This window comes from Tabrizicola sp., assembly GCF_041919135.1.
In the GTDB taxonomy this organism is placed as follows: domain Bacteria; phylum Pseudomonadota; class Alphaproteobacteria; order Rhodobacterales; family Rhodobacteraceae; genus Tabrizicola.
Genome location: NZ_JAYRUJ010000010.1, coordinates 1 through 55,033 on the forward strand (window position 1 = coordinate 1; position 55,033 = coordinate 55,033).

Here is a 55,033-nt window from a genome sequence, read left to right on the forward strand (position 1 = left end):
CACGCAGGGCGCATTGTTCCTCGCCGTGGGAGCGACGGTGACGCGCGGCGACAAGGTGGCCATCGTGCAGCCCGACTATTTCGCCAACCGCAAGCTGGTGGAATTCCTCGAGGCCGAGATGCTGCCGGTGCGGATGCACCATGCCTCGGCCGCGCCGGGCGAGGCGGGGCTGGACCTTGCCGGGCTTGAGTCCGCCTTCCGGGCCGGGGCCAGGACCTTTCTGTTCTCGAACCCGAACAACCCCGCCGGGACGGTCTATTCCCCGGCCGAGATCGCCCGCATCGCCGCCCTGGCGGCGGAATACGGGGCGACGGTGATCGTGGACCAGCTTTATTCGCGGCTTCTCTACAGCGGCTGCGCCTATACCCATCTGCGCGCGGTGATGCCGGAGGCCGACAACCTGATCACCATCCTGGGGCCGTCCAAGACCGAATCGCTCAGCGGCTACCGGCTGGGCGTGGCCTTCGGGGCGCCGCAGATCGTGGCGCGGATGGAGAAGCTGCAGGCCATCGTCTCGCTCCGCGCGCCGGGCTATTCGCAGGCGGTGCTGCGCGGCTGGTTCGCCGAGCCCGAGGGCTGGATGGCCGAGCGGATCGCCCGGCATCAGGCGATCCGCGACGACCTCGTCGCCCGGTTCGCCGCGATCCCCGGCTGCAGCGTCCGCGCGCCCGAGGCCGGAAGCTATCTTTTCCCGCGCCTGCCCGCGCTGACCCTCACGCCGGCGCAGTTCGTCCCTGCGCTGCGGCTGCAGGCCGGGGTGACCGTGACGCCGGGGACGGAGTTCAGCCCGCATTGCGCCGACAGCATCCGGCTGAACTTCTCGCAGGACCATGCGGCCGCCGTCGCGGCGGTGGACCGCCTGGCCGCGCTGGTGGAACGGTATCGCCGATGACCGATGCGCCGCCCGTCCCGCAAGGCGACTACCTCCCCGCCACCCGCCATGGCGACCTGATCACCACCGCCGGGATGACCCCCCGACAGGCGGGCCGGCTGATGGTCACCGGGCCAGTCCGCGCCGACGCGCCGATCGGCGACTACCGCGATCCGGTGGTCCTGGCCTGCCGCAACGCGCTGACCGCAGCGCGCGCCCTGCTGGCGCCGGGGGAAGCGATTGCCCAGGTCCTGAGCATGACGGTCTACATCGCCACCGGGCCGAAGTTCACCGCCCATTCCCGGCTTGCCGACTTCGCCTCGGCCTTCCTGCGCGAGGAGCTGGGCGCGCCAGGCCGTTGCGCCCGCGCGGCCCTCGGGGTTGCCAGCCTGCCGGGCAATGCCCCGGTCGAGATCCAACTGGTCGTCGCCGCAGGTCGCCGAACCTCCTGACCGCGCCCACGACGGCAAGTCCTGTCGCGGGCCTCGATCCTGCTGGTTGGGATGGCGGTCGCCCAGCCCTGCCTGTCGTCTTGGCGCAACAGCGCGCCGTCGGAAGCGGGATCGTCCACGAACCGGACGCAGTCCAATTTCCTGACAAGATTCTTCCGCAAATTTCCTCAGACTGGCCATGCTTTGCACAACTCCCGGGGGCTATCTGGCATCGAGGTGCCATCCTGGGGAGAGAAATGGACCGTCTGGAAACATTGATGTCCTGGCTGTACCGCGTGGGACGCGGTGAAGATCCCGCGCTTCGCCGCCTCGAGACGCTCGGGATGAGACGGAGCGATGCGCCGGGCGCAGCCGTTCCGCTGTTCTTCGCCAGAAGAAAAATCCCCGGCCGCGCCATCTGAGGCACCACCGCATCGTGGTCAGCCTTGGCGCGCGCCCCGAAATCCGGAAGACGCGGAACGAAGTCGGCCGCCGGTCGCCAGGCCGCATGCGGATGCTATCGAGACAAGTGGGGTTGCCTGCGCTGCGCCGTCAGGACGATCGGGGTAGCACCGCGTTCCTGCGCCATTCGGAAGGCGTCTGCCCGAACCTGGCCCTGAACAGCCGCGAGAACTGGGCCTGATCGCAGAAGCCGAAGCGGTACGAGATTTCCGCCATGGAAAGGGTATGGGACGAGGCGATCAGGTCCCTCGACGCAACCAGCCGCTCGTCCCTGATGAACTGCGACACGGTCTGGTTCGTGTCTCCGAACAGTTCATGCAGGTATCGCTTGGAAATCCCGCAAGCCTCGGCCACGAATTCGGGCGACAGGGCCGGATTTGACAGATTTTTCCGGATCACATGTTCGGCGCGCCGCAGATGGCCCGCCCGTACCGAAGTGCGGACGTGGTCGTCGCTTCCTGCGTTCTCATCCAGGGCAAGGGCCAGCACTTCGACCATCTGCCGCCCCAGGACCTCGGCCGCGCGTCCTGCAGAGATCGGCAGCGCATGAAGCTGGTGCATCATCGAGGTGAAAAGCGCGGGCAACCCGCCCCTGCAATCGATCGTGCGGGCGCAAAAGCTGTCGGGGTCGCGCACCTTTTCCGCCAGGGAACGCTTGCTGATCTTCAGGACGCTCAGCTCGTTCGCCGTGTCATAGGAGAAACGGTAGGGCTCATCCCCGCGTTCCAGGATGAACCCGCCCGGATCGCAGCGGACTTCGCGGCCCATTTGCTTGAACTCGACCGGGCTGAGGCGGGGAACGGTGATGAGATATTCTTCCTCGCGGGTATGCGAGATATGGGTGGGCCTGCGTTCGTATTGCAGCGGCTCGGTCGCAAGCCGCGAAAGCGACACGCTTCCCATCTGCCTGCGTTCCAGCGTTCCGGAAAAGGTCGACGCCTCGCGAAAGGTCAGCTGCAACGGAAAGTAGGTTTCGGAGATCACAAGATTCCAGTGCGCCGCGCGCTGGTTCGGCCGGATGTCGCTGGTGCTGTGTGCGGCTATGTCCATGCGCCCTCTCCCCAAAGCGCTATTCGAGAATCGGTAGGCCCCATGCCGCTTGTTTTCAAGCATATTCGGGCCGCGCCGAAAGTCTGTGCGCCCAGAAACAAGGCTTCGTGCGCCCAGGATCAAACCGGCCCGTCGCTCTGCGCGCGCGCACAAATCATCATGCCCTCTGCTTCAAGAACGACGGGCCGAATTCGGTCAGTCTGGCGTGACGACGAGAGGCTGGAAAACGGCCCGGACGCACAGGGAGAAAGAGCCAAGCTCCTTCCGAAGGCATGCCGACCCGTTTTCCCATCCGGGAGGATCAATGAATGGCTAAACGCAATGTGGACCCGATCACGCTATCGGTCGTCCGGGGCGTGCTTGAAACCACCCAGCGCGAGATGACGCTGACGCTGGAGCAGACGGCACGGTCTTCCGTATTCAATCTGGCGCACGACTATTCCACGGCGCTTTTCAACCATACGCCGGAGATGATCCTCCAGGGACAGGATATCCCGATCCACCTGGGCAGCCTGATCCCCGCCATGAAATCGGTCGCCGGTTTCTTCGAAGGCGACATTCATGAGGGCGACCTGATCCTTCACAACGACCCGGCCTATGGCGGCAGCCACATCATCGATACCTGCATGTACATGCCCGTCTTCTATGAGGGCGAACTGGTCTTCTGGACGGTCTGCAAAGGCCATCTGACCGATATCGGCGGCCCCGTGCCCGCGGGCTACAACCCGAACGCGACCGAGATCTTCGCCGAGGGCCTGCGCATTCCCCCCGTCAAGCTGTGGGATCGCGGCAAGCCGCGCAAGGACGTGATGAACCTGCTCTTGACCAACATGCGGGCCCGCCGCGACCAGGAAGGCGATTTCAACGCGCTTATCGGGGCCTGCCAGGTGGGGGCGCGCAACCTGGTCAACCTGATGAAGAAATATGGCAAGGATGTCGTGCAGGACTGCATCGCGGAACTGCTCGACATGGCCGAGGCGCATATGCGCAAGCTGATTTCCGAGGTTCCGGACGGCACCTATACCGGCACCGCCATCCTTGAGGACGCGGGCCACGGCTACGGCGACTTCGAGATCACGGCCACGGTCACGGTCAAGGGCGATGGCTGCCACATCGTCATCTCCTCGCCGCCGCAGATCCCGTATTTCATCAACAGCTACGAAGGCAACAGCCACTCGGGCGTCTATCTTGGCCTGATGATGTTCGCGCAACTGCCCCCGCCCTACAATGAAGGGCTCTACAGATGCGTCACCACCGACATGGGGCCCAAGGGCACGCTGTGCAACGCGAAGTCGCCCGCGCCGCACATGAACTGCACCACCACCCCGATGGAGACGCTGACCGATGCCGTGCGTCTGGCCTTCGAACAGGCCGCGCCGCACAAGGTCTCGGCCAGCTGGGGCCATGCCAATGGCTGCAACATCGCCGGCTGGGACAATCGCCACGACGAGGAATATGTGACGATGGTGCTGGCCTCGATCATCTCGGGCGCCGGGGCCACGGCCCAGGCCGACGGCTGGCACGCGGTCGGACCCGAGTGCTGCTTCGGCGCGCTGACCTCGGGTGACATCGAGATGCTGGAGCACAGCTATCCGATCATCATCCACCGCTACTCGCTGATGGAAGATTCCGGCGGCGCCGGCCGGAACCGTGGCGGCTCGGGCACCTGCTGGGAGGTGGAGCCGCTTGATACGCCGATGACCCTGATCACCTTCGGCGAGGGGCGCCGCATCCCGGCGATGGGCGCGGCGGGGGCGAAGTCCACTCTCGTCTCGTCCAAGGTGGGCCGCCTGGAAGTCACCCGCAACGGCGAAAAGAAGATCATCACCGACAATGTGATCGAGACGATCCAGCCCGGCGAGCGCGCGGCCAACAAGAACCCCGGCGGCGGCGGCTATGGCAACCCGTTCGAACGCGATGTCCAGAAAGTGGTCGAGGATGTCCGCAACGGTCTCGTCAGTCTCGAGGGGGCGCGGCTCGACTACGGCGTGGTCATCACCGACCGCGACAGCCTGACTGTCGACCACGACGCGACGGCGCGCCTGCGCGCGGCCTGATCCCATCCATCGCTCCACCGGCTTGCCGTCGCGGGGACCCTGTCCCCGCCCGGTCCCGGCCACCCTGAAAGGACCCTTCCATGCAGAACCAGTATCGTCTCGGCATCGACGCGGGCGGCACCTTCACCGATTTCATCCTCGCAGACCGCAAGGGCGGGGTGCGCATCTTCAAGGCGCTGTCGACCCCCAATGACCCGACCGCCGCGATCCGCAACGGCCTGAACCTCATCCACGAGGAAACCGGCCTTACGCCCGGGCAGATCGTGTCGAATTCCGACCTGTGCATCAACGGCACCACGGTCGGCCTCAACGCGCTGATCACCCACAACGGGGCAAAGACCGGCCTGATCGCCACCCGCGGGCACGAGGACAGCATCGAGATCCGCCTGGGCCACAAGGAAGACGGCTACCGCTACGATCCGGAATACCCGCCCGCGACAATGCTGGTTCCGCGCTACCTGCGCCGTGGCGTGGCCGAGCGGATCCTGTCCAACGGCAAGGTCCACACGCCCCTGAACGAAGAGGACGTGCGCGATGCCTGCCGCCATTTCCTTCGCGAAAAGGTGGAATCCGTGGCGATCAGCTTCGTCTGGTCCGTTCTCCACCCCGAACACGAGGGCCGCGCCGCCGAGATCGTCCGCGAGATGATGCCCCATGTCCGCCTGACCGTGGGCAGCCAGCTTTACCCGCAGGTGCGCGAATACACCCGCACCTCGACCGCCATCGTCAACGCCTACCTCGCCCCGATCCTGCAACGCTATGTCGAGGCGGTGGATGCCTATTTCCAGTCGCTCGGCGCGCGGCATCCGGTGCGGTACTTCCAGTCGAACGGCGGCCTGGCGCTGGGGCATGTGGTCAGCGACCAGTCGGTCTATGCCATCAACTCCGGCCCCGCCTCGGCCCCGCAGGCCGCGCTCTGGCTGGGCGAGCCCTGGGGGATGAAGGACATCATCACCGTCGACATGGGCGGCACCTCCTTCGACATCACCCTGACCCGTGACGGGCGGGCGAATGTCTCGAAGAACATCGACTTCCTGCGCTACCGGATCGGCATCCCGATGATCCAGGTCGAAACCCTTGGCGCGGGCGGCGGGTCGATCGGCTGGATCGACAATATGGGGCTGATGCAGATGGGCCCGCAGTCGGCCGGATCGGAACCCGGCCCGGCCTGCTATGACCAGGGCGGCGAGAAGCCGACCACCACCGATGCGAACCTCGTGCTCGGCTACCTGAACCCCGATGGCCTTGTCGGCGGTCGCCTGCCGCTGAACGTGGAAAAGGCCCGCCGCGCGATCAAGACCCATCTCGCCGACCCGCTGGGGATCAGTGTGGAAAAGGCGGCCTATGGCATGTTCACCATCGTCAACAACAACATGGTGAACGCGATCCGCCGCGTCTCGGTGGAACGCGGCTATGACCCGCGCGACTTCGTGCTGAACTGCGCGGGCGGGGCGACGGCGGCGCATATCACCGCGCTGGCGCGCGAGATGGGCATCCGCAAGGTGCTGATCTCCAAGCTCGCCTCGGGCCTTTGCGCCTTTGGCCAGATCCTGTCGGACGTCAAGTACAACTATATGGCCCCGGTCGCGGCGCGGCTGGAAGGCACGGAATCGGCCGCCCGGCTGAACACGCTCTTCACCCAGCTCGAATCCCGGGGACGCTCCGACCTGATGGCCGACGGCTTCACCGACGAACGCATCTCGGTGCGCCGCAGCCTCGACATGCGCTATGTCGGGCAGGTGCATGAATGCACGGTGAACATCGACCCGTTCGAGATCACCGAAGCCGCGCTGGAGCGCCTGAAGGCCGCCTTCCACGCCCGTCACGAGGAGCTTTACACCTATTCCGAACCGCACAGCGCGGTCGAGGTGGTGAACGTCGAGAGCGCGATCACCGGCGCGGTCGACAAGCCCGGCCGCATGTCCGCCGCGCCCGGCAAGGGGGCGCATGCCGCTCTCAAGGGCACGCGCGAGATGTTCTTCGACGCCGACGGCATCCCGCGCGAGACGCCGGTCTATGACGGCGCCCTTCTGGGCGCAGGCGACCGCATTACCGGCCCCGCCGTCATCCAGGAGGTGACGACGACCATCGTGATCGAGCCGGGCTGGCTGGCCGAACTCGATGCCTCGGCGGTCTATGTGGTGACGATGGCCGCCGACAACGCCACCCGGCAGCGTGCCGAGCGCGCGGTCGAGGTGGCCTGAGATGGCGCTGGCGCTGGAACAGGTGGGGGTTGCCTTCGGCGGCTTCCGCGCGCTTGCGGACGTCTCTCTGTCGGTCCCGCCGGCAGAGGTCGTGGGGCTGATCGGCCCGAACGGGGCGGGCAAGACGACCTGCGTGAATGTCCTGACGGGGTTCCAGCGCCCATCGACCGGGCGGGTGCTGCTGGACGGACGTGACGTTTCGGCGCTGCCTGCCCATCGGCTGCGCCGGGCCGGCGTGGCGCGGACCTTTCAGGCGGGGCGCCTCTTCACCGGGCTGGACGTGCTGGACAATCTGGCCTGCGCCGGCATCGGCCTGGGCCTCGGTCGGGCCGAGGCCGAGCATCAGGCGAGCGACCTGCTGCGCTGGATGGGAATCGAGGCGCTGGAAAGCCGCGCCGCCGCCGGCCTGCCCTATACCGATGAACGCCGGGTGGCGATTGCCCGCGCGCTGATGGGCGGACCTTCCTATCTGCTGCTGGACGAACCCGCCGCCGGCATGTCCGAGGCCGAGGCGGCCGATCTGGCTGCCCTGATCCGCCGCATCGCCCACGACCGCGGCATCGGGTGCCTCTTGATCGAACACAATGTCGGCCTTGTCCTGTCCATCTGTTCGGATGTCGTCGTGCTCGATGGCGGGCGGGTCATCGAAAGGGGCGACCGCAAGGTGATCCTCGGGTCAAGCGTCGTCCGCGAAGCCTATCTCGGCGTCCATGCGGAGGCCGCATGATGGCAAAGCTGGGCGTCTATGACCTTGCGGTGCGCTACGGCAAGCTGACCGCCATATCCGACCTGTCCCTTGCGGTGGCCCAGGGGGAGCGCGTCTTCGTCTCGGGGCCGAACGGGGCAGGGAAATCATCGCTCCTGTCGGCCATAGCCGGCGCGGTGCGCGCGGCGCATGGCCGGATCGAGATGGACGGGGAAATCCTGTCCGGCCTTGGCGCCGAGGCCATCGCGCGCCGTGGCCTGTCGATGGTGCCCGAAGGGCGGCGCATCTTTCCGGGCCTGACCGTGCTGGAAAACCTGTCGGTCGGCACCGGCATGCGGCGCGACCGCAGCGCCGTCGCCGATGATCTTGAAACCGTCTTTGCCGCCTTTCCCATACTGCGCGAGCGGGCGCGCTCCGCTGCCGGCGCGCTTTCGGGCGGGCAGCAGCAGATGCTGGCCATCGCCCGCGCGCTGATGACGAACCCCAAGGTCATGATGGTGGACGAGCCTTCGCTCGGGCTTGCTCCAAAGGTGGTGGACGAGGTCTATGAGCGTCTCTGCCAGCTTCAGGCCCTGCGCGGGCTGACGCTGGTGATCGTCGAGCAATCCTCCGCCCGCGCGGCGCGTGTCGGCGGAAGGATGCTTCTGATGCGGGGCGGGCGGATCGTGGCCGATGGCGACGCCACCGAATTCGCCGCCCGCGACCTTCTTACAGAAGCCTATTTCGGAGGTGCGGCATGAGCCTGCAACTGGTGTTCGACGCGCTGGCGCTGGGCGGCATCTATGCCGTTGCCGCGCTGGGCATCGCGCTGATCTTCGGCGTGATGCGACTGGTCAACTTCGCGCATGGCCAATTCATCGCCTGCGCCGTATTCGCCCTGATCGTGCCGTCGACGGATGCCCTGGCCGTTCTGGGGCTGGGTGCGCTGCCCGCGCCCGTGCTGGTCCCACTCATCCTCCTGATCGGCGCGGGACTGGCCGTTCTGGCCGAGGCGCTGGTGTTCCGGCCGATGCGGAACGCCTCGCCCGTGGCGCTGATGGTGGGCAGCTTCGCCCTGGGTGTCGCGCTGCAGAACCTGCTTCTGGTGCTTTATGGCGGCCGGCCCAAGGCCGTCAGCCTGTGGGCCGAGCTGGGCCAGCCGGTCCAGATCGCAAGCGCGTCGGTTCCGCTGCTTCAGCTGATCGTCATCGCGGCGGTGGCCGTGATCCTGGCCGGTCTCGCGCTGATGCTGCGCAAAAGCCGCCTGGGGCTTGAGATGCGTGCCGCCGCCGAGGACTTCACCATGGCGCGGATGCTGGGCGTGCGGTCCAACCGGGTGATTTCCGGCGCCTTCGCGCTTTCGGGCGGTCTGGCGGCCGTGGTCGCGCTGGTGCTGGTCGCGCAGACCGGCGTGGCCGATGTCCGCATGGGCGGACAGATCATGCTGATCGCCTTCATCGCGACCGTCGTGGGCGGCATGGGCAGCCTGTCCGGCGCCGTCGCGGCCGGGCTGGGCATCGGGGCCGCTTCGGCGCTGCTGCAGGCGGGCCTGCCCGCGGACGCGCGACCGTTCCGTGACGCCTTCCTCTACGGCGGCGTCATCCTTGTCCTTCTGTTCCGGCCGCAGGGCCTTTTCGCCCCGGTCGGGGCCAAGCCGAGGGTGTGACCATGACCAGCCAGCACAGGATCCGCCGTCGCATGACGGCCACGACGCCGGTCGTTCTGTCGCTCTTCCTTCTGCTCTTCGTGCTCGCGGCGCTCTCGCTCGGAGACCGGGCCATGGCCCGCATGGCCGCCGAAACCCTGATCCGCGTCACCTTCGTGGTCGGGTTCTGGGTCTTTGTCGGGAATTCCGGGGTGGTAAGCTTCGGTCACGCGGCGTTCGGGTGCATCGGGGCCTATGTCTCGGCATGGCTGACGCTGCGGCCCGACATGAAGGCCACGCTGCTGCCCGGCCTGCCCGAAGTGATCGCGGCGGCCGACTGGCATGTGCTTCCGGCGGCGGTGGCGGGCGGCGGCGTCGCCGCGCTGGTGGCGCTGCTCACCGGGGCCGCGATCCTGCGCCTTTCCGGCATCGCGGCCTCGATCGCGACTTTCGCCTTCCTTGCGATGGTGAACACGATCTGGGCGAACTGGACCTCGGTCACGGGGGGAACCTCCTCGGTCGTGGGGCTGGAGCGGTATGTCACCCCCTGGGTCGCGCTGGGATGGGCGGTCGCGGCCATTCTGGTTGCCGCGCTTCACGCGGCATCGGCTTCGGGGCTGGCGCTGAGGGCCGCCCGCGAGGACGAGGTGGCCGCGGCGGCCTCGGGGATCGATCGCTACCGCCACCGGCTTCTGGCCTACACGCTGTCGGCTTTCTTCTGCGGCTCGGCGGGCGCGCTGATGGGGCATTTCATCGGCGTGATCAACCCCGACGGCTTCTACCTCGGCCTGACCTTCCTGATGCTGGCCATGGTGGTCATCGGCGGTGTGGGCTCGCTGTCCGGTGCCGTGGTCGGCGTGCTTGCCCTGTCCATCGCGGTCGAAGGCCTCGTCCGTCTGGAGAAGGGCGTCTCGGTCGGCGCGGTCACCTTCGCGCTGCCCCCCGGTAGCCAGGAGATCATCCTCGCCGTGGCCATGATCCTGATCCTGATCTTCCGCCCCACAGGCCTGATGGCCGGGCGCGAGGTGATGCTGCCCGCCCGCTGGGTCGCGGGACGGGCAGCGCGCGAAACCTGACAGACCCGATCAACAGGAGAGAAAGAGAATGAAGACACTTGTCCGCCCCATCCTGGCCCTGGCGGCGCTATCCGCGCCCGCCTTTGCCGAGGACGACCTGACCATCGGCTTCGCCATCGCGAAATCCGGCTGGATGGAGGCGTATGACACGCCCGCCGCCACCGCCGCCATGATCCGCATTGAAGAGATCAACGCCGCCGGCGGCCTGCTCGGCCGGCAGATCAAGGTGGTCGAGGCCGACACCCGCACCGACCGTGCCGAAAGCGCCAAGGCGGGGCTGGACGTGCTGGATCAGGGCGCCGAGATGATGGTCGTCTCCTGCGATTACGACTTCGGCGCCCCGGCGGCCCTGGTTGCCGAGGGCGAGGGGATGAACAGCTTCTTCCTCTGCGCCGAGGACGTGAAGGCCGGCATCCAGGGCGTCGGCCCGAACAGCTTCTCCTCCTCGGTGCTTGCGCCGGTCCAGGGCGCGACGATGGCGGAATGGGCGCATGCCAAGCGCGAGGCTCGCACCGCCTATGTGCTGGAAGACACGTTCATCGAATACAACAAGGGCATCTGCACCGGGTTCAACTGGATGTTCCCGCAGCTCGAGGGCGCGCAGATCGTCGGCAGCGACACGTTCAAGAACGACGACGCCTCGATCGCAAGCCAGATCACCCGCATCAAGGAACTGCCCGAGCAGCCGGATGTGATCATGCTCTGCTCCGTCATGCCGGGCGCCGCCGCGGCGGTGCGCCAGCTTCGCGCGGCGGGAATCAATTCGCTGATCCTGAACGGATCGGCCGTGGACGGGTCCTACTGGCTCGAGGCGACCCCGGACCTGTCGGGCTTCGTCGTCCCGGTGCAGGGCTCGATCTACGGCGACGACCCGCGCCCCGAGGTCGAAGCCTTCAACAAGGCCTACGAGGCCAAGACCGGCGGCCGTCCGGCCAGCCAGTATGCCTATCCGGGCTATGTGCTGATCGATCTCTGGGCCAAGGCGGTGGAACGCGCGGGCACGGTTGACGGTGCTGCCGTCACGGCCGAACTGGAGAAGATGCGCGACGAACCGACGGCCTTCGGCCCGCGCAGCTTTACGGCCGAGCTGCACCACCAGAACACCGCGCTGATGCAGATCATCGAGATCACCGGCGGCAAGCCGGCGCGGGCGGACGAATGGCGCGTCTCGCAGCCGGTGCCGCTGGACGTGCTGATGAAGAAGTGACCCTTCCACGGGTTGGACAGGGGGGCGCGGTTCGTTCGGACCGCGCCCCTTCGCATCAGAGATAGGGCGGCGTGCAGGCCGAAACGACGACTGCCTCGCGGTCTCCGATATTGCGGAACCGATGCGGCAGGGTGGAATCGAACAGATAGCTGTCGCCGGCCTTCAGCACCGCGCACTGGTCGCCGACCGTCACCTCGATCTCGCCCGCGATGACGATGCCCCCCTCATGCGAGACATGCTCCAGCATCTGCGCGCCGGTGTCCGCCCCGGGTTCGTAGCGTTCATGCAGGATTTGCAGGTTATGCGCTTTTGCGTCCCCGACTTGCTGGAACATGATCTTCCCGCGCGGGTCGTCGAAGGTCGAGTACAGCCGGGTGGTCAGGTCCCGCAACTCATGGGGTTTGAAAAAGACCGACTGGCTTATGGGCGTGTCGGGTTCGAAGAATTCCGACATCGTTACCGAGAGACCGCCCAGAATCTTGCGCAAGGATGCGACGGAGGGGCTGGAGCGGTTGGTCTCGATCATCGAAATCTGACCATGTGGCACGCCCGAGGCCTCGGCAAGCTGCCGTTGCGACATCCCCGCAGTCTGCCGCATCTGCCGCAGCCGGTCTCCGACACTGAACTCATTCATCAGACGATCCTGGCGTTTTCGCCGATCATAAGCCCTGGTGCCGCAGCGCACAATCTTTTGTCAGGGGGTGCGCAATAAAACAAAACATCTTGCTCAAGAAAATGAGCGGCGTTACGGTCAGCCCAGCCATAGCCCGCCCAGGAGTATCCGATGACCGAAACAGCCCGGCTTTCCGCCCGCAAGACCGCCGCCGTCGCCCGTGGTGTTGCGACCCGCGGCATCTACGCCACCCGCGCAGAGAATGCCGAACTCTGGGATGCCGAGGGGCGGCGCTTCATCGACTTCGCGGCCGGGATCGCCGTGAACAACACCGGCCACCGTCACCCGCGGGTGATGGCCGCCGTCGCCGAACAGGCGCAGGCTTTCACCCACACCTGCTTTCACGTCGCCCCGTACGAGAGCTACATCGCCCTGGCCGAACGGCTGAACGCGGCCACGCCGGGCGATTTCGCCAAGAAGACCATGCTTGTCACCACCGGGGCCGAGGCGGTCGAGAATGCGATCAAGATGGCCCGCGCCTTCACCGGCCGGTCCGGCGTCATTTCCTTCTCCGGGTCGTTCCACGGGCGCACGCTGCTGGGCATGGCCCTGACCGGAAAGGTCGCGCCCTACAAGAAGGGCTTCGGCGCGATGCCCCCCGAAATCGTGCATTCCCCGTTCCCGAACGGCTTCCATGGCGTGACCGAGGCCGAGGCGCTTGGCCAGCTTGAACGGCTTTTCGCCTCTTCCGTCGATCCCGAGCGGGTCGCCGCCATCATCATCGAACCCGTGCAGGGAGAAGGCGGCTTCAACATCGCGCCGGCCAGCTTCCTGCGCGCATTGCGCGAAATCTGCGACCGCCACGGCATCGTGCTGATCGCGGACGAGGTGCAGGCGGGCATGGCGCGGACCGGCCGGATGTTCGGCTTCGACCATTCCGCCGTGGTGCCCGATCTGGTGACGATGGCCAAGGGTCTGGCGGGCGGCTTCCCGCTCTCGGCCGTGACCGGACGGGCCGAGATCGTGGATGCGCCCAATCCGGGCGGCGTGGGTGGAACCTATGCCGGCAACCCCCTGGCGGTCGCGGCGGCCCATGCGGTCCTGGACGTCATCCACGACGAGGATCTTTGCGCCCGCGCCGCCGAGATCGGCGAGGTGATCCGTGCCCGGCTGACGCAGATCGCGGCGCGGCAGGGCATGGAATGCATCGGCGACGTCCGCGGGCTTGGTGCGATGAACGCCATCGAACTGGTGTCCGACCGCGCCAGCAATGCACCAGACGCCGCCCTGACCGCCGCCGTGGTGGCCGAGGCCGAGGCGCGCGGGCTGATCCTTCTGTCCTGCGGCACGCGCTACAACGTCATCCGCATGCTGCCGCCCCTGACCATTCCCATGGAACAGCTGGCCGAGGCGCTCGACATCCTCGAGGCGGCGCTCGAGGCCGCGGTGATGAAGCAGGCCGCCTGATCCGGCCCCCTGCCGGCAAACCGAACCTTCCTGCCCGTCCCGGGCAGGGGGCCATCCCGTGCCGAGTGCCCGCCATGACAGACGCGCATCTGAACCTGATCGACGGCAACTGGCTGCCGGGCGATCACCTGACCGAGAATCGCAATCCGTCCGACCTGTCCGACCTGATCGGCCACTATGCCTCGGCCACGGCCGAGGATGTGGACCGCGCCGCGCGTGCCGCGCATGCCGCCCTGCCGGCATGGCAGGCCAGGGGGCCGCTGGCGCGGGCGGAACTGCTCGATCGCATCGCCCGCCGCATCGACGACGAGGCCGAGTCCATCGGCCATATGCTGGCGCGCGAAGAGGGCAAGATCCTGCCCGAGGCCATCGCCGAGGTGCGTCGCGCCGCCCAGATCTTCCGTTTCTACGGCGGCGAGGCGCTGCGCATCGCCGGCGATGCCATCGCCTCGGTGCGTCCGGGCGTCGACATCGAGGTAACGCGCGAACCCGTCGGGGTGGTCGGCCTGATCACGCCCTGGAATTTCCCCGCCGCGATACCTGCCTGGAAGGTCGCGCCCGCGCTGGCCTTCGGCAACGCGGTCCTGCTGAAACCGGCCGACATCGTCCCCGGCACCGCGCATCTCCTGGCGCGCATCATCCACGAGCAGGGCTGTCCCGCCGGCATCTTCAACCTTCTGATGGGGCCGGGTTCGGTGGTCGGCCGCGCCCTGGTGGACCATCCGCTGGTCTCCGCCATCTCGTTCACGGGATCGGTCGCCACGGGGCGGATGATCGCCCGCAGCGCCGCCGAGGGGATGAAGAAGCTCCAGCTCGAGATGGGCGGCAAGAACCCGATGGTCGTGCTTGACGATGCCGACCTCGAGATCGCCGTGCCGGCCTGCCTGAACGGGGCGTTCTTTTCCACGGGGCAGCGTTGCACCGCATCGTCGCGGCTGATCGTGCAGGCGGGCATCCATGATGCATTCGTCACCCGCCTGGCCGAGGCGATGCAGGCCCTGCGGGTCGGACCTGCCCTCGATCCGTCCAGCCAGATCGGCCCTGTCGTCTCGTCCGCGCAGTTGCGGGGCAATCTGGACTACGTCGCCCTGGCCGCCGCCGAAGGCTGCGAGGTGGTCGGCGGCGGCATGGCGGAAGGCCCCACGGACGGCTTCTTCCAGCGTCCGGCGCTGTTCCTGAAGGCCCGCAACACGATGCGCGTCGCCCGCGAGGAGATCTTCGGCCCCTGCGCCGCCGTGGTCCGGGTAGGGGATTTCGACGAGGCGCTCGCGGTCGCGAATGACAGCGATTACGGCCTCTCGGCCGGCATCTGCACAGGATCGCTCAGACATGCGCGTGCTTTCCGTCACGGGATCCGGGCGGGCATGGTCATGGTGAACCTGCCCACCGCAGGCGTGGATTTCCATGTTCCCTTCGGCGGGACCAAGGGCAGTTCGCATGGCCCGCGCGAGCAGGGCCGTCACGCGGTCGAGTTCTACACCACCGTCAAGACATCCTACAGTTTCGGGGGCTGACCGTGCCGAAATCTCTCATCCTGACCATCAACCCCGGCACCACCACCACCCGCATCGGCCTTTTCCTGCCGCAGGGGGCCGAGGTGCGGCCCGTGCTGGACGAGACGATCGACCATGACGAGACGGTCATGGCTGGTTTCGACAGCATCGCCGCGCAACTTCCCTTCCGCGCGGCGGCGGTCCAGTCCTTTCTGGATGCGATCCCCGGCGGGGTGAGGCTGGCTGCGGTCGCGGGGCGGGGCGGCATGCTGTCCCCGGTGCCGGCAGGGGTCATCGCGGTGGATGACGGGCTGGTGGATTTCGCCTTGCACCGGCCTGTGCACCAGCATGCCTCGAACCTCGGCGCGCCGCTTGCACAGCGCATCGCCAGGGCGGCGGGCTGTGCGGCCTTCGTCGTCGATCCGGTGTCGGTCGATGAACTGCCCCCGGTCGCGCGCGTCTCGGGCTGCCCGGACATCCCGCGCTTTTCCTTTGTCCACGCGCTGAACATCCGCGCCTGCGGGCGGCGTCTGGCCGCCCGTCTGGGCAAGCCCTTCGCGGAACTCGACGCCGTGGTCGCGCATATGGGCGCGGGTATCTCGGTTGCCGCGATCCGCAAGGGGCGGATCGTCGACGGCACGAACCGGATGGAGAACGCGCCCTTCTCTCCCGAACGGGCCGGGGGGCTTCCGCCCATGTCGCTGATCGACCTGTGCTATTCGGGCCGCTTCACCAGGGACGAGCTGAAGCGCCGGCTTTACGGGCAGGGCGGGGTCTTCGCCTATCTTGGCACCAAGGACATGCGTCGGGTCGAGGCCATGATCGACGCGGGCGACGGCAGGGCGCGTCTGGTCTGGGAGGCGATGGTCTACCAGATCGGCAAGGCCATAGGAAGCATGGCCGCCGTCCTGGATTTCCGGCCCGATGGCATCGTTCTCACCGGCGGGATGGCCCATTCGCCGCGCCTGACGGCCGCCTTGACCGACAGGATCGGCAGCTTCGCCCCCGTGACCTGCTACCCCGGCAGCCAGGAAAGCGAGGCGCTGGCCGCCGGGGCCGCGCGCGTGCTGGCCGGGGCCGAGGCCGCCCGCCACTGGCCCGTCGCCCCGGAAGTGGAGCCGATGCCATGGTGATCCGGAGCTTCGCCGCGCTGGAGGCCGCGCTCGGGGGGCATCCGCCGCTGCGTCCCGCCGTGGCGGGGGCCGACGACCTGGCGACGCTGGAGGCGCTGGCCGGCGCGCTGGCCGATGGGATCATCGGCGGGGCGATCCTGGTCGGCGATCCCGGGCGGATCGCCGCCATCCTGCCGCCCGTGCTGGCGCCGCGCGTCACCCTCCTTCCCGCCGCGAGCGCGGCCGAGGCGGCTGCGATTGCCGTGGCCGCGATCCGGGACGGCGCGGCGGATGTGCTGGTCAAGGGCAGCGTGGACAGCGCCGCCTATCTGCGGGCGGTGGTGAGCCGCGAGACGGGCCTGCGCGCATCGGAAGTGTTGTCGAACATCACCCTGGCCGAGATGCCTTCGGTTCCGCGCCTTCTCGGGGCGACGGACAACGGGATCGTGGTCCTGCCGACGCTCGGGCAGAAACGCGCCATCCTGCGGAACGCCGTGCCGCTGTTCCGCGGCCTGGGCGTCTCCCCCTTGCGCGTCGCGGCGATCGCCGCTTCGGAAAAGATCCACCCGTCGCAACCCGCGACCACCGACGCCGCAGCCCTGCGCGAGGAATGGGCATCGGGCGACGGCGCGGTTCTGGTGGACGGCCCCTTCGGCTATGACGTGGCCCTGTCGCCCGCGGCGGCGGAAAAGAAGGGTTTCGCCGCCTCGCCCGTGGCGGGGCAGGCCGACCTGATCCTGTTCCCCACGATCGAGGCCGGAAACGCCACGGTGAAGGCATGGAAGCTGCACGGCCAGGCCCGGACCGCCAGCATCGTCATGGGGGCGCGGGTGCCCGTGCTGCTGAACTCGCGGTCCGACGGGGCCGACCAGCGGCGGCTCGGACTGCTGCTCGCGGCGGCCGCAAGGATCGGGCAGGGGGCTGCGCCGTGACCGTGCCGGGCGCCGGCGTCGCGGGAGCCGGGCAGACGCGGAACGGGTCGCCCATGCCTTCGCGCCGGCGGGCCACGAGGCGCTGATCACCGGATATGGCGCGCCGCTCGGCGTGGCGGGGCCGGGCAACCGATTCCGCAAGTGGTGGATGAGGCAGGGCTGCCGGCCGTGCTGGCAGGGCAGGGGCCACAAGCACCGAAACCGACGTGCGTCTCGGGCATGAAATGGGCAGCCCGGAGACGGGGTCTACGTCCGTTCGGCAGAGCGTGCGCGGCTCGCTGAATCGGTCATCAGCCGGCTTGACGCGATGGTGACCGTTCCACGGGTTGCCCCCGACTGCCCCATGCCATGATAACGCATTGATGCGCAAGGAAACCACAAGGGCGATGGTAGGCCCGGAGGGACTCGAACCCCCAACCAAGGCGTTATGAGCGCCCTGCTCTGACCATTGAGCTACAGGCCCGTAGCGCACTTTGCCTAGCAGACCCTCGGCCCGGGTCAAGCCAGAGCGAACAGCCGCAGTTGCCGCAGCGCGCCAGTTGGTGTAGCGGACGGGCGAGACAGCGGCAGGGGATCGGGATGGCGACGGACCACAAGGGGCTCACCTATGCGGATGCGGGCGTGGACATCGACGCCGGCAATGCGCTGGTCGACCGGATCAAGCCCGCCGCCAGGGCGACCGACCGGCCCGGAACCATGGGCGGGCTCGGCGGCTTCGGCGCGCTGTTCGACCTGAAGGCGGCCGGCTACCGCGATCCCGTCCTCGTCGCCGCCACCGACGGCGTCGGCACCAAGCTGCGGATCGCCATCGACACCGGCCATGTCGACACGATCGGCATCGACCTCGTCGCGATGTGCGTCAACGACCTGGTCTGCCAGGGGGCGGAACCGCTGTTCTTCCTCGACTACTTCGCCACCGGCAAGCTCGAGATCGAGGAAGCCAGCCGCATCATTTCCGGCATCGCCCGGGGCTGCGCCGATTCGGGCTGCGCGCTGATCGGCGGCGAGACGGCCGAGATGCCGGGCATGTATCACCGGGGCGACTTCGACCTCGCGGGCTTCGCCGTCGGCGCGATGGAGCGCGGGCAGGAGCTGCCGAAGGGCGTCCAGCAGGGCGATGTCCTGCTCGGCCTCGCCTCCTCGGGCGTCCATTCCAACGGCTACAGCTTCGTGCGCAAGGTCGTCGAACTCTCCGGCCTCGGCTGGGACGCGCCTTCGCCCTTCGGCACCGGCACCCTGGGAGAGGCGCTTCTCACCCCCACCCGCCTTTACGTCAAGCCGGCCCTCGCCGCCGTCCGCGCGGGCGGCGTGCACGGCCTCGCCCATGTCACCGGCGGCGGCCTGACCGAGAACCCGCCCCGCGTCCTGCCGGAGGGCCTGGCCTGCGAGATCGACCTTGGCGCCTGGCAGCTTCCGCCGGTCTTCCGCTGGCTCGCCACCACCGCCAAGATGTCGGAACCCGAACTCCTCAAGACCTTCAACTGCGGCATCGGCATGATCCTCGTCGTCGCCGGGGACCGGGCCGAGGCGCTCACGCAGCTCCTGCAGGACCAGGGCGAGACCGTCACCCGCCTGGGCCGGATCGTGGAAGGGCAGGGGGTCGTCTACCGGGGCAAGCTTCTGTGAAGCGTGTCGCCATCCTGATTTCCGGGGGTGGCTCGAACATGCTGGCGCTCGTGCGCGACATGACGGGCGACCATCCGGCGCGGCCCGTCCTCGTCGCCTCGAACGACCCGGAGGCCGGGGGGCTGGCGAAGGCCGCCGCCCTCGGCATCGCCACCGCCGCGCTCGACCACCGCGCCTGGCCCGACCGCGAAAGCTTCGAGGCCGCGCTGGCCGAAGCGATCGACGCCAGCCGCGCCGACATGATCTGCCTCGCGGGCTTCATGCGCATCCTGACCCCCGGCTTCATCCGCCGCTACCAGGGCAGGATGCTGAACATCCACCCCTCGCTCCTGCCGAAATACCCCGGCCTGCACACCCACGCCCGCGCCCTTGCCGCCGGCGATGCCGAGGCCGGCTGCACCGTCCACGAAGTCACCGCCGACCTGGACGCCGGCCCGATCCTCGGCCAGGCCCGCGTCCCGGTCCTGCCCGGCGATACCGAGGACAGCCTCGCCGCCCGCGTCCTGACCATGGAGCACCGGCTCTACCCGGCCGTCCTGCGCCGCTTCGCCCTGGGCGACCGCCGGCCCGTCGCGCTACCCTGACGGCCCGTCCGGCCGCGTCAGCACGAAGGCGCAGCCCGCCGCGATCAGCACGGCCTGCGGCAGCAGCACCTTCCAGCCGAGGCCCAGCCAGAGCGACACCACCAGCACCGCCGCCATCGTCCCCACCGCCAGCCGCTTGGCCGGGCGCGAGATCGCGCCGTTGTCCTCCCAGTTGCGGATCGGCGGGCCGAACAGCGGATGCGCCAGCAGCCAGCCATGCAGACGGGGCGAGGATTTCGCGAAGGACCCCGCCGCCAGCAGCAGGAAGGGCGTGGTCGGCACCACCGGCAGCGCCACGCCCAGAAGGCCGATCCCAAGGAAGAACAGGCCCACCGCCAGCCACAGGGTTCGCATCATCGACTCCGATCCGCCACAGAAACGCATGGCCCGGTCCCGGCCGCAAGCCCGGCCCTTTTCTTTTCGCCCCATGCCCCCTATAGGCCGAAAGGCGGGACGACCCCGCGACGAAAGGCCGCCGATGCGCACGATCACCACGACCGAAGACCTCGCCGCCTTCTGCGCGCAGTGCAAGACCCAGCCCTACGTCACCCTCGACACCGAATTCCTGCGCGAACGCACCTACTGGTCCAAGCTCTGCCTGATCCAGATGGCCATGCCCGGCGCGGGCGAGGCGGTCCTGATCGACCCGATCGAAGGGCCGGAGATGTCGATGGAACCGCTCTACGACCTTTTCCGGCACGAGGCGACGGTCAAGGTCTTCCACGCCGCAAGGCAGGACCTGGAGATCTTCTTCGTCGAAGGCAATGTCTTTCCGAAACCCCTGTTCGACACCCAGGTCGCCGCCATGGTCTGCGGCTTCGGCGAACAGGTCGGCTACGAGACCCTGGTCAAGCGCATCGCCCGCGCCAATCTGGACAAGACCTCGCGCTTCACCGACTGGTCGCGCCGCCCGCTCTCCGAGGCGCAGAAGGATTACGCCATCGCCGATGTCACCCATCTGCGGGTGATCTACGAATTCCTGGCGGCGCAGCTTGCCAAGAACGGCCGCGCCTCCTGGGTGGCCGAGGAGCTGGCGCTGCTTACCGATCCCGCGACCTATATCACCGACCCGGACGAGGCCTGGCAACGGATCAAGACCCGCACCACGAGCGGCAGGTTCCTGGCCGTGGTCAAGGCGCTGGCCCGCTTCCGCGAGACCTATGCCCAGGCCCAGAACGTGCCGCGCAGCCGGGTGATGAAGGATGACGCGCTGCTGGAACTGGCCTCCACCCGCCCCGCCACGGTCGAGGAACTGGGCCGCTCAAGGCTCCTGTTGCGCGAGGGGAGAAAGCCCGAGATCGCCGAGGGCATCCTTGCCGCCGTGCAGGAGGGGCTCGAGATGCGGCCCGAGGACATTCCCCGGATCGAGAACGGCCGCGACCAGTTGCAGGTGAACCCGGCGCTGGCCGACCTTCTGCGCGTGCTGCTCAAGGCCAAGTCCGAAAGCCTTGGCGTCGCCCCGCGCCTGATCGCCTCCTCCGCGGAGCTGGACCAGATCGCCGCCGGCGAACGCGACGTCGCGGCGCTGGCCGGCTGGCGGCATGAAGCCTTCGGCGAGGATGCGCTGCGCCTCTGCAAGGGCGAGATCGCGCTCTCGGCCAAGGGCAACGAGGTGCGGGTGGTCCGCCTCTGACCCGCCCCGCTCGTCGATGACTTCGTCACTCCTCGCCACCGTCCCGCGAGGAGGAGACGCAGTCGAACGACGAGCCGCCGCGAAGCCCTGGCTAGCGCCGCGCCGACCTTGCGTTGGTCGCCCCCTGGACCACGATTTCGCGGACCTGCTCCAGCTTGTAGTCCGACACGAAGATCGCCACGTCCACCTCCCGCGACTGCGGGGTGTTCACATCGGCCGGGCCCACCGGCGGCAGCAGGCGGAACTCGTAGACTAGCGCGCCCTCGGTCGCGGTCTCGGCCCGCACCAGTTCGGCCGCCCACCAGCCCTGCGTCGGCGCCAGCCCCCGGGCCCGCAGGATCGCGCCGCCGGGCATCGGCTCGACCGACATGCCGACCACAGTCTCGACCAGCGGCCGCGGATCGCCCGGCTGCGCCGCCACCACCACCGCCTCGCGCGGCTGCGACCGTCCGAACCAGTTCAGCGGGTTCAGCCGGCTCTCCCGGAACCCGCCGCAGCCCGCAAGGGTGGCGCAGAGGGTCAGCAGCAGCAGGGGACGGGCAAGGGACATGGCGGATTTCCTGAACACTTGCCCTTGGGTAGCCGATGGAGGCGCGTTTGAAAAGCACTTCTCCGGGCTGGACCTTTGCCCCGCGCGCGCTTACCTCAGCGGCAGAGAGCGGAGCAAGCCATGGCCACCGAAGCCTTCGAGGACATCGCCGAAACCTTCGAATTCCTGGACGACTGGGAGGACCGCTATCGCCATGTCATCGAACTTGGCAAGACGATGCCGCCCCTGGACGACAGTTTCAAGGTCCCCGCGCTGAAGGTGCAGGGCTGCGCCAGCCAGGTCTGGCTCCGCCCGGTGATCGCGGGCGGGCGCTTCGATTTCCAGGGCGACTCGGATGCGATGATCGTGCGTGGCCTGATCGCCGTCCTGCACGCGCTCTACTCCGGCCTGCCGCTGGCCGAGGTCGGCACGGTGGACGCGGCGGCGGAACTCGGCCGCCTCGGCCTGAACGAGCATCTCTCCAGCCAGCGGTCGAACGGATTGCGCGCCATGGTCCAGCGCATCCGCGAGGAAGCCGCGGGCCGCGCCTGACCGCCACCTGCCGCCCTGCCGCAGGTCCGGCGCCCGACCCTGACCGGGGCGAGGCTGATCGCGGCCCTCAAAGCGGCGCGCAGGCGTCCCGCAGCCATGACAGGGCAGGGCCCGAGACACGCGCGGCAAGCCGCTCCAGCACCCCGGCGTGATAGGCGTCCAGCCAGTCACGCTCATCGGGGGACAGCCGGCCGGCAAGGATCAGCCGCCGGTCGAAGGGCACCCAGGTCAGCGTCCCGAAGGCCAGCTGCGCCCGGTTGTCGCCCAGGGGCGGCGCCTCCTCGACCACGATCAGGTTCTCCAGCCGGATGCCGAACTCGCCCTCGCGGTAATAGCCCGGCTCGTTCGACAGGATCATCCCCGGCTCCAGCGGCACATCCGACAGGCGGCTGATCCGCTGCGGCCCCTCATGCACCGAGAGGAACGCCCCCACGCCATGCCCGGTCCCGTGGTCGTAATCCTGCCCCGCGACCCACAGGTTGAACCGCGCCAGCGCATCCAGATCGCGCCCCGCCAGCCCCTTGGGAAAGCGCGCCCGGCTGATCGCGACCAGCCCCTGCAGCACGCGGGTATAGGCGGCGCGCGCCGCGTCCCCCGGATCGCCGATCGGGATGGTCCGGGTGATGTCGGTCGTCCCGTCGACATATTGCCCGCCCGAATCGACCAGCAGAAGCTCGCCCGCGCGCAGCGGGCGGTCGGTCTCGCGCGTCACCCGGTAATGGACGATCGCCCCGTTCGGCCCCGCGCCGCAGATCGTGTCGAAGCTGATGTCATGCAGCGCATTCGTCGCGCGTCGAAAACCCTCCAGCGCCGTGACGACGGCGATCTCGGTCAGGTCGCCGGGGGCGGTCCGGTCCAGCCAGCACAGGAACTCGGTCATCGCCGCCCCGTCGCGCAGATGCGCCTCGCGGGTCGCGGCGATCTCGGCCGGGTTCTTGCGCGCCTTGGGCAGCTTGCAGGGGTCCTCGCCCCATTGCACCTCGATCCCTGCCGCGCGCAGCAGGTCCGCAACCGCCAGCGGGGCCGAGCCCTGGTCCAGCCGCACCGGCCCGGCCAGCCGGGAAAGGGCGGTGGCGAATTCTCCGGGCGGGTGCAGCGCCACCCCGGGGCCGAGATGGTCCCGGACCGCCGCGTCGAATTTCGCCGGCTCCGAGAACAGGTCCACCCTCCCGTCGTCATGCAGCACGGCAAAGCCATGCACCACCGGGTTCTTCGGCACATCCGCGCCCCGGATGTTCAGCAGCCAGGAGATCGAATCCGGCAGCGTGATCACCGCCGCGCGCTGGCCCGCCGCGCGCAAGCCCCCGGCCAGGCGGGCGCGCTTCTGGCCATGAGCTTCCCCGGCCAGCGCTTCGGGCTGGACAAAGACCCTGCCCAGGGGGGCGGCAGGCTGATCCAGCCAGATCAGGTCAACCGGATTTTCCACGCATCTTGAAAGCGTTACGCCGCTGCCTTCAAGCGATGCTTCAAGTTTCCCGATCTCCTCCGCCGTGTGCAGCCAGGGATCGAAGCCCAGCCGCCCGGCGCTCAGGTTCTGCCGGATCCACTCGCCCGGCTTGACCTCGGGCCAAGGGACGGGGGTGAAGGCCGCAAGGTCCACCTGCGCCTTCACCTGCGTCCGGTAGCGGCCGTCGATGAACACCCCCGCCGCGCCCGGCAGCACGATGCAGAACCCGGCCGAGCCGGTGAAGCCGGTCAGCCATTGCAGCCGCTCGTCCCGCGCGGCGACATATTCGCCCTGATGCGCATCCGCGCGCGGGACAAGAAAGCCGTCCAGCCCCAACCCCGCCAGCCGAGTCCGCAGCAGGGCCAGTCGCGGCGGCCCCTGGTCGGGCGAGGCCGGGCTGTCAAAGCTCTGGAACATGCGGCTTCCTCTTGGCAAAGATACTCATTCTGCGCCATCCCGGCAGCGGCGCGGCCAGCCTAGCCCGCCCGCCGCATCCCCAGGGCGCGGGCGCGCTTCTTCGGATCGACCTCGAACAGCGCGGCCAGCTGCTCGGTCATCGCGCCCGCCAGCTGCTCGACATCGGTGATCGTCACCGCGCGCTGGTAATAGCGGGTCACGTCATGGCCGATGCCGATCGCGATCAGCTCCACCGCGCGGCGGCGCTCGACCATGGCGATCACGTCGCGCAGGTGTTTCTCCAAGTAATTCGCGGGGTTGACGGACAGGGTCGAATCGTCGACCGGCGCCCCGTCCGAGATCACCATCATGATCCTGCGCGCCTCGGGCCGGGCCAGCATCCGGCGGTGCGCCCATTCCAGCGCCTCGCCGTCGATGTTCTCCTTCAGCAGGCCCTCCTTCATCATCAGGCCAAGATTCGGCCGCACCCGCCGCCAGGGCGCGTCGGCCGACTTGTAGATGATGTGGCGCAGGTCGTTCAGCCGCCCCGGCATCTGCGGCCGGCCCTGCGCCAGCCAGCGTTCGCGGCTCTGCCCGCCCTTCCAGGCCCGGGTGGTAAAGCCCAGGATCTCGACCTTGACGTTGCAGCGTTCCAGCGTCCGGGCCAGCACGTCGGCGCAGATCGCCGCGATCGAGATCGGCCGCCCCCGCATCGAGCCCGAATTGTCCAGCAAGAGCGTCACCACCGTGTCGCGGAACTCGGTGTCCTTCTCCCATTTGAACGACAGCGGCATGGTCGGGTTCGCCACCACCCGCGCCAGACGCCCGGCGTCAAGGATGCCTTCCTCCTTGTCGAACTCCCAGCTGCGGTTCTGCTGCGCCTGCAACCGGCGCTGGAGCTTGTTCGCCAGCCGGCTGACCGCGCCCTTCAGCGGGTCAAGCTGCTGGTCCAGATAGGCGCGCAACCGTTCCAGCTCGGCCGGCTCGGCCAGTTCCTCGGCACGGATTTCCTCATCGAAATCCGTGGTATATACGGCATAGTTCGGGTCGGCATCGGAATGCGGCGCAGGCGGCGGCGGCTCCAGCGGGGCCTCGCCTTCCGGCAGCTCCGTCTCGTCGCCCTGTTCCATGTCGGCGCTGTCTTCCATCGTGACCTGCGCCTGGGACTGGTCCTGCTGCTCCTCCTGGCTCTCCTCGGGCGTGGCCTCGGCCTCCTCGCCCTCCTCCTGGTCCTCGCCCGAGGTGTCGGGCGCGTCCTGGTCCTCCTCGGCCTGGTCCTCGCCGGCATCCTCGTCCGGCGCATCGGGATCCTCGCCCAGCTGGTCGCCATAGCCGAGGTCGGCGATCACCTTCCGCGCCAGCCGGGCAAAGGCGGCCTGGTCGGCCAGCACATGGTCAAGGTTCGCCAGCGTCGCGCCCGCCTGCTCCTCGACGAAGCCGCGCCAAAGCTCGGCCGCGTGCTCGGCCGATTTCGGCAGGGGCCGCCCGGTCGCCATCTGCCGCACCAGATAGCCCGCCGCCACCGGCAGCGGCACCTCCGAGGCCTGGGTCACCTGGCCATAGCCCTTGCGGTCGGCCTCATAGGCGATCTTGGCGTCGATGTTCCCGGCCGTTCCCGGCATGGCGCGGGCGCCCACCGCCTCGCAGCGGGCGGCTTCCATCGCCTCGTAGATGTCGCGGGCCAGGGGGCCGGCCGGGGCATAGCGCGCCGCGATCCCGTCGTCGTGGTACTTGCGGCGCAGGGCGAAACTGTCCGCCGTCCCGCGCGCCAGCAGCACCTCGTCCCGGGTCATCCTCCGGCTGATCTGGGGCAGGCGGACGCCCTCCTTGTTCATGCCCGCGGGATCGACCGAATAGGTGACGGTCATCTCCGGGTCATCCGCCATGGTGCGGGTGGCCTCGGCCAGGGCTTTCTTGAACGGATCGGCGGGGTTGTCGCTGGGCTTGCTCATGTCGTCAGCCTAATCCCTCAATCGCGCGGCTGCCAGAGGCCAGATCGGCCAGAAGCGCCACATGCACATCCAGCGCGTCGATCACGGGATAGCCGGTTTCCCGCCCGTCGAAGGCCAGGTTCAGGTCCGTCCCCGCCAGCACCACCGCCTGCGCCCCCCGCCCGACCAGCCGTCGCCCCGCGTCAAGGAACCGCGCCCGCCTGGCCGCGTCGCAGACCCCGGCAACCGCCATCTCCTGGTAAAGCTGGCCCAGCTCCTCGATCTCGTCGTCGGGCGCGATGGCGCGGGTCCGGGCAAGCTGGCCGAAAAGCTTCGTCCGCATCACCACCCGGGTGCCCAGAAGCCCCACGCAGCCGATCCCCTGGGCCGCGAGGAACGCATCCAGCGGCTCCACCGCCGAGACGAGCGGCAGCGAGGACCGCGCCACCGTCTCGTCAAGGCAGAAATGTCCCCCCAGCGAGGTGATCGCCGCGCATTCCGCCCCGGCCGCCTTCAGCCGGTCGATCAGCCCGGCATAGACCACCGCCTGCTCGACCCGGCGGTCGGCCAGGTTGTTCGCGATCAGCTCGTGGATGTCTGCCTGCACGATGGTCAGGTCCAGCCGCTTCCCCCGCGCCGCCATCGCCGCGCAAAGCCTCTGGTAATAGACCACCGTCGCCGCGGGGCCGATGCCGCCGATCAGACCGATATGCATGAAGCCCCCCGCCAGAGCACCGACTTAACCATCCCCGGCGGCAGGCGGCAAGCCGCCGCCGTGCGTCCCCGCACAGAACCGGCGCGGGTTTGGGGAGTTTGCATCCCGCCCCCCGCTGCCGGATAGTGGGGCAGAGATTTTCCAACTTTCAAGGAAACCTACCATGGCCAATCCGAGAATCGCGATCATCGTCTCCTCGACCCGCCCGACCCGTTTCGCCGACATTCCCGCCGCCTGGATCAAGGCCCAGGCCGAGGCCCGCGGCGACATGGATATCGAGGTCGTGGACCTGCGCGACTACCCGATGCCCTTCTTCGACGAGGTGGCCTCGAACGCCTGGGCCCCCACGCAGGACCCGACCGCACAGAAGTGGCAGAAGAAGATCGCCGAGTTCGACGGCTATGTCTTCGTCCTGGCGGAATACAACCGCTCGCTCCCCGGCGTGCTGAAGAACGCGCTGGACCAGGCCTATGTCGAATGGACGCGGAAACCCTTCGGCGCGGTCTCCTACGGCTCGATGGGCGGGGCGAATGCGCTCGGCCATCTGCAGAACATCGGGGTCGAGCTGCAGATGGCCCCGGTGCGCAACAACGTCCGCATCGGCGGCGGCGATTTCTTCAAGGTGCATCCGGGCTTCGGCGGCTCGGGCAACATGGCCGACATCGAGGCCTCGATCCTGCCCTCGGCCAAGGCGCTGCTGGACGACATCCTCTGGTGGGCCAAGGCGACCAAGGCCGCGCGCTGAGGATCCGGGCCAGCGCCGCAAGCGCCGGCCCCCGAACGCAAAAGGCGCGGCGCCCACCGGACCGCCGCGCCTTTTCTTTGCCGGGATTGTGGAGGCGGGTACCGGAATCGAACCGGTCTTCACGGATTTGCAATCCGCTGCGTAACCTCTCCGCCAACCCGCCGCCGGAGGTGGGGAGGGGATAGCGGATCAGGGCCGGGGCCGCAAGGGGCAGATGCGGCCACGGGCTGTCCCCGCCGCGGTGGCGCGGCGTCCGGTCCTCAATAACCCGTCATCTCCAGATAGCCCCGCCCCGGATGGCTGCCCGTCACCCGCACCGGCCCCTCCCAATAGGGCACCGAGACCGCCATCCAGGCCCCGGGGTTCAGCGCGCGCAGGGTGACGTCCAGCCCCCGCTCCGCCAGCCGCAGGCGCCAGACGACCGGCACCGCGCGCCCCGCGACCTCGGCCCGCTCCAGGGCCTCGGCCCGCAAGGCTCCGGGCGCCAGCGGATGCGGCGTGCCGTCCGGGTCGATCCATGTGCCCGAGGCGAATCCCGCCGCCCCGTCGCGCAGCACGAAGCCCATCAGCCTGCCGCCCCCGTCGAAGGCGAGCGAGAACCAGTCCCAGCCGGTCTGGTCCGCCGCAAGGGGTTGCGAGGACCATTCCCGGTCCAGCCAGGCATTGCCGGTGACCGCCACCGCGCCCTCGGGCAGGTCCAGCCGGCCCGTCACCCGGTAGAAGGGCTGCGAATAGTAGTGGCTCGCCTGCCCGCCGGCGGATTTGACCGAATAGCCGCGCTCGCCCTGCAGGACCAGCGGCCCCTCGGCCACGAGGTCCAGCGCATAGCCGAAATCCCCGCCCCGCGCCGTCAGGGCCAGCCGCGCCAGCGCATCCTCGCCCGGCCCGGCGGTCGAGAGCATCTGCCATTCGTCGATCCAGGCCCGGAAGCCGCCGTCCAGCGTCACCCCCGCCTGGCCGACCCCGCCGCGCCCCAGCCGTTCGGCGACGTGATGCGCCTCGGGCGTGGTGACGGCCGCATGACCCATCCAGAGCTGCGGGCTCTGCCAGCCCTCGCCCCAGCCGGGGGCCAACGCGGTGCGGAACAGCGTCCATTGCGCGCCCATCTCCCTGCCGTCCGCGGCGGTCAGGTTCGCGGTCAGGTACCACCATTCGATGCGAAAGCCGGGATGCGGCAGGTGGTCGGCGGGGAACTCCGGCACCGTGGCGGGATCGGGCAGGGCGAAGTCCCCGGCCGGGGCGCCCATGTCGGCGAATCCCTGCGCGGCGGCAGGGCCGGACAGGATCAGGAACAGCAGGCAAGCCTTAGCGTTCATTGGCGAAAACCCTCAGCATCGCGGCGGGCGAGGTCCGCGCCAGCCGCAGCGCCGGCAGCGCGCCCGCCACCAGCGCGGCGGCAAGCGCGGCCAGGACCAGCACCAGCCAGTCGCCGGGAAAGACCTGCATCGGCAGGCGCCAGCCGAAGGCCTCGACGTTGACCACCGCCAGCAGCACCCAGGCCAGCGCCAGCCCCAGCGGCAGCGCCAGAAGCGCGGTCAGCGCGGCAAGCACCAGCGTCCGCAAAAGGTCCAGCCGCGCCAGCCGTCCCCGCGTCAGCCCCATGGCCCAGACCGGGGCGAGTTGCGGCAGGCGCAGGCCCGCCAGCGTCAGCAGGCTCGCCAGCATCGCCAGCGCCGCCACCCCCAGCGTCAGCGCGTTCAGCGCCGCCGTGACCGCGAAGGTGCGCTCGAAGACCTGCAGCGAGAAGCCCTTGATCCCGGCCTGGTCCACCACCGCCTCCTCGCCCAGGCCGAAGCGCGCGCGCAAATCAGCCGCCAGCCGCGCCACCGCCTCCGCGGGTAGCCGCAGCGCGAAACGCAGCTCGGGGACATCGGGATAGCGCGCGCGGAACGCGGTCAGGCCCAGGATCACCTGCGGCGAGGGGTTGCCGTAGTCGGAATAGATCCCGGCCACCGGCAAGGCCCCCCCGGGCAGGTCCACGGCATCCCCCAGGGCAAGCCCCTGCCGCCGCGCCATCTGTTCGTTGACCAGCAGGCCCCCGCCGTCGCGGACCCGGTCCCAGACCTCCGGCGCGGCGGTCAGCAGCGGCCAGTTCTCGCGATAGGTCGCGTGGTCCGCCACGCCGTAGACGCTGCCGGGCTGGCCGCCAAGCTCCTGTTCCGCCTCGACGATCGGCAGGATCGCGTCCACGCGCGGCGAAAGCCAGTCCCGCATCGCGCGGGCCGTCGCCGGGTCGGGCGCGGTAAGGTAAAGCTCCGAGGCCAGGCGCTGGTCCAGCCAGCCGGTGAAGGTGGCGCGAAAGCTTGCGACCATCGTCCCCACCCCCACATTCGCCGCCACCGCCAGCAGAAGCGCCATCAGCGCCAGCGACAGGCCCGGCAGCTGCTGGCGCGTGTCGGCCCAGAACCACTCGGCCAGCACCGACCTCGCGCCCCGTCCCGCCAGCGCCAGCAGCCCGGCCAGAACCGCCGGCAGCAGCAGCGCCGCCCCCAGCAGAAGCCCCGCCAGCACCGCGAACCCGGCCCATAGCCCCGCGCCAAGCCCAAGCGCCAGCCCCGCCATCCCCCACAGCGCCAGCCCCGCCACGGCCTGCGCCGCCCGCGCCCGCGCATTCGCCCGCCCCCAGGCGCGCGGCTGCGCGCTGGCAAGGATCGGCAGCCGCCAGACCTGCCAGAGCCCCCCCGCCGCCGCGACCAGCGTGCCCGCCAGCGCCATGCCGATCCCGGCCGCTCCCCACTCGGCCCGCAGTTCCAGCCCGCCCGGCACCGGCGCGCCGTAAAGCCCGCCCAAGGTCGCCGCCACATCCGGCAACAGCGCCGCCGCCACCGCATAGCCCAGCGCCACCCCCGCCACCCCCGCGACCAGCGCCAGCGCCAGCAGTTCGGCCAGCACCAGCCCCGCCAGCCCCCGCGCCGAGACGCCCAGCGAGCGCAGGGTGCGGAACACCGGCCGGCGCTGCTCGAAGGCAAGGCCCACGGCGGAATGGGTGATGAAGATGCCGACGGCAAAGGCGAGAAAGCCGAAGGCGGTCAGGTTCAGGTGGAAACTGTCGGTCAGCCGGGCCAGCCCGTCCTCCGGCGCGGCCGGTTGCAGCCGCAGGTCCGGCGGGACCGGGCCGGGCAGGGGGCGCGCGGGGTCCAGGATCAGGGCGCTGATCTCGCCCCGCCGGTCCAGAAGCCGCTCGGCCAGGCCGATGTCGGCCAGCACCGTGCCGGGCGGTATCCCGTCCGAGGTCAGAAGCGTGAGCCCGGCCAGCGCCTCGGCGCCCAGGGTCTCGGGATGCACCAGCGCCACCTCCCCGGCCAGAAGCGCCCCGGCCTCGGCCAGCGCCGGCAGGCCGCTGACCGCCGCCTCGCGCGGCAGGGTCAGGGGCTCGATCCCCAGCACCCGCAGCCCGCCCGTCCGCCCCTCCAGCACCGGCGAGACCGGCCAGCCCTCCCGCCGCAGCTCGCCGTAGCGGTCCACACCCAAGGGCCCGACCAGCCGGTCCAGCCGGTCCTGCCCCAGGACCGAGGCCGCCCGCGCATAGGCCGCCCGCGCCTCGGCGTTGATCGCCTGCACCCCGGACCAGAGCGCGGTGGCCAGCGCCAGGCCCATGAGCAGCATCGCCAGTTGCAGCGGATGCCGCCGCCAATGCGACAGAAGGGCGGACAGCGCGGTCATGCCAGCCGTCCCGCGCGCAGGTGCAGCCGCCGGTCCAGCCGCGCCGCCAGCCGCTCGGAATGCGTGACCATCAGAAGCGCCGCCCCGGTTTCCGCCACCAGCGCCAGCATCAGCGCCAGCACCGCCGCGCCCGTCGCCTCGTCCAGGTTGCCGGTCGGCTCGTCGGCCAGGATCAGCCCCGGCCGCCCGGCCAGCGCCCGCCCGATCGCGACGCGCTGCTGCTGGCCGCCCGAAAGCTCGTCGGGATAGCGGTGAAGCAGGCCCTCCAGCCCCAGCCCGCTTGCCAGATGCCGCCACCACTCCGGATCATGCCGCCCCGCCAGCCGGGCCTGGAAGGACAGGTTCGCCGCGACGCTCAGCGAGGGGATCAGGTTGAACTGCTGGAACACGATGCCGATCCGGTCCCGGCGCAGCGCCGCCAGACCGGCGTCGCCAAGGGTGGAAAGCGCCGTCCCCCCGACGGTGATCTCGCCCCGGTCGGGCCGGTCCAGCCCGCCCGCCAGATGCAGCAGCGTCGACTTGCCGCTGCCCGACTCGCCGGTCAGCGCCAGGCTTTCCCCCGCCGCCAGCCCCAGGCTGGCCCCGTTCAGCACCGCGACCGCGCCCTCGGCCGTGGGGTAGGACTTCCAGGCTTCCGCAATCTCCAGCACGTTCCACCCCGCTCCTTCGCCGGCAGCGCCAATCGCGGACTGGACCTAACGGGCATGTGCCTCTGGTCATAAGGCCGCCGCGCCACATCCCCGATGATGGCGTCTGATCTTGGACGAAAGGATGCAGCCATGGAAGGCTTCGCAGGACTGAACGACATCGAGGCCGTGGTCGAGGCCGACCGCGCCCATGTCTGGCACCATCTGTCGCAGCACAAGGCCTATGAGACCGTCGATCCCCGCGTGATCGTCGAGGGCAAGGGACTGCGCGTCTGGGACGCGAAGGGCAAGGAACATATCGACGCCGTCTCGGGCGGGGTCTGGACCGTGAACGTCGGCTATGGCCGCACTTCCATCGCCGATGCGGTGCGCGACCAGCTGGTGAAGATGAACTACTTCGCCGGGGCGGCGGGCTCGATCCCCGGCTCGGTCTTCGCCAAGCGCCTGATCGAGAAGATGCCGGGCATGTCGCGGGTCTACTATTCCAACTCGGGATCGGAAGCGAACGAGAAGGTCTACAAGATGGTGCGCCAGATCGCGCACCGGCACCACGGCGGCAAGAAGTGGAAGATCCTGTATCGCGACCGTGACTACCACGGCACCACCATCGCCGCGCTCGCCTCGGCCGGGCAGGACCAGCGCGCCATGCAATACGGGCCCTTCCCGGACGGCTTCGTCCGCGTTCCGCATTGCCTGGAATACCGCGCGCAGTGGGAGGTGGAGAACTACGGCCAGCGCGCCGCCGACGCGATCGAGGAGGTGATCCTGCGCGAAGGTCCCGATACTGTCGGCTGCCTGATCCTGGAACCCGTGACCGCGGGCGGCGGCGTGATCGTGCCCCCGAACGGCTATTGGGAGCGGGTGCAGGAGATCTGCCGCAAATACGACATCCTCCTCGCCATCGACGAGGTCGTCTGCGGCGTCGGGCGCACCGGCACCTGGTTCGGCTACCAGCATTACGGGATCAAGCCCGATTTCGTGACCATGGCCAAGGGCGTCGCCTCGGGCTATGCCGCGATCAGCTGCACCGTCACGACCGAGCGCGTCTTCGACATGTTCAAGGACGACCCGAACGATCCGATGAGCTATTTCCGCGACATCTCCACCTTCGGCGGCTGCACCTCCGGCCCCGCCGCGGCGCTGGAGAACATGCGGATCATCGAGGATGAGGGGCTGCTGGCCAATACCGTGGCGATGGGCGACTACTGCCTGTCGAACCTGCAGGCGCTGATGGACAAGCACAAGGTCATCGGCGACGTGCGCGGCAAGGGCCTGTTCCTCGGCGCCGAACTGGTTGCGGATCGCGCGACCAAGGAGCCCGCGGACGAGAAGAAGGTCGCCGCCGTGGTCGCCGACTGCAACGCGCAGGGCGTGATCATCGGCATGACCAACCGCTCGATCCCCGGCCTGAACAACACGCTCTGCCTCAGCCCCGCGCTGATCGCGACCAAGGACGACATCGACCAGATCACCGGAGCGATCGACGGCGCCCTGTCGCGGGTGTTCGGCTAGGTCTTTCGGGCGGGAAGGGTGTCCGGGGACGGCGCCCTTCCCGCAACCGCCGCGGTGCGCTGTAGCGCACCCTACGCCGTCCCGCAGGCTGCGCCACGGTGCACCGTCCTTTCGATTCGCCCCGCATGGTTAACGCCCCGCCAGCCCCACGCCGGTCTGGACAGGTGCCAGACAGGTGCCAGACGCTTGGCAGACGCGCCGTCTGGCCGGGAACCCCGGTGTAAACCCAGCGTTCTCAGATGCTTGCCCGGACCGGCGGACCGCCGCCCTAATGGCCCACCGATTTCGAGAACAGGTTCACCACCATCACCCCCGCGATGATCAGCGCAAGGCCGACCAGCGCGGCGGTGTCCAGGGTCTGGCGATACCAGATCCAGGCTACGGCGCTGATCAGGACGATGCCCATGCCGGACCAGATCGCATAGACGATCCCGGTGGGCATCACCTTCAGCGGATAGGACAGCAGCCAGAAGGCGATGACATAGCCCGCAACCGTCACGACCGTGGGCCAGAGCCGGGTGAAACTGGCAGAGCGCGACAGGGCGGTGGTGGCGATGACCTCGGCGAGGATCGCAAAGCCGAGGATGGCATAGGTCTTGGTCATGGTCGTGCGTCCTCTCGTCGAGGAAAGCCTAGCAGGGGCAGGGCGGGAATGGTGCGCGGTTCGCGGCAAGATATGGGCGGATTCCGGCCGCCAAGGGCAACTGCTGGGGTCGAAGATGCGCTCTGGCGCGGCCTGCGGGGCAGGCGCGGGGGTGCGGCGGGCGGGGGTCCCGGCGGCATTCCTTGACTTTGGACCGATGCGGCGGATTGTTCTGGCCTTATCACTCGGTTGCGATTCCCATGGCCACCATCCCTGTCGAAGCCTTCTACCTGACCCCCGGCGCCACCGGCTCGCTCCAGCAGCAGATCCGGGCGATGGTGACGCAAGGGATCCTCGCCGGCCGCTTCCGGCCGGGGGCGCGGATGCCCTCGTCCAGGGGGCTGGCCGGGCATCTGGGGGTCAGCCGGATCACGGTGACGCTGGCCTATTCGGACCTCGTGTCCTCGGACTACCTGACCTCGGCCGGCCGGTCGGGCTATTTCGTCTCCGGGACCGCGCCGCTGGCGCCAGAGTTTCCCGAAAGCGCGCCGCAGTCGGAGGCCATTGATTTCAAGGGCTTGACGGGGGGACGCTTCTCCTCGGTCCTGCGGGTGGAGCGGCCGGAGGACTGGGACCGCTATCCCTGGCCCTTCATCTACGGCCAGGCGGATCCGACGCTTTTCGACCACCAGAACTGGCGGCAATGCGCGTTGCGGGCGCTCGGCAAGCGCGATTTCGCGGCGCTGACCAGCGACTATTACGAGCGTGACGATCCCTTGCTGCTGCAGGAACTGGTGCGCACGATCCTGCCCCGGCGCGGCATCGCCGCGCGCGAGGACGAGGTCCTGCTGACCATGGGGGCGCAGAACGCGCTCTGGATCGCGGCGATGGCGCTTCTGGGGCCGGGGCGGCGGGCGGTGGTGGAGAATCCGGGCTATCCGGCCTGGCGGGCCATCGTCGCGGCCACCGGGGCCGAGGCGGTGCCGGTGGATGTCGATGCGATGGGCCTGCCGGTCGAGGGGCTAGTGGGGGATGTGGTCTTCACCACCCCCTCGCACCAATGCCCGACCAATGCGACCATGCCGGTGGAGCGGCGGGTGGCGCTGCTGGAGGCGGCGGAGCGACAGGGCTTCGTGATCGTCGAGGATGATTACGAGTTCGAGATGTCCTTCCTGAAGCCGGTGGCCCCGGCGCTGAAGTCGCTGGACCGGGGCGGGCGGGTGATCTATGCCGGGTCGTTCTCCAAATCGGTGTTTCCGGGGCTGCGGCTGGGCTATCTTGTTGGCCCGCCTGGCTTTATCGCCGAGGCGCGCAGCTTGCGCGGGCTGATGCTGAAGCACCCGCCGGGGCATATCCAGCGGACCATGGCCTATTTCCTGGGCCTCGGGCATTACGATGCCCTGGTCAACCGGATGAAGAACGCCTATCGCCGCCGCCGGCAGGTGATGGCCGAGGCGATCGCGGCCGAGGGGCTGGAGGTCGCGGGGCAGGGCGGCTTCGGCGGCTCGAGCTTCTGGATGCGCGCCGGTGCGGCGGTGGATACCGAGGAACTGGCCCTGCGGCTGCGGGCCGACGGCGTGCTGATCGAGCCGGGGCGGGCCTTCTTTGCCGGTGCGGGCCCCCGGAACTATTACCGGCTGGCCTATTCCTCGATCGCGCCGCAGCGCATTGCCGAGGGCGTGGCGCGGATCGCCCGGGCCTCGGCTCCGGGGGCGGCTCGTCGATGACTTCGTCACTCCTCGCGGGGTCTGCCGACGAGGAGACGAAGTCGAACGAGGAGGGCCCGGTTGGATATAGCGGGCCGGATCATCTGGCCGTAAGCTCGACCGGGGCGCGGCGCTAGGGTGCCGGGCAAGGGGGCCTTCGGGGCCGTGGAAAGTCATGGAGAGACGCGATGAGGATGACGACCGAGGAAGCCTTCGTGAAAGTGCTTCAGATGCATGGGATCGAACATGCCTTCGGGATCATCGGCTCGGCCTTCATGCCGATCTCGGACCTGTTCCCCAAGGCCGGGATCACCTTCTGGGACTGCGCGCATGAAGGCTCGGGCGGGATGATGGCCGACGGCTTTACCCGGGCTTCGGGCAAGATGAGCATGATGATCGCGCAGAACGGGCCGGGGATCACCAATTTCGTCACGGCCGTCAAGACGGCCTACTGGAACCATACGCCCTTGCTCCTCGTCACCCCGCAGGCGGCGAACAAGACCATCGGCATGGGCGGATTCCAGGAAGTCGAGCAGATGGCGCTGTTCAAGGACATGGTCTGCTACCAGGAGGAGGTACGCGATCCCTCTCGCGTGGCGGAAGTCCTGAACCGGGTGATCCTGCAGGCGAAGCGGCAGTCGGCCCCGGCGCAGATCAACATGCCGCGGGATTATTTCACGCAAGTCATTGATATTGCCATGCCTGCGGTGGTGGAGTTCGAGCGGCCCTCGGGTGGCGAGGAGGCCCTGGCGCAGGCGGCGCAACTGCTTTCGACGGCGAAATTCCCGGTGATCCTGAACGGCGCCGGCGTGGTGATCGGGGGCGCGATCCCGGCCTCGATGGCGCTGGCGGAGCGCCTCAGCGCGCCGGTCTGCGTCGGCTACCAGCACAACGACGCTTTCCCCGGCTCGCATCCGCTGTTTGCCGGGCCCTTGGGCTATAACGGGTCGAAGGCGGGGATGGAACTGATCCGGGAGGCCGATGTGGTGCTGGCGCTTGGCACCCGGCTGAACCCGTTCTCGACGCTGCCGGGTTATGGGCTGGATTACTGGCCGAAGGAGGCGAAGATCATCCAGGTCGATATCAATCCGAACCGGATCGGGTTGACCAAGCCGGTGACGGTGGGGATCGTCGGCGATGCGAGGAAGGTGGCTGAAGGGATCCTCGCGCGGCTGTCGAAGACGGCGGGCGATGCCGGGCGGGAGGAGCGCAAGGCGCTGATCGCGCAGAAGAAATCGGCCTGGGCGCAGGCGCTGGCCGGGATGGACCACGAAGAGGACGATCCGGGCACCAGCTGGAACGAACGCGCCCGCAAGGCCAAGCCGGAGTGGATGAGCCCGCGCATGGCCTGGCGCGCGATCCAGTCCGCGCTGCCGAAAGAGGCGATCATCTCCTCCGACATCGGCAACAACTGCGCCATCGGCAATGCCTATCCGTCGTTCGAGGCGGGGCGGAAATACCTGGCGCCGGGGCTTTTCGGGCCCTGCGGCTATGGGCTGCCGTCGATCATCGGGGCCAAGATCGGCTGCCCAGATGTGCCGGTGGTGGGCTTCGCGGGCGACGGCGCCTTCGGCATCGCGGTGACGGAACTGACCGCCATCGGGCGCAAGGAATGGCCTGCGATCACCATGGTCGTCTTCCGCAACTACCAGTGGGGGGCCGAGAAGCGGAACTCGACGCTCTGGTATGACGACAATTTCGTCGGGACCGAGCTGGACACCGATGTCTCCTATGCCGGGATTGCGAAAGCCTGCGGCTTGCAGGGCGTGCAGGCGCGGACGATGGAGGAGCTGACGGCCAGCTTGCGCAAGGCGATCGAGGACCAGATGGCGGGCAGGACCACGCTGATCGAGGCGCTGATCAACCAGGAACTGGGCGAGCCCTTCCGCCGCGACGCGATGAAGAAGCCGGTCGAGGTGGCGGGGATTTCCAAGGCGGACATGCGGCCGCAGGTGGCGGGGTGAGGGGGCCTGAAATTTTTCGACGAAAAATTTCAGGGGCCGGGCGTGGTGCCCTATGACCTTGGGCCGGGGGCGCTGGCCTGGCTGGCGCTGGCCTGTCTGGTGGCGGGCTTCGTGCGCGGCTATTCCGGCTTCGGCTTTTCGGCCCTGCTGATCGCGGCGGCCAGTCTGGTGACCAATCCCCTGAACTTCGTCGCGGTTGTGGTCATCCTGGAAACGGTGATGTCGCTGCAGGCCGCCAGGGGGGCCGGGCCGCATGTGGACTGGGGGCGGGTCGGCTGGCTGATGGGCGGCGCGGCGCTGGGGCTGCCGCTGGGGCTGTGGGTCCTGACCGGGATCAGCGAGGATGCGGCGCGGGCGATGATCTCGGGCTATGTCCTCTTGATGTGCGTCGTCCTGCTGGCGGGGTGGCGGCTGGCGGGCGAGGTCAGGGGTGCGGCGAACGGGGTGGCGGGGGTGGTCTCGGGACTGGCCAATGCGCCGGGGATGGGGGGGCTGCCGCTTGCGGCCTTCTTTGCCGCGCAGCCGATGCCGGCCCCGGTGTTCCGGGCCACGCTGATCGCCTTCTTCCCGCTGCTCGACCTCTACTCCGCGCCGCTTTACTGGCTGGCGGGACTGGTTGGCTGGGATACGCTTCGGGCCTCGCTGCTCGCCTTGCCGGTGACGCTTTTGGGCAACTGGCTGGGGGGACGGCATTTCTTCGGCACCGATCCGCAGGATTTCCGCCGCTTCGCGATCGGGCTTCTGGCGGGGCTGGCGGTGCTGGGTCTTGGGAAGGCGGTGCTGTGATGTGGCTGATCGTGAACGCGGGCTCGTCCTCGCTGAAGCTGAAGGTCTTCGACGGCGACGCCGAGGTCGGCAGCGCGCTGGTGGGCGAGATCGGGCCGGATGGTCACCGCGCGGCGATGGCGCGGGGGCTGGCCGAGACGGGCGTCCCGCTGGACCGGCTGACGGCGGCGGCGCATCGGGTGGTGCATGGCGGGGCGGGGCTGACCGCGACGGCCCGCGTGACACCGGAAGTCCTGCGCCAGATCGAGGCCTGCGTGCCGCTGGCGCCCTTGCACAATCCGGGGAATCTGGTGGGAATCCAGTCTGTTGCGGCGCTGGCACCCAACCTGCCGCAATATGCGGCCTTCGACACCGCCTTTCATGCGACGAACCCGGAGGTGGCCACGACCTATGCGCTGCCTTTGGCCGAGCGGGAGCGGGGCCTCCGCCGCTATGGCTTTCACGGCATCAGCTTCGCCGCCCTGGTGCGCATCCTGCGCGCGCGGGGAGAACTGCCGGGGCGGCTGCTGGCCTGCCATCTGGGCAACGGCTGCTCGCTGGCGGCGATCCGGGACGGGCGGTCGGTGGCGACGACCATGGGCTATTCGCCGCTGGACGGGCTGACCATGGGCACGCGGACCGGCGGCATCGACGGCAACGCCGTCCTGCGGCTGGCCGAGCTGCACGGGATCGACCGGGCGGGCGCGATCCTGAACCGGGAAAGCGGGCTTCTGGGCCTTGCGGGGGCCAGCGACATGCGCGCCCTGCATGCGGCGGGGACGGCGGAGGCGCGGTTCGCGCTGGCGCATTTCGCCTATTGGGCGGTGCGCCATGCCGGGTCGATGGTGGCGGCGATGGGGGGGCTGGACGGCGTGGTCTTCACCGGCGGCATCGGCGAGAACGATCCCTGGATGCGGAACGAAATCCTGTCCGGGCTGGCGTTTCTGGGAGTATCTCCCGACGCTCGGGCCAATGCCCGGAACGACAGGGTGCTGCATGACGCGGCTGCCCGTGTCGTTATCCTTGTTGTGCCGGCCGACGAGGAGCGGCAGATTGCGCTTGAGGCGCAGGCCGTGATGTCGGCCGAGACGCAGGCCGTGAGGGCGGGGGAGGGGGCGTGAACCAGCCACGGATGGAGACGCAGCGCGCGGTCGGCGACGAGATCCGCCAGACCACCTGCTACATGTGCGCCTGCCGCTGCGGGATCAACGTGCATCTGAAGTCCGGCAAGGTCGCCTATATCGAGGGCAACCGCGACCATCCGATCAACAAGGGCGTCCTTTGCGCCAAGGGGGCGAGCGGGATCATGCAGGTCACCGCCCCCTCGCGTCTGCGTGCGCCGCTGCGGCGGGTCGGGCCGCGGGGGTCGGGGGCCTTCGAGGAGATTTCCTGGGAGGAGGCGCTGGCGACGGCGGTGTCCTGGCTGAAGCCGCTGCGCGAGACGGCGCCGGAGAAGCTCGCGTTCTTCACCGGCCGGGACCAGAGCCAGAGCCTCACCGGCTGGTGGGCGCAGGCCTTCGGCACGCCGAACTATGCCGCGCATGGCGGGTTCTGTTCGGTCAACATGGCCGCCGGGGGCATCTATTCCATCGGCGGGGCGTTCTGGGAATTCGGCCAGCCGGACTGGGAGCGGACGAAGCTCTTCGTCATGTTCGGCGTGGCCGAGGACCATGACAGCAATCCGATCAAGATCGGCATCGGCAAGCTGAAGGCGCGCGGCGCGCGGGTGATTTCGGTGAACCCGATCCGCACCGGCTATTCGGCGGTGGCCGACGACTGGATCGGGATCACGCCGGGGACGGATGGCCTCCTGATCCTGTCGCTGATCCATTGCCTGCTGGAGGCGGGGAAGATCGACCTCGACTATCTGGCGCAATGGACCAACGCGCCCCTGCTGGTGAACGCGGCGGAGGGGGCGGAGAAGGGGCTTTTCGTCCGCAATGCGGAGAGCCAGCCCTTCGTCATCGACCGCCGGACGGGACATCCCGCGCCCTGGGACGGCAAGGGGGTGGAGCCGGACCTTGGGGCCGAATGGCAGGGGCATCGGACGGTGTTCCGGCACATGGTCGAGGAATATCTGAAGCCGGAGCATGCGCCGGAAGTGGTGGCGGCGCGCTGCGGGGTATCGGCCTGGCGTATCCGGCAACTGGCGGCGGAACTCGCGCAGGCGGCCTTCGATCAGGCGATTTCCCTGCCGCGCCCCTGGACGGATTTCCGGGGCAACGACCATGCCGACATGCCGGGCCGCCCGGTCAGTTTCCACGCCATGCGGGGGATTTCCGCCCATTCCAACGGCTTCCAGACCGCCCGTGCCCTGCATCTGTTGCAGATCCTGCTCGGCGCGGTGGAAACCCCCGGCGGCTACCGGCTGAAACCGCCCTATCCGAAGCCGGTCGAGGCGCATCCGACGCCCCACTTCGTGACCACGCCCGGCAAGCCCCTGACCGGGCCGCATCTGGGCTATGTCCGCTCGCCCGACGACCTGTGCCTTCTGCCCGACGGCAGCCCGGCCCGGATCGACAAGGGGTTTTCCTGGGAGAACCCGTTCTCGGCGCATGGGCTGATGCATATGGTCATCCCCAACGCCCATGCGGGCGACCCGTACAGGATCGACACGCTGTTCCTCTACATGGCGAACATGTCGTGGAATTCCTCGATGAATTCCGCCCGCGTGATGAAGACGCTGACGGAGAAGGACGGGGACGGGGAGTATCTGATCCCCCGCATCATCTACTCCGACGCCTATGCCTCCGAGATGGTGGCCTATGCCGACCTGATCCTGCCCGACACCACCTATCTGGAGCGGCACGACTGCATCAGCTTGCTCGACCGCCCGATCTCGGAGCCCGATGCGGCGGGGGATGCGGTCCGCTGGCCGGTCGTCGAGCCGGATCGCGAGGTGCGCTGCTTCCAGTCGGTGCTGCTTGATCTTGGCGCAAGGCTGGGCCTGCCGGGGATGGTGGAGGAGGACGGGACGGCGAAATACGCGGACTACGCCGACTACATCGTGAACCACCAGCGGCGGCCCGGCGTGGGGCCGCTGATGGGGTTCCGGGGGGACGGGACGCAGACCGGGCGGGGCGCGCCGAACCCCGGGCAGTTGCGGCGCTACATCGAGAACGGCGCCTTCCATCAGGCGCATGTGCCGGAAGAGGCGGCCTTTTACAAACCCTGGAACGCGGCCTACCAGGACTGGGCGGTTCGCCTTGGCCTTTACGAGACGCCGCAGCCCTATCTGTTCAACATCTGGTCCGAACCGATGCGCCGTTTCCAGCTTGCGGCCGAGGGCTTCGGGTCGCGCCAGCCTCCCGACCATCTGCGCGAGCGGCTTCGCCAAGCAATGCACCCGCTGCCGGTGTGGTATGCGCCCTATGGCGACGAGGACGCGGCCTTCGGCTATCCGGTCCATGCCCTGACCCAGCGGCCGATGGACATGTATCACAGCTGGGGCAGCCAGAACGCCTGGCTGCGGCAGATCAAGGGGCGGAACTATCTGTATCTGCCAACGAAGATCTGGGAAGCGCAGGGCTTTGCCGAGGGGGACTGGGCGCGGGTGTCTTCGCGCGCGGGGACCATCGTGGTGCCGGTGGCGCATATGGCGGCCTTGAACGAGAATACGGTCTGGACCTGGAACGCCATCGGCAAGCGCAAGGGGGCCTGGGCGCTGTCGCCCGAGGCGCCGGAAGCCACGACGGGGTTCCTGCTGAACCACCTGATCTCCGAGCTTCTGCCGGAGAAGGGGGTGCGGCTGTCGAACTCCGACCCGGTGACCGGGCAGGCGGCCTGGTTCGACCAGCGGGTGCGGGTGGAGCGGGTGGCGGCGGGGGATCATCCGCGAGGGGCCTCGGAGCCCGGCTTCCCGGCATTGCCCGACGTCCCGCGCGCCCGTGGCGGTCGCCAAAATTCTTCGAAGAATTTTGCCAAAAGTTTTCGAAAACTTTTGGGCCTGGCGGAGGTGGAGCAATGACTGCGCTGCCGGGGGCGACCGCAAAGAAGCTCGGTCTGGTGATCGACCTCGACACCTGCGTCGGCTGCCAGGCCTGCGTCACCGCCTGCAAGGGCTGGAACGATGCCGGGATCGGCCTGTCGGACCAGGACCCCTATGGCGCCAATCCTTCGGGCACCTTCCTGAACCGGGTGCATTCCTATCAGGTCGCGGTGCCCGAGGGTCCGGCGCAGGTGGTGGCCTTCCCACGCTCCTGCCTGCATTGCGAGATTGCCCCCTGCGTCACCGTCTGCCCGACCGGGGCCAGCTACAAACGGGCCGAGGACGGGATCGTGCTGGTGAACGAGGACGCCTGCATCGGCTGCGGGCTATGCGCCTGGGCCTGCCCCTATGGCGCGCGCGAGATGGATGCGGCCCAGGGGGTGATGAAGAAATGCACGCTTTGCGTCGACCGGATCTACAACGAGACCCTGCCGGAAGAGGACCGCGAGCCCGCCTGCGTGCGGACCTGTCCGACCAACGCGCGGCATTTCGGCGATCTGGCCGACCCGGAGAGCCATGTGTCGCGGCTGGTGGCCGAGCGTGGCGGCTATGACCTGATGCCGGGGATGGGGACGCAACCCACGAACAAATACCTGCCACCGCGCAAGAAGGGGCCGGGCGACGCAAGCCCGCTGGCACCGCTTCTGGACGTGAAGACCACCGGGATCGCCGGCTGGCTGGACCGGATGCTGGGGAAGATCTGAATGCATCCCGCGCCCTCGGTCATCCTGTTTTCCACGCTGTCGGGGCTGGGATTCGGCTTTCTCGCCTTCCTCGGCTGGGGGGCGATCATGCCCACGGGCTGGGCGGCCTTCTTCCTCTGGGGCCTCGGTTACGCACTGGCGGTGGCGGGGCTTCTGGCCTCGACCTTCCACCTCGGCAATCCGAAGAACGCGCTGAAGGCCTTCAGCCAGTGGCGCACGAGTTGGCTGAGCCGCGAGGCCTGGGCCTCGGTCGCGACGCTGGTGCTGCTGGCGCCGGTGGCGCTGGCGGGGATCTTCGGGCTGGGCCTGCCTGCGGTGGTGGGGCAGGTCGGGGGCACCCTGGCGCTGGCCACGGTATTCACCACGGCGATGATCTATGCCCAGATCCGGGCGGTGCCGCGCTGGCATCACTGGCTGACGCCGGTGATGTTCCTGGCCTTCGCGCTGGCCGGGGGGGCGATGCTGTCGGGCCGGGCCTGGGCGCCGCTGGCGCTGCTGGCGCTGGGCGTGGTGCTGCTGGCGGTCTGGCGGGTGGGCGACGGCGCTTTCGCGAAGGCGGGCGAGAGCCTGGGGACGGCGACGGGGCTGGGCGGGCTGGGGGTGCCCTCGGTCCTGGATCCGGCGCATACGGCGGGGAATTACCTCAAGCGCGAGATGATCTTCGTCGTGGGACGCAAGCATGCGGCCAAGCTGCGGCGGATCGCGCTGGGGCTGGCCTCGGTCGGCCCGGCGCTGGTGCTGCTGCTGCCGCTGGGCCCCTGGGCGATCGCGCTGGCGGCGGTGCTGCACCTGGCCGGGGCGCTGGCGGCGCGCTGGCTGTTCTTTGCCGAGGCCGAGCATGTGGTGGGGCTTTACTACGGCGCGCGGGGATGATCCCCTGCCGTGATGAACCCGTTCAAGCGTTATGACATCCGTGGCAGGCTGGGACTCGATCTCGACGAGGCCGTGGCTTGCCGAATCGCGCGCGCCTTTGCCCGGGTGACCGGGGCCGGGGCGGTCGTGCTGGCGCGGGATCCGCGCGAAAGCTCTCCGGCGCTGGCCGAGGCGGTGGCGGCGGGGCTGGTGGCGCAGGGTGTCCGGGTGCTGGACATCGGGATGGCCGGGACCGAGGAGATGTATTTCGCCACCGCCCATCTGGGAGCAGGGGGCGGGATCATGGTCACGGCCTCGCACAATCCGCGCGATTACAACGGGATGAAGCTGGTCGGCGCCGGGGCGGTGCCGCTGACCGACGCGGCTTTTGCCCGGCTGCAGGCCCTGTCGGCCGAGGCGCCGGACCGGCTGCCGGGCGGCGGGGTCGAGGATGCGGGCGCGGTGCGCGCGGATTATGTGGCGCATGTCGCGCGGCTGGTCGGGCCGGTCGGGCCGCTGCGGGTGCTGGTCAACGCGGGCAATGGCGCGGCGGGGCCGACGCTGGATGCGCTGGACGAGGGGCTGCGCGCAAGGGGCGCGCGGCTGGATCTGGTGCGGATGCATCACGAGCCCGACGGGGCCTTTCCGAACGGGGTGCCCAACCCGCTTCTGCCCGAGAACCGGCCCGTCACCGAGGCGGCGGTCCGGGCGGCGGGGGCGGATATGGGGGTGGCCTTCGACGGCGATTTCGACCGCTGTTTCCTGTTCGACGGCGCGGGGCGCTTTGTCGATGGCGAGCATGTGGTGGCGCTTCTGGCGCGGGCGGAACTGGCGCGGCATCCGGGGGCCGCGATCGTGCATGATCCGCGCGTTCTCTGGGCGGTGCAGGACACAGTGGCGCGGGCCGGGGGGCGGTCGGTGCTGGCGCCGACGGGGCATGTCTTCCTGAAGGAGGCGATGCGGCGCGAAGGCGCGGTCTACGGCGGCGAGATGTCGGCGCATCATTATTTCCGCGATTTCATGGCCTGCGATTCGGGGATGATCCCCTGGCTTCTGGTGGCGGGCCTCGTCGCGCGGGGCGAGGCGCTGGACGGGATGGTGGGCGCGCTGCGGCGCGAGCATCCCTCCTCGGGCGAGGTCAATTTCACCGTCACCGACCGCGAGGCGATGATGCGCCGGGTCCATGCGGCGCTGCGGCCGCTGGCGCGGGGCGAGGACCGGACGGACGGGCTGAGCCTGGATTTCGGCGACTGGCGCCTGAACCTGCGGGCCTCGAACACCGAGCCGCTGCTGCGGCTGAACGTCGAGGCACGGGGCGACGCGGGGCTGGTGGCGGAGGGGGTGGACCGGGTGCGGCAGGTGATCGAGGGTTGACGCTTGACGCGGGGGCAGGTGCGGGGAGAGGCTGGGCGCCTGACCAACAGGGAGAGACCCATGTGTGACGCCTGCCTGATCGAGTCCATCAAGAATTCCATGCTGTCGCGCCGGGCGCTGTTCACCGGCGCGGCGGCGACCACCGCCGCCGTGGTGGCAAGCGGCCTGACCGCGGCAAGGCCCGCGCTGGCGCAGGCGACGGGCAAGGTGGTGGACCTGACCCATGCCTATGACGGGGAGTTTCCGACCTTCGACGGCAATCCGGGGATCCTGTACGAGCCCGCGGTCAAGTTCGACGAATCGGGCTATCAGCTGTGGAAGCTGACGATCTACGAACACACCGGCACCCATATCGACGCGCCGCTGCATTTCAGCGCCGACGGCACCTCGGTCGCGGATCTGCCGCCCGAGCGGCTGGTCTGTCCGCTGTGCGTGCTGGACATCACCGCCAAGGCCGCCGAGGACGCCAATGCGATGGTGGAACCGGCGGATATCGAGGCCTGGGTTTCGGCGAACGGCGCGATTCCGGCGGGCTCCTGCGTGGCGATGCATTCGGGCTGGGCGGCCAAGCTGGGCGATCCCTCGTTCCGCAACACGGCCGATGGCAAACTGGCCTTCCCCGGCTTCTCGAAGGCGGCGACCGACATGCTGGCGGGGATGGATGTGGCCTGCATCGGGGTGGATACGCTGTCGCTCGACCCCGGCAATTCGGCCGATTTCGGGGTGCATTTCAGCTGGCTGCCCGGCGGGCGCTTCGGGATCGAGAACCTCGCGAACCTGGACCAGCTGCCCGCGACGGGGGCCACGGTGTTCATCGGCGCGCCGAAGCACAAGACCGGCACCGGCGGCCCGGCGCGCGTCATGGCGGTGCTTTGATGGCGGTGGTGCCGCTGCTCGGCGACGAGGAGGCGGGGGCAGAGGCCCTCGCCGTCTTTGCCGAGATCCGCGAGAAGCGGCAGACGGATTACGTCAACAACTTCTGGCGGGCGCTGGCGCATGACCCGGCGCTGTTGCGCGCGACCTGGGAGCGGGTGCAGGCGGTGATGGCGCCGGGCGCGCTGGACCCGCTGGTCAAGGAACTGATCTATGTCGCCGTCTCGGCCGCGCATGGATGCGACTATTGCGTGCATTCCCATACGGCGGCGGCGCGGGTAAAGGGGATGACGCCGGCCCAGCATGGCGAGCTTCTGGCGGTGATCGCGCTGGCCAGCCAGACCAATGCCCTGGCCACGGCGCTGTCGGTTCCGGTGGACGAGCGGTTCCGGGCCTGAGCCTGCCGGCCGGGTGTCAGGCGTGGACCTGTCCGGCCGGTTGCGCCGCGGCCCCGGTCCCGGCGCGCCGGATCGGCCAGCCGGGGCGGAAGACCGGGATGGCGGGCAAATCCCGCTCGATCCGGGCGAGCGCGAGTTCGCGCCGCTGCAACCGGGCGATTTCGTCGCGGATTTCGGCAAGTTCCTCGGCAAGCGAGACGCGGGGCGCGGTCATCTTGATCCTCCTTCGTTCCGGGTCAGGATCGCCGGGAATCTTGAAGGAATCGCTAAAAAGGCAGGCCCTTCCCCCGGTCTGTGCCGGGGGAATCGCCTTTCGGGTCAATCCGACCCGGAACTTGAATCGGAGCCGGACCCGGTGTCGCCGGTTTCGGTCTCTGTGCCTGCCGCGGCCGGGGCGGCGGCGTCGCCTGCAGGCGCGGGGGGCGAGAGCGAGACGATGAAGGCCCAGACATTCGCGACATCCTCGGGCTTCTTCAGCTTGAAGGACATCTTCGTCGTCGCCTTCTCGTCGTCCAACTCCTCCTTGAGGTATTTTGCCGGGTCATGGACGAAGCCCGAGAAGTGTTCTTCGTCCCATGTCACGCCCTTCTCTCCGAGGGCCACGAGGGATTTGCTGTATTTGAAGTCGGGCAGGCTGCCCGCCACCCGGCCCGGCACGCCGTAAAGGTTCGGTCCGGTCTTGGCGGTCTTGCCAGCGAGAACCTCGCCGGCCTCGTTCTCGATCACATGGCAGGTCTGGCACTGGTTGAAGACCTTGGCGCCGGCCTCGGCATCCCCGGTGGGGGCGTCCTGGGCAAGGGCGGGGGCGGCCAGGCTGGCCACGGCAAGGGCCGTCAGAGTGAAACGCATGATATCCTCCTTGAGGGCTTGGTTCGCTGGCGTTCCAGAGGGATGGAACAGGGCGCGGGCGGTGCATCGGCCCGCAGCCGGAGGGAAACGCACAAGCGCGCGGGATGTTCCGGCTTGCCGGGCGGGCAGGCGGCCCGATAGGGGGAGGGGGAAGCATCGGAGGGCTGGGCGATGGGCGGCGCGTTGCAGGAGAAGATCCCGGCCTGGGTGGACGGCAGGCTGGTGCCGGTCGAGAAGCTGGAGGTCCACCGGCGCGGGTTGCGGCACAAGGCGGTCTCGGTCTTCGTGCTGGAAGGGACGCGCGTGCTGATCCAGAAGCGGGCGGCGGGCAAGTATCACACGCCGGGGCTTTGGGCGAATAGCTGCTGCACCCATCCGCGCTGGGAGGAGACGGCGCTTGCCTGCGCCGGGCGGCGGCTGGAGGAGGAACTGGGGATCGGCGGCCTGTCGCCGGGGCATGTGGGGCAGGTGGAATACCGGGCCGATGTGGGCCGGGGCATGGTCGAGCATGAGCTGGTCGAGATCTTCCGGGCCGAGGCCGGGCCGGATCTGCTGGTGCGGCCCGATCCGCAGGAGGTCGAGGCGGTGCGCTGGGTCGAGCTTTCCGAGCTGACGGAAGAGGTGCGGCGCGAGCCGGAGCGGTTCACGCCCTGGTTGCGAATCTACCTGGCCGAGCATCTGGACCGGATCGTCGGGCCGGCCGGCCCTTGCGATTGATTCACATCAGCTTTTGCATGCTCTCCGGCGGATTTCGGCCTGGACCCAGCCGTTCGTCGGGGCTTTCGCGGCCATAAGCGGGCCTCTCTTGACAATCTGGCGTTGAACGGATGGTTCTTCCGGCCGTTTCGGGGCGGGTTGGGGCCGTCATGGATATCGGATCCTTCTTCCTTTTCCTGGCGGCCTGCGTCCCCTCGGCGGCGACGGGCGCGCTGTTTCCGCCCGGCGCCTGGTACCGGACCTTGCGCAAGCCGCGCTGGACCCCGCCGGACCGGGTCTTTTCGCTGGCCTGGACCGTGCTTTACCTGCTGATGGCCGCCGCTGCCGCCCGCGCCTCGGGGTTTCGCGGGGCGGAGACGGGGCTTGCGCTCTGGGCGCTGCAGATGACGTTCAACACGCTCTGGACCCCGGTCTTCTTCGGGCTGCACCGGATGGCGCTGGCGCTGGGGGTGCTGGCCGTGCTGTGGGTCGCCGTGGCGGCCACGACGCTGGCCTTCCTTCAGGTCGATCGCTGGGCGGCGGGAATGCTCCTGCCCTGTTTCGCCTGGGTCAGCTTCTCGCTGGCGCTGAATTTGGCGGTGGTGCGGCTGAACCCCGGACCGCATCGCCAGGTCGCACAGGCGGACTGCGGCGCCCCGGAGAGCTGAGGCAGCGGGCCCTGCCGCCCATGCCGGCTGGCCAAGGTTGCACGGGCAAGGACCGGCGTGTATCACCCCTGAAAAGCCTTTGCCTAAAGGGAGAGCAGCATGCGTCGCGTCGTGGTCACCGGCCTGGGAATGGTCACCCCTCTTGCCTCGGGCGTGGAGGAGACCTGGAGCCGCCTTCTGGCCGGGCAATCGGGGGCGGGGCTGATCACGAAGTTCGACACCTCGAACGTGGTGACGCAATATGCCTGCGAGATCCCGATGGGCGACGGCAGCGACGGCACCTTCAATGCCGACGACTGGATGGAGCCGAAGGAGCAGCGCAAGGTCGACGACTTCATCATCTACGGGATGGCCGCCGCCGTGCAGGCGGTGCGGGATGCGGGCTGGGAAGATCCCTCGGAGGAGGAGAAGCTGCGCACGGGGGTGATGATCGGCTCGGGCATCGGGGGGCTGAACTCGATCGCCGAGACGGCGGTGCTGATCAAGGAGAAGGGGCCGAAGCGGGTCTCGCCCTTCTTCATCCCGGGGGCGCTGATCAACCTGGTCTCGGGACAGGTGAGCATCCGCTTCGGGTTCAAGGGGCCGAACCATGCGGTGGTCACGGCCTGCTCGACCGGGGCGCATGCCATCGGCGACGCGGCGCGGCTGATCATGTGGGGCGATGCCGACGTGATGGTCGCGGGCGGGACGGAAAGCCCGATCAGCGAGATCGGCATCGCCGGGTTCAATGCCTGCAAGGCGCTGTCGACCAAGCGGGCCGATGCGCCCGAGAAGGCCAGCCGGCCCTATGACGCCGACCGCGACGGGTTCGTGATGGGCGAGGGCGCAGGGGTGGTGGTGCTGGAGGAATACGAGCATGCCAAGGCCCGCGGCGCGAAGATCTATTGCGAGGTTCTGGGCTATGGCCTGTCGGGCGACGCCTATCACATCACCGCGCCGAGCGAGGACGGGGATGGCGGGTATCGCAGCATGGCGGCGGCGCTGAAACGGGCGGGGCTGGAGCCGGCGGACATCGATTATATCAACGCCCACGGCACCAGCACGATGGCCGACACGATCGAACTGGGCGCGGTGGAGCGGCTTCTGGGCGACGCGGCGTCGAATACGACCATGTCCTCGACCAAGTCGTCGATCGGGCACCTGCTGGGGGCGGCCGGGGCGGTGGAGGCGATCTTCTGCGTGCTGGCGATCCGCGACCAGGTGGCGCCGCCGACCATCAACCTGGACAACCCGGCGGTGACGCCGAAGCTGGACCTGGCGCCGAACAAGGCGGTGCGGCGCCGGATCGACGTGGCGCTGTCGAACAGCTTCGGCTTCGGCGGCACCAATGCGAGCCTTGTCCTAGGCAAGGTGCGCTGAGGCATGTGGCGGTCCGTCGCCTCGAACGCACTGACGCTGTTCATCGTGATCCTGATCGCGCTGGCGGCGCTGGTGGCCTGGGGGCGGAACGAATTCGTGAAGCCGGGGCCGCTGGCCGGGCCGATCTGCCTGCAGGTGGAGCGGGGGGCGAGCCTGTCGGCGGTCAGCCGGAACCTGGAGGAGCGGGGCGCGATCACCGACGCCCGCATCTTCCGGATCGGGGCGGAATATGCCGACCGGGCGGATGACCTGAAGTTCGGGAGCTACATGGTCCCGGCGGGGGCGAGCATGGAACAGGTGCTGGAGGCGATCACCGCCACCGGCAAGTCGACCTGCGGGCGCGACCTGAACTTCCGCATCGGGGTGGCCAAGGCCGATGTGGTGCTGAGCGAACTGGACCTGACCTCGAACGCCTATGTCGAGGTCGCGCGCTTCGATGCCGGGGTGGAGGCCTTGCCGCCGGAATACCTTGAGGTCGCGGATGATCCGGCGCTGGTCTTCCGGGTGACGGTGGCCGAGGGCGTGACCAGCTGGCAGGTGGCGGATGCGCTGAAGAAGGCGGATTTCCTGCAGGGCTCGCTGGAGACCGTGCCGCCCGAGGGCACGCTGGCGCCCGGCGGATACGAGCCGGTGCGCGGGACCGAACGCGGGGCGCTGATCGCCGAGATGACCGCGCGGCAATCGGCGATCCTGGCCGATGCCTGGGAGAAGCGGGCCGAGGGCCTGCCCTATGACACGCCGGAGGAGGCGCTGATCATGGCCTCGATCGTCGAGAAGGAAACCGGCATCGCCGAGGAACGGGGCCGGGTGGCGAGCGTCTTCCTCAACCGCCTGGCGCAGGGGATGCGGCTGCAGACCGACCCGACGGTGATCTACGGCATCACCAAGGGCGAGGGCGTGCTGGGCCGGGGCCTGCGGCAGAGCGAGTTGCGGCGCGAGACGCCCTACAACACCTATGTGATCGACGGATTGCCGCCGACCCCGATCGCCAACCCCGGCGCCGAGGCGATCCGGGCGGCGCTGAACCCGGACCGGACGGACTATCTGTTCTTCGTGGCCGATGGCAGCGGCGGGCATGCCTTTGCCGAGACGCTGGAGGAGCACAACCGCAACGTCGCCGCCTGGCGCAAGATCGAGGCCGAGCAGGGCGCGGCGGACGAGGGCGGCGTGCAGGGGGAATAGGTTGACGAAGCGTTAACGCAGAGATCGCCAACCCATTGATACGATTGAAGTTTTCGCTTGACTTGCCGCGCGGTCCGATGTAGGACTCGTGGCATGCTGGAAGAGGTGTCGAAGCGGCCCGGGGTCCCCCCGTCGGCCGCTTTTTCACGTCCTGCGGGGGCGGCATGGGGGTGGACAGGTCTGGATGACGCTGAGGTTTACGGGTGAGTGTCCCAGCCCGGAAGACGTGCTGGGGGCGACAGAGCAGTTTTACGGCCTGGCGGTGATGGAGCTTTACCGCACCATCGGCGCGATCCGGGCCGGGGAATTCACCGAGGTCAGGGCAGCGCAGACGGCGATCCGCGATCTTCGCGCGACGGCGGTGCAGGTGCTGGAGGAAAGGGGCAAAGTTGACAAACTCCGCAAGCAGATTGCCGGCCATGTCGGGGCCGGAGGGGCACTCGACCTTGACGGGGCCCGAGCTGAAATCGGGCGCCGCCTGGCTTGCCTCCGCAACGCCGGAGGAGGTGGATGAGTTCCTCTCGGGGCTGAGCCAGAACGCGCTTCTGGCGCTGCCCTGGGTGTTTGAGTTCTGGGCGCTGCCGCATCAGTTGCCGCCAAGGGGGGCCTGGAAGACCTGGGTCATCATGGGCGGGCGCGGCGCGGGCAAGACGCGGGCGGGCTCGGAATGGGTGCGGGCGCAGGTCGAGGGGGCGGGGCCCGCGGACCCGGGGCGCTGCAAGCGGGTGGCGCTGGTGGGCGAGACGGTGGACCAGGTGCGCGAGGTGATGGTGATGGGCGAAAGCGGGATCATCGCCTGCTCGCCCCCCGACCGGCGGCCGGAATGGCATGCGACGCGCCAGCAGCTGATCTGGCCGAACGGCGCGGTGGCGCAGGTCTTTTCGGCGCATGATCCCGAGGCGATGCGGGGACCGCAGTTCGACGCGGCCTGGGCGGACGAGCTGGGCAAGTGGAAGAAGGGGGCCGAGGCCTGGGACCAGCTGCAGTTCGCGCTGCGGCTGGGGCAGAACCCGCAGGCGGTGGTGACCACGACGCCGCGCAATGTCGGGGTGCTGAAGGCGATCCTGAAGAACCCGTCCTCGGTGGTGACCCATGCCCCGACCGAGGCGAACCGGGCCTATCTGGCGGAAAGCTTCCTGACCGAGGTGCAGGCGCGCTATGGCGGGTCGCATCTGGGCCGGCAGGAGCTGGAGGGCGTGCTGGTCGAGGAGGAGGAAGGGGCGCTGTGGACCATGGCCATGCTGGAGGCGGCGCGGATGGATGCCGTCCCGGCGTTCAACCGGGTGGTCGTGGCGGTGGACCCGCCGGTCACGTCGATGAAGTCGAGCGACGAATGCGGGATCGTGGTCGTCGGTGCCGATACGCGCGGCGAGCCGAAGGATTGGCGCGCGGTGGTACTGGAGGATGCCTCGGTGCAGGGGGCCTCGCCGGAGGGCTGGGCAAGGGCGGCGCTGGCGGCGATGGAGCGGCACGGGGCGGACCGGCTGGTGGCCGAGGTGAACCAGGGCGGCGATCTGGTGGAGCGGCTGGTGCGGATGGTGGACCCTCTGGTGCCCTATCGCGGGGTGCATGCGACGCGGTCGAAGATGCTGCGGGCCGAGCCGGTGGCGGCGCTGTATGAGCAGGGGCGGGTCGGCCATGTGCGGGGCCTCGGGGCCCTGGAGGACCAGATGGTCCGGATGACGCCGGAAGGCTGGAAGGGGACGGGATCGCCCGACCGGCTGGATGCGCTGGTCTGGGCGCTGACCGACCTGATGCTGAACCCGTTGCAGGGCGGGCGGCCGAGCGTTCGGTCGCTTTAGGGGATCTTCTCGATCGACAGGTCATATGGCCGGGCGCTTCAGGCAGCCCGGGCCGGGCAGGCATTGCCTGAAGCATGAGGGAGCGCGAGATGGTGTTCGATTTTCTGCGGAAGGCGCCGGTAGCGGTGCCGGAGCGCAAGGCCAGTGCGGTGGGGCGGGTGATCGCCTGGGGCAATGCGGGCCGCGTGGCCTGGAGCCCGCGCGACACCGCCAGCCTGACGCGGACGGGGTTCCAGGGCAATCCGGTGGGGTTCCGGGTGGTGCGGCTGATCGCCGAGGCGGCGGCGGCGCTGCCGCTGGTCTGCCAGACGCATGCGCAACGCTTCGAGACGCATCCGGTGCTGGGGCTGATCGGGCGGCCGAACGGGGCGCAGGGCCGGGCGGAGTTCCTGGAGGCGGTCTATGGCTATCTGCTGCTGTCGGGAAATGCCTATGTCGAGGCGGTGCCGGGAGCGTCGGCGGTGCCGGGGGAGCTGCATGTGCTGCGGTCGGACCGGATGAACCTGGTGCCGGGGGCGGATGGCTGGCCGGTGGGTTATGACTACACGGTGGGCGGGCGGACGCACCGCTATGACGTGACGGGCGAGATGAGCCCGATCTGCCATCTGAAGACCTTCCATCCGCAGGACGACCACTATGGCTTTTCGCCGATGCAGGCGGCGGCGGTGGCGGTGGATGTCCACAACTCGGCGAGTGCCTGGTCGAAGGCGCTTCTGGACAATGCGGCGCGGCCTTCGGGGGCGATCGTCTACAAGGGGGCGGATGGGGCATCGGCCCTGTCCTCGGACCAGTATGACCGGCTGGTGAGCGAGATGGAGGCGCATCATCAGGGCGCGCGGAATGCCGGGCGGCCGATGCTGCTGGAGGGGGGGCTGGACTGGAAGCCGATGGGGTTCAGCCCCAGCGACATGGAGTTCCAGAAGACCAAGGAGGCGGCGGCGCGGGAGATCGCGATTGCCTTTGGCGTGCCGCCGATGCTGCTGGGGATCCCCGGGGACGCGACTTATTCCAACTATCAGGAGGCCAACCGGGCCTTCTATCGGCTGACGGTGCTGCCCCTGGCGACCAAGGTGATGGCGGACCTGGCGCATTGGCTGTCGGGCTTCGCGGGCGAGGCGGTGGAGCTGAAGCCGGACCTTGACCAGGTGCCGGCGCTGGCCAGCGAGCGGGACCAGCAATGGGCGCGGGTGGCGGCGGCCGAGTTCCTGACGGTTGCCGAGAAGCGGATGCTGCTGGGGCTGCCGAAGCTGGCGGAGGCGGAATGACGGCGCGGCGGGGCGAGGGTGGCTCGCGGTTCCTTTACGACAGTTTCGACGCGGCGGCGGCGCGGATCGAGGCGAACGAGCGGGTCGCGGACGAACGCTGGGCGGGCCTCGAATACCGGCTGGGGCTGATCGAGGCGACGCTGGAGCGGCTGGAGAAACGGATCTGGGTCGGCGTCTACGGGGTGGCGGCCTTCCTGATGGCCCAGATGGCCGAGACGGTAATTCAAGCGGCGACGAGGTGAGGCGATGAGAGATTGGGGAGCGCCCGAGCGCAAGTTCCATCGGCCCGAGGCGGGGCTGGTGGTGAGCGAGGGGCAGGTGGTGCAGGGCTATGCCTCGCTGTTCGGCAAGGCCGACCAGGGCGGCGACATCGTGCAGAAGGGCGCCTATGCGGCGAGCCTGAAGCGGCTGGCGGCACGGCAGGGCCGGATCAAGATGCTGTGGCAACATGATCCGGGCCAGCCCATCGGCGTCTGGGACGAGGTGCGCGAGGATGCCACGGGCCTATGGGTCAAGGGGCGCATCCTTCCGCAGGTGGAGAAGGGACGCGAGGTGGCGGCGCTGGTCCAGGCAGGGGCGATCGACGGGCTGTCCATCGGCTATCGCACGGTCAGGGCGGAACGCGACGGCAAGGGCCAGCGCCTGCTGTCGGAGCTGGAGCTTTGGGAGGTGTCGCTGGTGACCTTCCCTATGCTTCCCGAAGCGCGGGTCGCGGCCAAG

Annotated in this window: 52 protein-coding genes and 2 tRNA genes (1 of these 54 cut by a window edge); 39 read left to right on the forward strand and 15 right to left on the reverse strand. The window is 69.1% G+C overall.

The features are described from left to right. From ACE3UA_RS09420 to ACE3UA_RS09430, 3 genes are all read left to right on the forward strand, one after another. Positions 1–892, forward strand: an 892-nt coding sequence (locus ACE3UA_RS09420; protein WP_374644419.1) for a pyridoxal phosphate-dependent aminotransferase, incomplete at its 5' end; no start/stop codon positions are given. Further along, positions 889–1,323: a RidA family protein gene (locus tag ACE3UA_RS09425; protein ID WP_374644421.1), complete on the forward strand. Its 435-nt coding sequence runs from the start codon at positions 889–891 to the stop codon at positions 1,321–1,323. The genes ACE3UA_RS09420 and ACE3UA_RS09425, both read left to right, overlap by 4 nt. Positions 1,324–1,559: 236 nt before the next feature. Beyond that, positions 1,560–1,724 carry a hypothetical protein gene (locus ACE3UA_RS09430; protein ID WP_374644423.1) on the forward strand — a complete coding sequence of 55 codons (165 nt, stop codon included), beginning with the start codon at positions 1,560–1,562 and terminating at the stop codon, positions 1,722–1,724. Positions 1,725–1,854: 130 nt separating this feature from the next. Here the strand turns inward: ACE3UA_RS09430 and ACE3UA_RS09435 are convergent, their stop codons facing one another. Then, entirely contained in the window at positions 1,855–2,877 is a 1,023-nt protein-coding gene (locus ACE3UA_RS09435; RefSeq protein ID WP_374644425.1) for a helix-turn-helix domain-containing protein, read from the reverse strand. A 245-nt stretch (positions 2,878–3,122) separates the two neighbouring features. On the opposite strand from ACE3UA_RS09435, the gene ACE3UA_RS09440 reads away from it, so the two are divergent. The 7 genes from ACE3UA_RS09440 to ACE3UA_RS09470 all read left to right on the forward strand — a co-directional run bounded on the left by ACE3UA_RS09440 (position 3,123) and on the right by ACE3UA_RS09470 (position 11,688). Further along, a complete protein-coding gene (locus ACE3UA_RS09440; protein ID WP_374644427.1) occupies positions 3,123–4,871 on the forward strand; it encodes a hydantoinase B/oxoprolinase family protein in 1,749 nt (582 codons plus the stop codon). A gap of 80 nt (positions 4,872–4,951) precedes the next feature. After that, positions 4,952–7,075 carry a hydantoinase/oxoprolinase family protein gene (locus ACE3UA_RS09445; RefSeq protein WP_374644429.1) on the forward strand — a complete coding sequence of 708 codons (2,124 nt, stop codon included), beginning with the start codon at positions 4,952–4,954 and terminating at the stop codon, positions 7,073–7,075. A gap of 1 nt (position 7,076) precedes the next feature. Further along, complete coding sequence (locus ACE3UA_RS09450) at positions 7,077–7,802, forward strand: ABC transporter ATP-binding protein (RefSeq protein ID WP_374644431.1); 726 nt, start codon at positions 7,077–7,079, stop codon at positions 7,800–7,802. Continuing rightward, positions 7,799–8,521 carry an ABC transporter ATP-binding protein gene (locus tag ACE3UA_RS09455; RefSeq protein ID WP_374644433.1) on the forward strand — a complete coding sequence of 241 codons (723 nt, stop codon included), beginning with the start codon at positions 7,799–7,801 and terminating at the stop codon, positions 8,519–8,521. Before ACE3UA_RS09450 ends, ACE3UA_RS09455 begins: the two co-directional genes overlap by 4 nt. After that, positions 8,518–9,426: a branched-chain amino acid ABC transporter permease gene (locus ACE3UA_RS09460; RefSeq protein WP_374644435.1), complete on the forward strand. Its 909-nt coding sequence runs from the start codon at positions 8,518–8,520 to the stop codon at positions 9,424–9,426. Before ACE3UA_RS09455 ends, ACE3UA_RS09460 begins: the two co-directional genes overlap by 4 nt. 2 nt (positions 9,427–9,428) lie before the next feature. Then, positions 9,429–10,481, forward strand: coding sequence for a branched-chain amino acid ABC transporter permease (locus ACE3UA_RS09465; RefSeq protein WP_374644437.1), 1,053 nt, complete (start codon positions 9,429–9,431; stop codon positions 10,479–10,481). 28 nt (positions 10,482–10,509) lie between these two features. Further along, on the forward strand, positions 10,510–11,688 hold the full coding sequence (locus ACE3UA_RS09470; RefSeq protein WP_374644439.1) for an ABC transporter substrate-binding protein: 1,179 nt from the start codon (positions 10,510–10,512) through the stop codon (positions 11,686–11,688). 55 nt (positions 11,689–11,743) lie between these two features. Here ACE3UA_RS09470 and ACE3UA_RS09475 read toward each other — a convergent pair whose 3' ends face one another. Continuing rightward, positions 11,744–12,322 carry a cupin domain-containing protein gene (locus ACE3UA_RS09475; RefSeq protein WP_374644441.1) on the reverse strand — a complete coding sequence of 193 codons (579 nt, stop codon included), beginning with the start codon at positions 12,320–12,322 and terminating at the stop codon, positions 11,744–11,746. Positions 12,323–12,472: 150 nt separating this feature from the next. Between ACE3UA_RS09475 and gabT the strand changes: the two genes are divergently transcribed. The 4 genes from gabT (at position 12,473) to ACE3UA_RS09495 (ending at position 17,305) form a co-directional block, all read left to right on the forward strand. Continuing rightward, the gene (gabT, locus tag ACE3UA_RS09480) at positions 12,473–13,768 is read left to right on the forward strand and encodes a 4-aminobutyrate--2-oxoglutarate transaminase (RefSeq protein WP_374644443.1); all 1,296 of its coding nucleotides are present in this window, start codon (positions 12,473–12,475) and stop codon (positions 13,766–13,768) included. Between the two features lie 74 nt (positions 13,769–13,842). Further along, a complete protein-coding gene (locus ACE3UA_RS09485) occupies positions 13,843–15,282 on the forward strand; it encodes an aldehyde dehydrogenase family protein (protein ID WP_374644445.1) in 1,440 nt (479 codons plus the stop codon). Positions 15,283–15,284: 2 nt separating this feature from the next. Continuing rightward, positions 15,285–16,394 carry a butyrate kinase gene (gene buk, locus ACE3UA_RS09490; RefSeq protein WP_374644447.1) on the forward strand — a complete coding sequence of 370 codons (1,110 nt, stop codon included), beginning with the start codon at positions 15,285–15,287 and terminating at the stop codon, positions 16,392–16,394. Continuing rightward, positions 16,388–17,305, forward strand: coding sequence for a phosphate acyltransferase (locus tag ACE3UA_RS09495; RefSeq protein WP_374644449.1), 918 nt, complete (start codon positions 16,388–16,390; stop codon positions 17,303–17,305). Before buk ends, ACE3UA_RS09495 begins: the two co-directional genes overlap by 7 nt. A 387-nt stretch (positions 17,306–17,692) precedes the next feature. Here the strand turns inward: ACE3UA_RS09495 and ACE3UA_RS09500 are convergent. After that, positions 17,693–17,768: transfer RNA gene (locus tag ACE3UA_RS09500), tRNA-Ile, on the reverse strand. A 116-nt stretch (positions 17,769–17,884) separates the two neighbouring features. Between ACE3UA_RS09500 and purM the strand changes: the two genes are divergently transcribed. Then, complete coding sequence (gene purM, locus ACE3UA_RS09505; RefSeq protein ID WP_374644451.1) at positions 17,885–18,931, forward strand: phosphoribosylformylglycinamidine cyclo-ligase; 1,047 nt, start codon at positions 17,885–17,887, stop codon at positions 18,929–18,931. Continuing rightward, the gene (gene purN / locus ACE3UA_RS09510; RefSeq protein ID WP_374644453.1) at positions 18,928–19,515 is read left to right on the forward strand and encodes a phosphoribosylglycinamide formyltransferase; all 588 of its coding nucleotides are present in this window, start codon (positions 18,928–18,930) and stop codon (positions 19,513–19,515) included. The genes purM and purN overlap by 4 nt, the downstream gene beginning before the upstream one ends. Here purN and ACE3UA_RS09515 read toward each other — a convergent pair. Further along, the gene (locus ACE3UA_RS09515) at positions 19,507–19,872 is read right to left on the reverse strand and encodes a YbaN family protein (RefSeq protein WP_374644455.1); all 366 of its coding nucleotides are present in this window, start codon (positions 19,870–19,872) and stop codon (positions 19,507–19,509) included. The genes purN and ACE3UA_RS09515 overlap by 9 nt on opposite strands. Positions 19,873–19,993: 121 nt before the next feature. Between ACE3UA_RS09515 and rnd the strand changes: the two genes are divergently transcribed. Further along, positions 19,994–21,148, forward strand: coding sequence for a ribonuclease D (rnd, locus tag ACE3UA_RS09520; RefSeq protein ID WP_374644457.1), 1,155 nt, complete (start codon positions 19,994–19,996; stop codon positions 21,146–21,148). A 91-nt stretch (positions 21,149–21,239) separates the two neighbouring features. Here the strand turns inward: rnd and ACE3UA_RS09525 are convergent, their stop codons facing one another. Continuing rightward, complete coding sequence (locus ACE3UA_RS09525; protein ID WP_374644459.1) at positions 21,240–21,698, reverse strand: hypothetical protein; 459 nt, start codon at positions 21,696–21,698, stop codon at positions 21,240–21,242. A 120-nt stretch (positions 21,699–21,818) separates the two neighbouring features. On the opposite strand from ACE3UA_RS09525, the gene ACE3UA_RS09530 reads away from it, so the two are divergent. Further along, a complete protein-coding gene (locus ACE3UA_RS09530; RefSeq protein WP_374644461.1) occupies positions 21,819–22,229 on the forward strand; it encodes a SufE family protein in 411 nt (136 codons plus the stop codon). Positions 22,230–22,296: 67 nt separating this feature from the next. On the opposite strand, the gene ACE3UA_RS09535 is transcribed toward ACE3UA_RS09530, so the two are convergent. The 3 genes from ACE3UA_RS09535 to ACE3UA_RS09545 are packed head-to-tail and all read right to left on the reverse strand — an operon-like array spanning position 22,297 to position 26,718. Beyond that, the gene (locus tag ACE3UA_RS09535; protein WP_374644463.1) at positions 22,297–24,093 is read right to left on the reverse strand and encodes an aminopeptidase P family protein; all 1,797 of its coding nucleotides are present in this window, start codon (positions 24,091–24,093) and stop codon (positions 22,297–22,299) included. A 59-nt stretch (positions 24,094–24,152) separates the two neighbouring features. Then, positions 24,153–26,024 carry a cobaltochelatase subunit CobT gene (cobT, locus tag ACE3UA_RS09540; protein ID WP_374644465.1) on the reverse strand — a complete coding sequence of 624 codons (1,872 nt, stop codon included), beginning with the start codon at positions 26,022–26,024 and terminating at the stop codon, positions 24,153–24,155. A gap of 4 nt (positions 26,025–26,028) precedes the next feature. Continuing rightward, positions 26,029–26,718: an aspartate/glutamate racemase family protein gene (locus ACE3UA_RS09545; RefSeq protein ID WP_374644467.1), complete on the reverse strand. Its 690-nt coding sequence runs from the start codon at positions 26,716–26,718 to the stop codon at positions 26,029–26,031. A 163-nt stretch (positions 26,719–26,881) separates the two neighbouring features. Between ACE3UA_RS09545 and ACE3UA_RS09550 the strand changes: the two genes are divergently transcribed. Further along, positions 26,882–27,463, forward strand: coding sequence for an NADPH-dependent FMN reductase (locus tag ACE3UA_RS09550; RefSeq protein ID WP_374644469.1), 582 nt, complete (start codon positions 26,882–26,884; stop codon positions 27,461–27,463). An 89-nt stretch (positions 27,464–27,552) separates the two neighbouring features. Here ACE3UA_RS09550 and ACE3UA_RS09555 read toward each other — a convergent pair. The 4 genes from ACE3UA_RS09555 to ACE3UA_RS09570 all read right to left on the reverse strand — a co-directional run bounded on the left by ACE3UA_RS09555 (position 27,553) and on the right by ACE3UA_RS09570 (position 31,776). Beyond that, positions 27,553–27,626 (reverse strand) — tRNA-Cys (locus ACE3UA_RS09555). A 97-nt stretch (positions 27,627–27,723) separates the two neighbouring features. Continuing rightward, the gene (locus ACE3UA_RS09560; RefSeq protein WP_374644471.1) at positions 27,724–28,779 is read right to left on the reverse strand and encodes a lipocalin-like domain-containing protein; all 1,056 of its coding nucleotides are present in this window, start codon (positions 28,777–28,779) and stop codon (positions 27,724–27,726) included. Continuing rightward, positions 28,769–31,126 (reverse strand): FtsX-like permease family protein, encoded by a 2,358-nt coding sequence (locus ACE3UA_RS09565; RefSeq protein WP_374644473.1) that lies wholly within the window; start codon positions 31,124–31,126, stop codon positions 28,769–28,771. Before ACE3UA_RS09565 ends, ACE3UA_RS09560 begins: the two co-directional genes overlap by 11 nt. Further along, positions 31,123–31,776, reverse strand: coding sequence for an ABC transporter ATP-binding protein (locus tag ACE3UA_RS09570; protein WP_374644475.1), 654 nt, complete (start codon positions 31,774–31,776; stop codon positions 31,123–31,125). Before ACE3UA_RS09570 ends, ACE3UA_RS09565 begins: the two co-directional genes overlap by 4 nt. Positions 31,777–31,905: 129 nt before the next feature. Between ACE3UA_RS09570 and tpa the strand changes: the two genes are divergently transcribed. Continuing rightward, entirely contained in the window at positions 31,906–33,285 is a 1,380-nt protein-coding gene (gene tpa, locus ACE3UA_RS09575) for a hypotaurine--pyruvate aminotransferase Tpa (protein WP_374644477.1), read from the forward strand. Between the two features lie 268 nt (positions 33,286–33,553). Here tpa and ACE3UA_RS09580 read toward each other — a convergent pair whose 3' ends face one another. Continuing rightward, positions 33,554–33,889, reverse strand: a complete 336-nt coding sequence (locus ACE3UA_RS09580; RefSeq protein ID WP_374644479.1) for an SMR family transporter — start codon at positions 33,887–33,889, stop codon at positions 33,554–33,556. Between the two features lie 239 nt (positions 33,890–34,128). Between ACE3UA_RS09580 and ACE3UA_RS09585 the strand changes: the two genes are divergently transcribed. From ACE3UA_RS09585 to ACE3UA_RS09630, 10 genes are all read left to right on the forward strand, one after another. Beyond that, positions 34,129–35,595, forward strand: coding sequence for a PLP-dependent aminotransferase family protein (locus tag ACE3UA_RS09585; protein ID WP_374644481.1), 1,467 nt, complete (start codon positions 34,129–34,131; stop codon positions 35,593–35,595). A 167-nt stretch (positions 35,596–35,762) separates the two neighbouring features. Beyond that, positions 35,763–37,538: a sulfoacetaldehyde acetyltransferase gene (gene xsc / locus ACE3UA_RS09590; RefSeq protein WP_374644483.1), complete on the forward strand. Its 1,776-nt coding sequence runs from the start codon at positions 35,763–35,765 to the stop codon at positions 37,536–37,538. Positions 37,539–37,583: 45 nt separating this feature from the next. Beyond that, positions 37,584–38,324 (forward strand): sulfite exporter TauE/SafE family protein, encoded by a 741-nt coding sequence (locus ACE3UA_RS09595; protein ID WP_374644485.1) that lies wholly within the window; start codon positions 37,584–37,586, stop codon positions 38,322–38,324. Continuing rightward, positions 38,324–39,424: an acetate/propionate family kinase gene (locus ACE3UA_RS09600; RefSeq protein WP_374644487.1), complete on the forward strand. Its 1,101-nt coding sequence runs from the start codon at positions 38,324–38,326 to the stop codon at positions 39,422–39,424. Before ACE3UA_RS09595 ends, ACE3UA_RS09600 begins: the two co-directional genes overlap by 1 nt. An 11-nt stretch (positions 39,425–39,435) precedes the next feature. After that, positions 39,436–42,270 carry a molybdopterin-dependent oxidoreductase gene (locus ACE3UA_RS09605; RefSeq protein ID WP_374644632.1) on the forward strand — a complete coding sequence of 945 codons (2,835 nt, stop codon included), beginning with the start codon at positions 39,436–39,438 and terminating at the stop codon, positions 42,268–42,270. Continuing rightward, positions 42,267–42,995: a 4Fe-4S dicluster domain-containing protein gene (locus ACE3UA_RS09610; RefSeq protein WP_374644489.1), complete on the forward strand. Its 729-nt coding sequence runs from the start codon at positions 42,267–42,269 to the stop codon at positions 42,993–42,995. The genes ACE3UA_RS09605 and ACE3UA_RS09610 overlap by 4 nt, the downstream gene beginning before the upstream one ends. After that, the gene (locus ACE3UA_RS09615) at positions 42,996–43,868 is read left to right on the forward strand and encodes a dimethyl sulfoxide reductase anchor subunit family protein (RefSeq protein WP_374644492.1); all 873 of its coding nucleotides are present in this window, start codon (positions 42,996–42,998) and stop codon (positions 43,866–43,868) included. A gap of 12 nt (positions 43,869–43,880) precedes the next feature. Beyond that, the gene (locus ACE3UA_RS09620; RefSeq protein ID WP_374644634.1) at positions 43,881–45,221 is read left to right on the forward strand and encodes a phosphomannomutase; all 1,341 of its coding nucleotides are present in this window, start codon (positions 43,881–43,883) and stop codon (positions 45,219–45,221) included. Positions 45,222–45,281: 60 nt separating this feature from the next. Then, complete coding sequence (locus tag ACE3UA_RS09625; RefSeq protein WP_374644494.1) at positions 45,282–46,097, forward strand: cyclase family protein; 816 nt, start codon at positions 45,282–45,284, stop codon at positions 46,095–46,097. Continuing rightward, positions 46,097–46,492 (forward strand): carboxymuconolactone decarboxylase family protein, encoded by a 396-nt coding sequence (locus ACE3UA_RS09630; protein ID WP_374644496.1) that lies wholly within the window; start codon positions 46,097–46,099, stop codon positions 46,490–46,492. The genes ACE3UA_RS09625 and ACE3UA_RS09630 overlap by 1 nt, the downstream gene beginning before the upstream one ends. 16 nt (positions 46,493–46,508) lie before the next feature. Here ACE3UA_RS09630 and ACE3UA_RS09635 read toward each other — a convergent pair whose 3' ends face one another. Further along, positions 46,509–46,706: a hypothetical protein gene (locus tag ACE3UA_RS09635; protein ID WP_374644498.1), complete on the reverse strand. Its 198-nt coding sequence runs from the start codon at positions 46,704–46,706 to the stop codon at positions 46,509–46,511. 104 nt (positions 46,707–46,810) lie between these two features. Further along, positions 46,811–47,341: a cytochrome c family protein gene (locus tag ACE3UA_RS09640; RefSeq protein WP_374644500.1), complete on the reverse strand. Its 531-nt coding sequence runs from the start codon at positions 47,339–47,341 to the stop codon at positions 46,811–46,813. Between the two features lie 183 nt (positions 47,342–47,524). Here ACE3UA_RS09640 and idi point away from each other — a divergent pair, with 183 nt between their 5' ends. The 9 genes from idi to ACE3UA_RS09685 all read left to right on the forward strand — a co-directional run. Then, on the forward strand, positions 47,525–48,058 hold the full coding sequence (gene idi / locus ACE3UA_RS09645; protein ID WP_374644636.1) for an isopentenyl-diphosphate Delta-isomerase: 534 nt from the start codon (positions 47,525–47,527) through the stop codon (positions 48,056–48,058). Between the two features lie 149 nt (positions 48,059–48,207). Next, positions 48,208–48,705, forward strand: a complete 498-nt coding sequence (locus ACE3UA_RS09650) for a TspO/MBR family protein (protein WP_374644502.1) — start codon at positions 48,208–48,210, stop codon at positions 48,703–48,705. Positions 48,706–48,804: 99 nt separating this feature from the next. Next, the gene (fabF, locus tag ACE3UA_RS09655; protein ID WP_374644504.1) at positions 48,805–50,064 is read left to right on the forward strand and encodes a beta-ketoacyl-ACP synthase II; all 1,260 of its coding nucleotides are present in this window, start codon (positions 48,805–48,807) and stop codon (positions 50,062–50,064) included. A 3-nt stretch (positions 50,065–50,067) separates the two neighbouring features. After that, positions 50,068–51,246: an endolytic transglycosylase MltG gene (gene mltG / locus ACE3UA_RS09660; protein WP_374644506.1), complete on the forward strand. Its 1,179-nt coding sequence runs from the start codon at positions 50,068–50,070 to the stop codon at positions 51,244–51,246. Positions 51,247–51,430: 184 nt separating this feature from the next. Beyond that, entirely contained in the window at positions 51,431–51,760 is a 330-nt protein-coding gene (locus ACE3UA_RS09665) for a hypothetical protein (RefSeq protein ID WP_374644508.1), read from the forward strand. Further along, a complete protein-coding gene (locus ACE3UA_RS09670) occupies positions 51,753–53,048 on the forward strand; it encodes a DNA-packaging protein (RefSeq protein WP_374644638.1) in 1,296 nt (431 codons plus the stop codon). Before ACE3UA_RS09665 ends, ACE3UA_RS09670 begins: the two co-directional genes overlap by 8 nt. 89 nt (positions 53,049–53,137) lie before the next feature. Then, positions 53,138–54,313 (forward strand): phage portal protein, encoded by a 1,176-nt coding sequence (locus ACE3UA_RS09675; RefSeq protein WP_374644510.1) that lies wholly within the window; start codon positions 53,138–53,140, stop codon positions 54,311–54,313. Next, entirely contained in the window at positions 54,310–54,555 is a 246-nt protein-coding gene (locus ACE3UA_RS09680) for a hypothetical protein (RefSeq protein ID WP_374644512.1), read from the forward strand. Before ACE3UA_RS09675 ends, ACE3UA_RS09680 begins: the two co-directional genes overlap by 4 nt. 4 nt (positions 54,556–54,559) lie before the next feature. Then, positions 54,560–55,033, forward strand: the 5' portion of a protein-coding gene (locus ACE3UA_RS09685) for an HK97 family phage prohead protease (protein WP_374644513.1). It continues 78 nt past the right edge of the window; 474 of the gene's 552 nt are visible here — the first part of the coding sequence; it begins with the start codon at positions 54,560–54,562; its stop codon lies beyond the right edge, outside the window.

What these genes read in the sequence shown, in the direction of transcription:
- ACE3UA_RS09465 (WP_374644437.1), top strand. Translation starts at nt 9,429, where the DNA reads ATGACCAGCCAGCACAGGATCCGCCGTCGCATGACGGCCACGACGCCG.
- xsc (WP_374644483.1), top strand. Translation starts at nt 35,763, where the DNA reads ATGAGGATGACGACCGAGGAAGCCTTCGTGAAAGTGCTTCAGATGCAT.
- ACE3UA_RS09565 (WP_374644473.1), bottom strand. Translation starts at nt 31,126, where the DNA reads ATGACCGCGCTGTCCGCCCTTCTGTCGCATTGGCGGCGGCATCCGCTG.
- ACE3UA_RS09625 (WP_374644494.1), top strand. Translation starts at nt 45,282, where the DNA reads ATGTGTGACGCCTGCCTGATCGAGTCCATCAAGAATTCCATGCTGTCG.
- ACE3UA_RS09680 (WP_374644512.1), top strand. Translation starts at nt 54,310, where the DNA reads ATGACGGCGCGGCGGGGCGAGGGTGGCTCGCGGTTCCTTTACGACAGT.
- ACE3UA_RS09530 (WP_374644461.1), top strand. Translation starts at nt 21,819, where the DNA reads ATGGCCACCGAAGCCTTCGAGGACATCGCCGAAACCTTCGAATTCCTG.
- ACE3UA_RS09440 (WP_374644427.1), top strand. Translation starts at nt 3,123, where the DNA reads ATGGCTAAACGCAATGTGGACCCGATCACGCTATCGGTCGTCCGGGGC.
- ACE3UA_RS09615 (WP_374644492.1), top strand. Translation starts at nt 42,996, where the DNA reads ATGCATCCCGCGCCCTCGGTCATCCTGTTTTCCACGCTGTCGGGGCTG.
- tpa (WP_374644477.1), top strand. Translation starts at nt 31,906, where the DNA reads ATGGAAGGCTTCGCAGGACTGAACGACATCGAGGCCGTGGTCGAGGCC.
- ACE3UA_RS09455 (WP_374644433.1), top strand. Translation starts at nt 7,799, where the DNA reads ATGATGGCAAAGCTGGGCGTCTATGACCTTGCGGTGCGCTACGGCAAG.
- gabT (WP_374644443.1), top strand. Translation starts at nt 12,473, where the DNA reads ATGACCGAAACAGCCCGGCTTTCCGCCCGCAAGACCGCCGCCGTCGCC.
- ACE3UA_RS09600 (WP_374644487.1), top strand. Translation starts at nt 38,324, where the DNA reads ATGTGGCTGATCGTGAACGCGGGCTCGTCCTCGCTGAAGCTGAAGGTC.
- ACE3UA_RS09485 (WP_374644445.1), top strand. Translation starts at nt 13,843, where the DNA reads ATGACAGACGCGCATCTGAACCTGATCGACGGCAACTGGCTGCCGGGC.
- ACE3UA_RS09475 (WP_374644441.1), bottom strand. Translation starts at nt 12,322, where the DNA reads ATGAATGAGTTCAGTGTCGGAGACCGGCTGCGGCAGATGCGGCAGACT.
- ACE3UA_RS09515 (WP_374644455.1), bottom strand. Translation starts at nt 19,872, where the DNA reads ATGATGCGAACCCTGTGGCTGGCGGTGGGCCTGTTCTTCCTTGGGATC.
- purM (WP_374644451.1), top strand. Translation starts at nt 17,885, where the DNA reads ATGGCGACGGACCACAAGGGGCTCACCTATGCGGATGCGGGCGTGGAC.
- ACE3UA_RS09580 (WP_374644479.1), bottom strand. Translation starts at nt 33,889, where the DNA reads ATGACCAAGACCTATGCCATCCTCGGCTTTGCGATCCTCGCCGAGGTC.
- rnd (WP_374644457.1), top strand. Translation starts at nt 19,994, where the DNA reads ATGCGCACGATCACCACGACCGAAGACCTCGCCGCCTTCTGCGCGCAG.
- ACE3UA_RS09470 (WP_374644439.1), top strand. Translation starts at nt 10,510, where the DNA reads ATGAAGACACTTGTCCGCCCCATCCTGGCCCTGGCGGCGCTATCCGCG.
- ACE3UA_RS09525 (WP_374644459.1), bottom strand. Translation starts at nt 21,698, where the DNA reads ATGTCCCTTGCCCGTCCCCTGCTGCTGCTGACCCTCTGCGCCACCCTT.
- ACE3UA_RS09545 (WP_374644467.1), bottom strand. Translation starts at nt 26,718, where the DNA reads ATGCATATCGGTCTGATCGGCGGCATCGGCCCCGCGGCGACGGTGGTC.
- ACE3UA_RS09620 (WP_374644634.1), top strand. Translation starts at nt 43,881, where the DNA reads ATGAACCCGTTCAAGCGTTATGACATCCGTGGCAGGCTGGGACTCGAT.
- ACE3UA_RS09635 (WP_374644498.1), bottom strand. Translation starts at nt 46,706, where the DNA reads ATGACCGCGCCCCGCGTCTCGCTTGCCGAGGAACTTGCCGAAATCCGC.
- ACE3UA_RS09535 (WP_374644463.1), bottom strand. Translation starts at nt 24,093, where the DNA reads ATGTTCCAGAGCTTTGACAGCCCGGCCTCGCCCGACCAGGGGCCGCCG.
- ACE3UA_RS09460 (WP_374644435.1), top strand. Translation starts at nt 8,518, where the DNA reads ATGAGCCTGCAACTGGTGTTCGACGCGCTGGCGCTGGGCGGCATCTAT.
- ACE3UA_RS09650 (WP_374644502.1), top strand. Translation starts at nt 48,208, where the DNA reads ATGGATATCGGATCCTTCTTCCTTTTCCTGGCGGCCTGCGTCCCCTCG.
- ACE3UA_RS09435 (WP_374644425.1), bottom strand. Translation starts at nt 2,877, where the DNA reads ATGCTTGAAAACAAGCGGCATGGGGCCTACCGATTCTCGAATAGCGCT.
- mltG (WP_374644506.1), top strand. Translation starts at nt 50,068, where the DNA reads ATGTGGCGGTCCGTCGCCTCGAACGCACTGACGCTGTTCATCGTGATC.
- ACE3UA_RS09560 (WP_374644471.1), bottom strand. Translation starts at nt 28,779, where the DNA reads ATGAACGCTAAGGCTTGCCTGCTGTTCCTGATCCTGTCCGGCCCTGCC.
- cobT (WP_374644465.1), bottom strand. Translation starts at nt 26,024, where the DNA reads ATGAGCAAGCCCAGCGACAACCCCGCCGATCCGTTCAAGAAAGCCCTG.
- ACE3UA_RS09445 (WP_374644429.1), top strand. Translation starts at nt 4,952, where the DNA reads ATGCAGAACCAGTATCGTCTCGGCATCGACGCGGGCGGCACCTTCACC.
- ACE3UA_RS09675 (WP_374644510.1), top strand. Translation starts at nt 53,138, where the DNA reads ATGGTGTTCGATTTTCTGCGGAAGGCGCCGGTAGCGGTGCCGGAGCGC.
- ACE3UA_RS09630 (WP_374644496.1), top strand. Translation starts at nt 46,097, where the DNA reads ATGGCGGTGGTGCCGCTGCTCGGCGACGAGGAGGCGGGGGCAGAGGCC.
- ACE3UA_RS09450 (WP_374644431.1), top strand. Translation starts at nt 7,077, where the DNA reads ATGGCGCTGGCGCTGGAACAGGTGGGGGTTGCCTTCGGCGGCTTCCGC.
- ACE3UA_RS09430 (WP_374644423.1), top strand. Translation starts at nt 1,560, where the DNA reads ATGGACCGTCTGGAAACATTGATGTCCTGGCTGTACCGCGTGGGACGC.
- fabF (WP_374644504.1), top strand. Translation starts at nt 48,805, where the DNA reads ATGCGTCGCGTCGTGGTCACCGGCCTGGGAATGGTCACCCCTCTTGCC.
- ACE3UA_RS09425 (WP_374644421.1), top strand. Translation starts at nt 889, where the DNA reads ATGACCGATGCGCCGCCCGTCCCGCAAGGCGACTACCTCCCCGCCACC.
- ACE3UA_RS09665 (WP_374644508.1), top strand. Translation starts at nt 51,431, where the DNA reads ATGACGCTGAGGTTTACGGGTGAGTGTCCCAGCCCGGAAGACGTGCTG.
- ACE3UA_RS09610 (WP_374644489.1), top strand. Translation starts at nt 42,267, where the DNA reads ATGACTGCGCTGCCGGGGGCGACCGCAAAGAAGCTCGGTCTGGTGATC.
- ACE3UA_RS09640 (WP_374644500.1), bottom strand. Translation starts at nt 47,341, where the DNA reads ATGCGTTTCACTCTGACGGCCCTTGCCGTGGCCAGCCTGGCCGCCCCC.
- ACE3UA_RS09585 (WP_374644481.1), top strand. Translation starts at nt 34,129, where the DNA reads ATGGCCACCATCCCTGTCGAAGCCTTCTACCTGACCCCCGGCGCCACC.
- ACE3UA_RS09550 (WP_374644469.1), top strand. Translation starts at nt 26,882, where the DNA reads ATGGCCAATCCGAGAATCGCGATCATCGTCTCCTCGACCCGCCCGACC.
- ACE3UA_RS09605 (WP_374644632.1), top strand. Translation starts at nt 39,436, where the DNA reads ATGGAGACGCAGCGCGCGGTCGGCGACGAGATCCGCCAGACCACCTGC.
- ACE3UA_RS09495 (WP_374644449.1), top strand. Translation starts at nt 16,388, where the DNA reads ATGGTGATCCGGAGCTTCGCCGCGCTGGAGGCCGCGCTCGGGGGGCAT.